The organism is Weissella minor, from assembly GCF_001437425.1.
GTDB classification, from domain to species: domain Bacteria; phylum Bacillota; class Bacilli; order Lactobacillales; family Lactobacillaceae; genus Weissella; species Weissella minor.
This window is the reverse complement of record NZ_JQCD01000031.1, coordinates 57,672-99,837: the sequence shown is the minus strand read 5'-3', so window position 1 is coordinate 99,837 and position 42,166 is coordinate 57,672. Positions and strand designations below refer to the sequence as shown.

45 protein-coding genes (1 of these 45 running past the window's edge) are annotated in these 42,166 nt (G+C 39.8%); 10 read left to right on the top strand and 35 right to left on the bottom strand.

The features are described 5' to 3' along the window. Nucleotides 1-133: 133 nt before the first annotated feature. Nucleotides 134-940: a metallophosphoesterase gene (locus tag IV67_RS07990; RefSeq protein WP_057788824.1), complete on the bottom strand. Its 807-nt coding sequence runs from the start codon at nt 938-940 to the stop codon at nt 134-136. 15 nt (nt 941-955) lie between these two features. Then, the gene (locus IV67_RS07985) at nt 956-1,243 is read right to left on the bottom strand and encodes a hypothetical protein (protein ID WP_057788822.1); all 288 of its coding nucleotides are present in this window, start codon (nt 1,241-1,243) and stop codon (nt 956-958) included. Nucleotides 1,244-1,635: 392 nt separating this feature from the next. Here IV67_RS07985 and IV67_RS07980 point away from each other — a divergent pair, with 392 nt between their 5' ends. Next, on the top strand, nt 1,636-3,135 hold the full coding sequence (locus tag IV67_RS07980) for a peptide MFS transporter (RefSeq protein ID WP_057788820.1): 1,500 nt from the start codon (nt 1,636-1,638) through the stop codon (nt 3,133-3,135). Nucleotides 3,136-3,283: 148 nt separating this feature from the next. Here IV67_RS07980 and IV67_RS07975 read toward each other — a convergent pair whose 3' ends face one another. The 14 genes from IV67_RS07975 to menB all read right to left on the bottom strand — a co-directional run bounded on the left by IV67_RS07975 (nt 3,284) and on the right by menB (nt 16,831). After that, nucleotides 3,284-4,504 carry an MDR family MFS transporter gene (locus tag IV67_RS07975; protein WP_057788818.1) on the bottom strand — a complete coding sequence of 407 codons (1,221 nt, stop codon included), beginning with the start codon at nt 4,502-4,504 and terminating at the stop codon, nt 3,284-3,286. A gap of 107 nt (nt 4,505-4,611) precedes the next feature. Continuing rightward, nucleotides 4,612-5,748: a sensor histidine kinase gene (locus IV67_RS07970; protein ID WP_057788816.1), complete on the bottom strand. Its 1,137-nt coding sequence runs from the start codon at nt 5,746-5,748 to the stop codon at nt 4,612-4,614. A gap of 17 nt (nt 5,749-5,765) precedes the next feature. Further along, complete coding sequence (locus tag IV67_RS07965; RefSeq protein WP_057788814.1) at nt 5,766-6,455, bottom strand: response regulator transcription factor; 690 nt, start codon at nt 6,453-6,455, stop codon at nt 5,766-5,768. A gap of 47 nt (nt 6,456-6,502) precedes the next feature. Further along, entirely contained in the window at nt 6,503-7,234 is a 732-nt protein-coding gene (locus IV67_RS07960; protein WP_057788812.1) for a DUF1129 family protein, read from the bottom strand. 12 nt (nt 7,235-7,246) lie between these two features. Further along, the gene (gene ychF / locus IV67_RS07955) at nt 7,247-8,350 is read right to left on the bottom strand and encodes a redox-regulated ATPase YchF (RefSeq protein WP_057788810.1); all 1,104 of its coding nucleotides are present in this window, start codon (nt 8,348-8,350) and stop codon (nt 7,247-7,249) included. Nucleotides 8,351-8,376: 26 nt separating this feature from the next. Then, nucleotides 8,377-8,562, bottom strand: a complete 186-nt coding sequence (locus tag IV67_RS07950; protein ID WP_057788808.1) for a DUF951 domain-containing protein — start codon at nt 8,560-8,562, stop codon at nt 8,377-8,379. Between the two features lie 17 nt (nt 8,563-8,579). Continuing rightward, on the bottom strand, nt 8,580-9,470 hold the full coding sequence (locus tag IV67_RS07945; protein ID WP_057788806.1) for a ParB/RepB/Spo0J family partition protein: 891 nt from the start codon (nt 9,468-9,470) through the stop codon (nt 8,580-8,582). Next, nucleotides 9,457-10,227, bottom strand: coding sequence for a ParA family protein (locus IV67_RS07940; RefSeq protein WP_057788804.1), 771 nt, complete (start codon nt 10,225-10,227; stop codon nt 9,457-9,459). The genes IV67_RS07945 and IV67_RS07940 overlap by 14 nt, the downstream gene beginning before the upstream one ends. Nucleotides 10,228-10,243: 16 nt before the next feature. Continuing rightward, nucleotides 10,244-10,963, bottom strand: coding sequence for a 16S rRNA (guanine(527)-N(7))-methyltransferase RsmG (gene rsmG, locus IV67_RS07935; RefSeq protein WP_057788802.1), 720 nt, complete (start codon nt 10,961-10,963; stop codon nt 10,244-10,246). A gap of 119 nt (nt 10,964-11,082) precedes the next feature. After that, nucleotides 11,083-12,192, bottom strand: coding sequence for an A/G-specific adenine glycosylase (gene mutY / locus IV67_RS07930; protein ID WP_057788800.1), 1,110 nt, complete (start codon nt 12,190-12,192; stop codon nt 11,083-11,085). Between the two features lie 70 nt (nt 12,193-12,262). Then, the gene (locus IV67_RS07925) at nt 12,263-13,510 is read right to left on the bottom strand and encodes a sensor histidine kinase (protein ID WP_083486713.1); all 1,248 of its coding nucleotides are present in this window, start codon (nt 13,508-13,510) and stop codon (nt 12,263-12,265) included. A 9-nt stretch (nt 13,511-13,519) separates the two neighbouring features. After that, a complete protein-coding gene (locus tag IV67_RS07920) occupies nt 13,520-14,215 on the bottom strand; it encodes a response regulator transcription factor (protein WP_057788798.1) in 696 nt (231 codons plus the stop codon). A 288-nt stretch (nt 14,216-14,503) separates the two neighbouring features. Continuing rightward, the gene (locus IV67_RS07915; RefSeq protein WP_057788796.1) at nt 14,504-15,955 is read right to left on the bottom strand and encodes an o-succinylbenzoate--CoA ligase; all 1,452 of its coding nucleotides are present in this window, start codon (nt 15,953-15,955) and stop codon (nt 14,504-14,506) included. Nucleotides 15,956-16,009: 54 nt separating this feature from the next. Then, a complete protein-coding gene (gene menB / locus IV67_RS07910) occupies nt 16,010-16,831 on the bottom strand; it encodes a 1,4-dihydroxy-2-naphthoyl-CoA synthase (protein ID WP_057788794.1) in 822 nt (273 codons plus the stop codon). A 164-nt stretch (nt 16,832-16,995) separates the two neighbouring features. Here menB and IV67_RS07905 point away from each other — a divergent pair, with 164 nt between their 5' ends. Both IV67_RS07905 and IV67_RS07900 read left to right on the top strand, forming a co-directional pair. Then, a complete protein-coding gene (locus IV67_RS07905; RefSeq protein WP_057788792.1) occupies nt 16,996-17,367 on the top strand; it encodes a PaaI family thioesterase in 372 nt (123 codons plus the stop codon). Between the two features lie 14 nt (nt 17,368-17,381). Beyond that, a complete protein-coding gene (locus IV67_RS07900; RefSeq protein ID WP_057788790.1) occupies nt 17,382-17,933 on the top strand; it encodes a cysteine hydrolase family protein in 552 nt (183 codons plus the stop codon). Nucleotides 17,934-17,979: 46 nt separating this feature from the next. On the opposite strand, the gene IV67_RS07895 is transcribed toward IV67_RS07900, so the two are convergent. The 4 genes from IV67_RS07895 to IV67_RS07880 form a co-directional block, all read right to left on the bottom strand. After that, nucleotides 17,980-18,654, bottom strand: coding sequence for a hypothetical protein (locus tag IV67_RS07895; protein WP_057788788.1), 675 nt, complete (start codon nt 18,652-18,654; stop codon nt 17,980-17,982). A gap of 312 nt (nt 18,655-18,966) precedes the next feature. Beyond that, nucleotides 18,967-19,293 carry a YdbC family protein gene (locus tag IV67_RS07890; RefSeq protein WP_057788787.1) on the bottom strand — a complete coding sequence of 109 codons (327 nt, stop codon included), beginning with the start codon at nt 19,291-19,293 and terminating at the stop codon, nt 18,967-18,969. A 12-nt stretch (nt 19,294-19,305) separates the two neighbouring features. Further along, a complete protein-coding gene (locus IV67_RS07885) occupies nt 19,306-20,295 on the bottom strand; it encodes an asparaginase (protein WP_057788784.1) in 990 nt (329 codons plus the stop codon). A gap of 95 nt (nt 20,296-20,390) precedes the next feature. Beyond that, nucleotides 20,391-21,827, bottom strand: a complete 1,437-nt coding sequence (locus IV67_RS07880) for an APC family permease (RefSeq protein ID WP_057788782.1) — start codon at nt 21,825-21,827, stop codon at nt 20,391-20,393. Nucleotides 21,828-22,023: 196 nt separating this feature from the next. On the opposite strand from IV67_RS07880, the gene IV67_RS07875 reads away from it, so the two are divergent. Both IV67_RS07875 and IV67_RS07870 read left to right on the top strand, forming a co-directional pair. Next, on the top strand, nt 22,024-22,941 hold the full coding sequence (locus IV67_RS07875) for an NADP-dependent oxidoreductase (RefSeq protein ID WP_057788780.1): 918 nt from the start codon (nt 22,024-22,026) through the stop codon (nt 22,939-22,941). Between the two features lie 16 nt (nt 22,942-22,957). Then, complete coding sequence (locus IV67_RS07870) at nt 22,958-23,446, top strand: phosphatidylglycerophosphatase A family protein (RefSeq protein ID WP_057788779.1); 489 nt, start codon at nt 22,958-22,960, stop codon at nt 23,444-23,446. A 37-nt stretch (nt 23,447-23,483) separates the two neighbouring features. Here IV67_RS07870 and IV67_RS07865 read toward each other — a convergent pair whose 3' ends face one another. From IV67_RS07865 to IV67_RS07855, 3 genes are all read right to left on the bottom strand, one after another. Continuing rightward, on the bottom strand, nt 23,484-24,032 hold the full coding sequence (locus IV67_RS07865) for a hypothetical protein (protein WP_057788777.1): 549 nt from the start codon (nt 24,030-24,032) through the stop codon (nt 23,484-23,486). 96 nt (nt 24,033-24,128) lie between these two features. After that, entirely contained in the window at nt 24,129-24,827 is a 699-nt protein-coding gene (locus IV67_RS07860; RefSeq protein WP_201782743.1) for an MIP/aquaporin family protein, read from the bottom strand. A 100-nt stretch (nt 24,828-24,927) separates the two neighbouring features. Continuing rightward, on the bottom strand, nt 24,928-25,266 hold the full coding sequence (locus tag IV67_RS07855; RefSeq protein ID WP_057788775.1) for a hypothetical protein: 339 nt from the start codon (nt 25,264-25,266) through the stop codon (nt 24,928-24,930). Nucleotides 25,267-25,426: 160 nt separating this feature from the next. Here IV67_RS07855 and IV67_RS07850 point away from each other — a divergent pair, with 160 nt between their 5' ends. Beyond that, complete coding sequence (locus IV67_RS07850) at nt 25,427-26,092, top strand: NAD(P)H-hydrate epimerase (protein ID WP_057788773.1); 666 nt, start codon at nt 25,427-25,429, stop codon at nt 26,090-26,092. A gap of 4 nt (nt 26,093-26,096) precedes the next feature. Continuing rightward, nucleotides 26,097-27,938, top strand: a complete 1,842-nt coding sequence (locus IV67_RS07845) for an FAD/NAD(P)-binding protein (RefSeq protein ID WP_057788771.1) — start codon at nt 26,097-26,099, stop codon at nt 27,936-27,938. A gap of 37 nt (nt 27,939-27,975) precedes the next feature. Here IV67_RS07845 and IV67_RS07840 read toward each other — a convergent pair whose 3' ends face one another. The 4 genes from IV67_RS07840 to IV67_RS07825 form a co-directional block, all read right to left on the bottom strand. After that, nucleotides 27,976-29,379 (bottom strand): APC family permease, encoded by a 1,404-nt coding sequence (locus IV67_RS07840; RefSeq protein WP_057788769.1) that lies wholly within the window; start codon nt 29,377-29,379, stop codon nt 27,976-27,978. Nucleotides 29,380-29,693: 314 nt separating this feature from the next. Beyond that, nucleotides 29,694-30,110: a DUF4231 domain-containing protein gene (locus tag IV67_RS07835; protein WP_057788767.1), complete on the bottom strand. Its 417-nt coding sequence runs from the start codon at nt 30,108-30,110 to the stop codon at nt 29,694-29,696. A gap of 62 nt (nt 30,111-30,172) precedes the next feature. Beyond that, nucleotides 30,173-30,592 carry a hypothetical protein gene (locus tag IV67_RS07830; protein WP_057788765.1) on the bottom strand — a complete coding sequence of 140 codons (420 nt, stop codon included), beginning with the start codon at nt 30,590-30,592 and terminating at the stop codon, nt 30,173-30,175. A gap of 143 nt (nt 30,593-30,735) precedes the next feature. After that, on the bottom strand, nt 30,736-31,500 hold the full coding sequence (locus IV67_RS07825; protein ID WP_057788763.1) for a hypothetical protein: 765 nt from the start codon (nt 31,498-31,500) through the stop codon (nt 30,736-30,738). Nucleotides 31,501-31,609: 109 nt separating this feature from the next. On the opposite strand from IV67_RS07825, the gene IV67_RS07820 reads away from it, so the two are divergent. Beyond that, the gene (locus tag IV67_RS07820) at nt 31,610-32,092 is read left to right on the top strand and encodes an NUDIX hydrolase (protein ID WP_057789118.1); all 483 of its coding nucleotides are present in this window, start codon (nt 31,610-31,612) and stop codon (nt 32,090-32,092) included. A 48-nt stretch (nt 32,093-32,140) separates the two neighbouring features. On the opposite strand, the gene IV67_RS07815 is transcribed toward IV67_RS07820, so the two are convergent. Then, nucleotides 32,141-33,337, bottom strand: a complete 1,197-nt coding sequence (locus tag IV67_RS07815; RefSeq protein ID WP_057788761.1) for an MFS transporter — start codon at nt 33,335-33,337, stop codon at nt 32,141-32,143. Between the two features lie 222 nt (nt 33,338-33,559). On the opposite strand from IV67_RS07815, the gene IV67_RS07810 reads away from it, so the two are divergent. Further along, on the top strand, nt 33,560-34,609 hold the full coding sequence (locus IV67_RS07810; RefSeq protein ID WP_057788759.1) for a tRNA dihydrouridine synthase: 1,050 nt from the start codon (nt 33,560-33,562) through the stop codon (nt 34,607-34,609). A gap of 35 nt (nt 34,610-34,644) precedes the next feature. Here the strand turns inward: IV67_RS07810 and IV67_RS07805 are convergent, their stop codons facing one another. From IV67_RS07805 to IV67_RS07775, 7 genes are all read right to left on the bottom strand, one after another. Then, nucleotides 34,645-35,508: a YihY/virulence factor BrkB family protein gene (locus IV67_RS07805; RefSeq protein ID WP_057788757.1), complete on the bottom strand. Its 864-nt coding sequence runs from the start codon at nt 35,506-35,508 to the stop codon at nt 34,645-34,647. A gap of 30 nt (nt 35,509-35,538) precedes the next feature. After that, nucleotides 35,539-35,769 (bottom strand): hypothetical protein, encoded by a 231-nt coding sequence (locus IV67_RS07800; protein ID WP_057788756.1) that lies wholly within the window; start codon nt 35,767-35,769, stop codon nt 35,539-35,541. A gap of 1 nt (nt 35,770) precedes the next feature. Next, the gene (locus IV67_RS07795) at nt 35,771-36,673 is read right to left on the bottom strand and encodes an alpha/beta hydrolase (protein WP_057788754.1); all 903 of its coding nucleotides are present in this window, start codon (nt 36,671-36,673) and stop codon (nt 35,771-35,773) included. A 116-nt stretch (nt 36,674-36,789) separates the two neighbouring features. Further along, nucleotides 36,790-38,142 (bottom strand): amino acid permease, encoded by a 1,353-nt coding sequence (locus IV67_RS07790; protein WP_057788752.1) that lies wholly within the window; start codon nt 38,140-38,142, stop codon nt 36,790-36,792. A 261-nt stretch (nt 38,143-38,403) separates the two neighbouring features. Beyond that, nucleotides 38,404-39,546 (bottom strand): AI-2E family transporter, encoded by a 1,143-nt coding sequence (locus IV67_RS07785; RefSeq protein WP_057788751.1) that lies wholly within the window; start codon nt 39,544-39,546, stop codon nt 38,404-38,406. An 88-nt stretch (nt 39,547-39,634) separates the two neighbouring features. Then, nucleotides 39,635-40,522, bottom strand: coding sequence for a UbiA family prenyltransferase (locus tag IV67_RS07780; protein WP_057788749.1), 888 nt, complete (start codon nt 40,520-40,522; stop codon nt 39,635-39,637). Between the two features lie 127 nt (nt 40,523-40,649). Then, on the bottom strand, nt 40,650-41,459 hold the full coding sequence (locus IV67_RS07775) for a transporter substrate-binding domain-containing protein (RefSeq protein ID WP_057788747.1): 810 nt from the start codon (nt 41,457-41,459) through the stop codon (nt 40,650-40,652). A 512-nt stretch (nt 41,460-41,971) separates the two neighbouring features. On the opposite strand from IV67_RS07775, the gene IV67_RS07770 reads away from it, so the two are divergent. Further along, nucleotides 41,972-42,166: the 5' end (the start) of an amino acid ABC transporter permease gene (locus IV67_RS07770; protein ID WP_057788745.1), read on the top strand. It continues 498 nt past the right edge of the window; the window shows 195 of its 693 coding nt (coding positions 1-195); the start codon lies at nt 41,972-41,974; its stop codon lies beyond the right edge, outside the window.

Below are 42,166 nucleotides of genomic sequence, written 5' to 3'. Positions count from 1 at the left end.
ACCCGAAGGAATGGATTTACAGTCCACCGCGTTTAACCAGACTTCGCTAAACCCCCAATATGTGTTTGGCTAACAATTATTATTGCGCCTCAACAGATAAATAATATACAGGATATTTCCTCCCAGGTCAAGGTTATATCGTAATTTTCTTTAATCTTTTTTCCCAACTTGGTAAAAAAGTCGGTGCAAGCCAATCATTTCGTCGTCCCACGCCCACACTCACATTGTCATAAAGCACCTGTCCATGTTGGCGGACCGGCGCTTTGATATGCGCATGTCCAAACAAAACATGTCGCACATCCGGCGTTTGTTCTAACAATTCACCCGTCCGTGGTGATCCCATCATCGCATTCACAAGTTCTCGCGGCTGCGCAATGTTTGGTAATAAATCATCGCCAATCGGCACAAAATGTGTCATGACAAGCATCTGCTTTCGGGCTGCTTGTCCCTTTGCTAATTGCGCAGACAATTGTTCGTAACTCCGCTGATATCGTTCAAAATCAGTATCACTTTGGTCAATCATGCGGTCAAAAAATCGACCATGATGAAATTTTTCAGCCTCTTCAACCGGTAATTCAGGGGCAAAACCATAGTCATACCAACCATTCAGTCCAATTAAACGCCAATCGGTTCCCGGAATATCCACAAATTGATTGTGTAAATAATTTGGATGCACCAAATTTTCTAATTCCGTTTCCGTTACCTGTCGCCCCATGTCATGATTTCCCGCAACGAAATAAACAATTGTGTCGTCAAGTTGGCTTTGCAAGCGTTCAACAAAATCAATCGTCTTGCGAAAATCGTTAAATAAATCACCAACAATTAAATAATAATCAAAGCCTCCCGCATTCAAAACCTGCGCTTGATACGCCAAGACTTCATCAATATCTTGTCGGTTCACATCCAAATGATTGTCACTACTTGCTGCAATTTTCACCATTGCCCCTAACCTCTTTTACATTAAATCTTCACGTGAAATTTCCAAGGATGGGTAATGACCTAGCGTTGTTAAATCAACATCTTCGGGACAGCTATAAAGCATAAAATAATCTGTTTCTGCTTTGCCGTTATTCAAAATTTCATATTGTTCTTTAGCACGTACGACATCACGGGTAATAAAGACCACGGCAACTACACCGACCTTTTCACCACTCGTTTCATCAATTTCGCCTTTCAAAATAATTTTTAATTCACCATTATCTGCTAGTGCTAATTGTAGAAATTCAGCTTCAGTCATAATCATTTTCCGCCCTTCTTATGAATTACTTCATAGTATAAACCCAAATCGTTCAAGCCGTCACGCAACTCACTTTAGAAATCCGAATGTGCTTCGAGCTTGATAAAGGCATCTATCATTTTTCATGACTAACCATGCTTTTTTTCTTAAAAATAAACCGTTTTACGTCATTGTATCAAGTAAACATTAAACGGCGAAAAACCACTCAACTCCTTACTTAGCCTTGTTTTCACGGTCTAAATTTTGACTGCATAACGCCCATGCTACTAAGCATACACCTGCAATATTTTGCTTGTAGTTTACATGTTTTTACTATAAACTTGATACATGTGTATTTCCACACAATTGGGAGTAAGCATAATTTTAAAATTAAATAGTTTGGAGAGGTTTTCTATATCATGGATTCTGCTGAAAACAAGACTCCGGAAGACCAAAAGAAAGAAACTGCTTTCTTTGGTCAACCGCGTGGTCTTAGAACGCTTTTCATGACCGAAATGTGGGAGCGTTTTAGCTTCTACGGTATGAAGGCGATCTTACTATTCTACATGTGGTACTTAATCTCAGCTGGGCAATTGCACGTTGACCGTGCAACAGCTGCATCAATTATGGCCATTTATGTATCAATGGTATATCTTGCTGGCGCATTAGGAGGCTTCATTGCCGATCGTATCTTGGGTGAGCGACGGACAGTCTTCTGGGGTGGAGTGCTTATCATGGTGGGACACATCGTGTTGGCCTTACCTGGTGGTACACCTGCCCTCTTTGGTGCCATGTTCTTCTTGATTGTTGGAACTGGTTTGCTAAAGCCTAATGTCTCATCAATGGTTGGTTCTCTTTACAAGGCTGATGATCCACGACGTGATTCTGGATTCTCAATCTTCGTTTTCGGAATTAACTTAGGTTCATTCCTTGCGCCAATGTTGGTTGGTTGGACGCAAACAAGCTTTGGTTTCCACGCCGGATTCTCACTAGCTGCCATTGGAATGTTCTTTGGATTAATCCAATTCCACTTTGGTCAAAAAGACTTATCAGATGAAACACTCTACGCTCCAGACCCAATCCAACAAGAAGAAATTCGTCCTTTGGTTTTCAAAGTCGTCTTTGTCCTTGTTGCCTTCAGTCTAGTGATTGTCTTGATGAACTTGATGGGTTGGAATAGCATCGATAACTACATTAACTTGTTAACTGTTGTTGCCGTTCTATTACCAATTTCATATTTCGTCATTATGACAACAAGTCCAAAGGTTACATCATTAGAGCGTTCACGTGTGTTCGCCTATATTCCTTTGTTCTTGGCTGCTGTGTTATTCTGGGCGATTGAAGAACAAGGTTCAATTGTCTTGGCTACATTTGCTGCTGACCGTGTTAACTACGCTAACTTACCTGCATGGTTATCATGGTTCAAGCCTTCAATGTTCCAATCAATGAACCCATTCTTCATCATGTTGTACACACCATTCTTTGCATGGTTGTGGACGGCCTGGGGTAAGCGTCAACCTTCTGCACCACTTAAGTTCTCAGTTGGTTTGATGTTTGCCGGAGCTTCATTCTTATTGATGTCAATTCCTGGTTACATCTGGGGAACTGACCTTAAGGTATCACCATTATGGCTAGTTGGCTCATGGGCCCTTGTTATTATTGGTGAAATGCTAATTTCACCGGTTGGACTTTCTGTTACAACCAAGTTAGCACCACACGCCTTTATGTCACAAATGATGTCAATGTGGTTCCTATCTTCATCAGCTGGTTCAGCCTTAAACGCACAATTAGTTCGTTTATATAACCCAGCCAATGAAGTTGGTTACTTCTTTATGTTTGGTATCGCATCAGTAATTCTTGGAATTATTCTTGTCTTCATGGTGCCAAAGATTAATAAATTAATGTCAGGTGTGCGTTAAGCACTCGTCTAACATGCTAAAAAGCATCGCAACTTCAAAGTTGCGATGCTTTTTTTAGTCTTCTTCATCAAATTGACGTTCAATCTGCTTTTGCCGCATCTTACATCGACACATGCAAAAAGACGTGCCGAAGCACGTCGTTTATTTTTTAAAAAGGCGCTGTCATATGGGTTGCACGGGCAATTAAGTAAATTGCGACAAACACAAGGACCATCAACAAGGCGGCAATGCCGTAGTTACCAAGAACAACTGAAATTGACACAAAAGCTCCGGCAATCACAGAACCCAAAGGACGCGTAACGGCGAAGACCCCTGAATACGCGCCGATTTTATCAGGATTCATCATATCTGCACGCAAGGTCTGGCTAGCCGGCACACTAATCATTTCACCAGTTGTGAAGATGATGGTTGTGACGACCAAAGGCCAAAAATCTTGAAGCAAGAATGATAGCGCAAAGCCACCACCCTGCAAGAACAAACCTAATGCCATGGCCCGCACAAGATTCCACTTTGCGGTTGCTTTAGTCACAAAGCCCATTGTCGCGATAATTAAGATGGTATTCATCACTAACATAAGTGATAGCATCCGTTGTCCGTAAATTTCCATCCCCCAAAGCGAATAGTCATTAAAGGTCTGCGACAAATGCGCTGCCAAATAGTAATCTGGTTGCAAATAAATCACAGACGCAAGGACAGACCCCATTGCAAAGGTAAAGTAACGATGATCACTGAGCACCGCCCAATAACTTTTAAGGGCACTCATAATTGACGTGGTTTGAACGTTTTCAGAACGAATCAGTGTTTCAGTCATTCCAAAGCGAACAATGCAGTAATTAATAACGGGCACAATTGTCATAAATAATAGCAATTCAAACAAATAATCACGGAAGAACCAACCACCAATTGCTGCACCAATCATCACCCCAATGTTTAGAATCCAATAAATTAGCGAGAAGACAAATCGGCGGTTTTCAGGCGTTGATGAATCAATCATCATGGCTTGTTCCGCCGGATCAGCCAACGATGAACCGACCATGGCTAGCAAGAAACCAATAAAAGTCACATACGGATTCACATACCAAGGCGTGTTATTAAACATGGCCACGCCATAGCCAACAAACATCGCAATCTGACCATATTCAATTGTGCGTTTACGGCCAATCACGTCAGAGATATGCCCCCCGTATAAGCCAAACATCAGCCCAACAATTGACACAATAATGAGTAAAATCCCAGTCCAAAACGAACCAAAATGTTGCACATAATAAATGGTCATGTTCGGCCCAATTGAGCTTCCCAATAATACGGTTAGAAAAACAGTTAAGGCTCGTAATTTGATATTACGATCCAAATCCATAAATTCTTTCATATGCTCACCTCCTCCTTACTTTTTGAAACGATATTCCCAAGTATACGGGATTATCAAGAAAATTCAATCAAAATAAAAAACATGCGTTTACACGCATGTTTTTTATTTTAGACATCATCATCATCATCTTGAATATTCAATGGTAATTGAATAATAAAACTCGTTAATTCTTCATCAGAACTCACACGAATCGTACCACCATGGGCTTCAATAACACTATGCACGATAGCCAAACCTAAACCAGTTCCACCAGTTCCGGTATTACGAGACCCTTCCACGCGGTAAAAGCGATCAAATAGGCGATCAACAGATTCTTCCGGCACAGGTTCCCCGTTATTGGTCACACGGACTTCAACTAGATTACGTTCTTTCATCATCTTTGATGACAAACGGATAAAGGTCGCCCCTTTACCATACTTCAACGCATTGCTAATCAAATTCATAAAGACGCGAGCCAACTGGTCTGGATCACCCATCATCTCAATTGAATCCGGATTCGTTACTGCAGAAATAACAACCTTCTTTTGTTTACCTTCAAGTTCATAAGAGACTGCCAATTGTTGCAACAATGCTGCCAAATCCAAGGGTGCCCAACGCAATTTGAAATCAACTTGACGGACCTGCGTGTAATCAAACAAATCTTCAACAAGTAATTTCATTTGTTGCGCTTTGCCAAAGGCTGTTTCGGCATATTTTTGAGTATCATCGACACTTAAATGATGCTCTGTATCGTTCACAATCAATCCTAAATAACCCAAAATCGAAGTCAACGGTGTCCGCAAATCATGCGACACATTGGTAATCATTTCATCTTTTGAACGTTCAATATCGCGTTCTTCTTCCATTGCACTTTGTGCTGCAACATATAAATCATTCACACTTGTTGCCAATGGATTTAAACGCCGTCCTAGATGCATTGCTGTTAAAGTCGTTCCTGCATCACTATTTTTTGAATCCGTCAATTGCGTCTGCAAATCTTCTACGGCTTGCGTCAACGTTGTTAATTGTAATTGTGTATAAAAGTAACGTACACTCAATAACCATCCGCCGGCCAACACAATCCCAACAATTACGGCAACCACGGTTTGCTCATTCCAAAAGGCATACAGCAAACTAGCATCAAGCATATGATGCTTAAGCAATTGAAATAATGTGGCAGCCCCACCAAACGCGAAAACAAAAAATAGGGCCGAAACGACACTTTTAATGCTAAATACAAGCCATTCTAAAGTATTTTGTTTCATCCCTAATTCCTTCAATCTTATAAGACTTCAATCTTGTATCCAACACCCCAAACAGTTTGGACAACTTGATTACCACCAGTCGCTTCTTCCAACTTATCACGTAAGTGCGATACGTGCACCATAACCGTTTTAGCTGAAACAACTGATTCTTGTTGCCAAACACGTTCGAAAATATCATCAGCACTGAAGACACGATTTGGATGTGAAGCCAACAAATATAAGATTCCGAATTCTAAGGCTGTCAAATTAACTTCAACACCATCGGCTGTCTTAACTTCATGGCTATCCTTGTTAATCGTCAAAGGCCCAATATCTAAAATTTCAGGCGCTTCTTGTTGCATGCCATTTTGAGAACGGCGAAGCAAAGCACGCACACGTGCCATCACTTCTAATGGATTAAATGGCTTGGTAACGTAATCGTCAGCACCTTGAATCAAGCCTTGGATTTTATCCATGGCACCTGACTTAGCTGATAATAACAAAATTGGAATCGGATTATCCTTACGAATTTCCTTAACCACTTCGGTTCCATCCATTTCAGGCATCATAATGTCTAAAATAACCAACCCAACATCCGGATTTGTACGTAATTTCTTCAATGCATCTTTTCCATTATCAGCCGTCATCGGCTCATAACCTTCATTTTTTACATAAATTTCAAGCAATTCTGAAATTTCATGATCATCATCAACAATCAATATTTTCATCGTATACCCCGATTCTTTGTCTTTAAACGACTTAGATAGGTGCAATCTTACTTACGATTTGCTCCACCCAAGAAACCACCTTGCATACCAGTCTTACGACGCCACCATTGGAAACCAATGAAAGACGTTCCGGCAACAATCAAATAAATCCAGCCTGGTAGAATTGGATTAATAACTGATGGAATGATTAGTCCGAATGCCATGTACAAAATAAACCATGTGGCAAAAATCAAAAGTGATCCCAAGATTCGTAACCAAATACTTGTCTTTTGTCCATTTTTTGCTGGTGCCATCAACAACGTCCAAGCAGCAAATAGTCCACCACCACTAACGGCCGTCAAAATCAATGCTGTAATTCCTAATGAACCAGCTTGTGCACCCTCAGAAACGATTTGCTCTGAGCTAAACATCAACATAACACCAAACATCAAACTAAACATCATCAAGAACACGAAAGTATTATCGATCGCAATGTTCCAAAATCCATTCGCAGCATAATTTACGCCTTGGCTCTGGCCTTGTTGAACTTCTTTAATTTCTTGGCCCAATGCTTGCTTAGGTGTGCCATAAATTTGCTTGGCAGTTTGACCTGTCTTTTGCCCGGCTAACAATTGGGCTTCAATATCAGCAACCATCCCTGTATTAACTTGATCGGCAGATGCCAAACTTTGGACTTGCCACATAAAGTCTTGATTACGCTTTGATAAACCACTTTCCGCTAGTTGATCGCGATTCTTCAACTTTGGAATGGCTTGTTCTTCTGTATTATTTTCTACCATTAGTTTCTCCAATTATACATTAAATAGGAATTCCATGATGTCCCCATCTTGGACAACGTATTCCTTACCTTCTGAACGACGCTTACCGGCTTCCTTAACGGCCTTCATTGATCCAAATTGATCCAAATCATCAAAGGCAACAGTCTCGGCACGAATAAATCCACGCTCAAAGTCTGAATGAATAACACCAGCTGTTTCTGGGGCTTTCATACCAGCCTTAAACGTCCAAGCACGCGTTTCCTTACCACCGGCAGTAAAGAATGTACGCAAGTCTAGCAAGTGATAAGCCGTACGAATCAAACGATTCAAACCAGGCTCAGTAATTCCTTGCAATTCCATGAATTCTTGCTTGTCTTCATCATCCATTTCAGCGATTTCTTCTTCTGCTCGTGCTGAAATTCCAATAATTTCAGCATGGTCTTTTTCCGCATATTCAGCAACTTGCTTGTAGTAGTCACCAACAGTTGGGTCAGCCATATCATCTTCAGCAACATTCGCTACGTACAAGACTGGCTTTGATGTAAGCAAGAACAAACCTTGAACAATCTTTTGCTCTTCTTCGTTCCACTCAATTGAACGTGCGGGTTGACCGGCTTCAAGCGCTGGCTTCAACTTTTCTAACACTTCATATTCAGCAATTGCGTCTTTATCCTTCGCTGACTTAGCCATCTTTTCGACCTTCGCGTAACGCTTGTCAACAGCTTCCAAATCAGCCAAAACTAATTCTGTATTAATTGTTTCAATGTCCGCAATTGGATCCACAACACCTGAAACGTGTGTAATGTCATCATCGTCAAAGGCACGAACAACGTGCACAATGGCATTCATTTGACGAATGTTTTCCAAGAATTTGTTTCCAAGTCCTTCACCTTGTGAAGCCCCTTTAACAATTCCAGCAATATCTGTAAATTCAAAAGTTGTTGGTACCAACTTATCAGCTGGTACTAATTCTTGAATGCGATCCAAACGTGCGTCTGGCACTTCAACCATACCAACATTAGGCTCAATCGTTGCGAATGGGTAGTTCGCCATTTCTGCCCCTGCTTTAGTAATTGCGTTAAATAAAGTTGATTTCCCAACGTTGGGCAGTCCAACAATCCCTGCTGTTAAAGCCATTTTTAAATTCCCCTTATTCTATATCTTTACTCGGCTGCTTTTTTCAAAACGCGCTTAAAGCGCTTATCAAAATCGTGGCGTGACATGGTTACTTGGTGCTGGCAGCCTTGACAGACAAGCTTCATATCTGCTCCTATGCGCACAATTTCCCACTCGTTCTTACCGCATGGGTGTCCTTTACGCATTTCCACAATATCATGTAATTCGTACATGCCTTTGCTCCTCTAATTTAGTCGAAAGAAATATCTAGTACTTCAAAAATTCGATTTAAATCCTCGTCCGATAAATATGAGATTTCAATTTTACCGGCACCTTTACGGTTACGCGTCACATTGACCTTTGTACCAAACTTTTCTTCTAATGCCGTCTGTGTTTCCGTGACATAAGCTGATTGTTCTTGCGGTTTTGCATTTAATTCACCCTGCTCATTAAGCTTATTTACTAATTGCTCAACTTGGCGAACGGTCATCCCTTCGCGAACAACGCGCTTTGCAACTGGCGTAATTCGACGCTTATTGTGAAGCCCTAACAACGTTCGGGCTTGGCCCATCGATAGCTCGCCATCATTCACCATCTGCTTAACTTCATCAGGTAAATTAAGCAAACGCAAAAGATTGGCCACTGCTGAACGGGCCTTACCTAGACGCTTCGCAACTTGCTCTTGCGTTAGGTTCAAAGCCGTCATCATATCGCGATATGCTTGCGCTTCTTCCAAGGGCGTCAAATCTTCACGCTGCAAATTTTCCAAAATCGACGCTTGCAACATTTGGTCATCATTAAATTTACGGACAATCGCTGGAATTTCTGCCAAACCAGCTAATTGCGCAGCCCGCCAACGACGTTCGCCAGCCAGAATTTCATACTTTTGGCTATCCTTGGGACTGTGACGCACAATAATGGGTTGCAAGACACCATTTTCTTTAATAGAAGCGGCCAAGTCCTGCAAGGCATCTTCATTAAAAATATGGCGTGGCTGGAACGGATTAGCAATAATCGTGTCTGGCGCTAATTCACGGACTGTATCTTCATTTGAAACAGTGGTATCTAACCCTTGATCCGCAAATAAAGCGCCCAAACCACCGCCATTTCCTAGAATAGACTTCTTCTTATTTGTCGCCATGTGCTGCCAAGACCTCCTTTGCCAATTCAAGATAGACTTCAGCACCACGTGATTTATTATCGTAATCAATAATTGGCAAACCATGTGAAGGCGCCTCTGATAAACGAACATTACGTGGAATGGTTGTTTGATAGACTTCACTACCAAAATATTCACGAACACTTTCAACAACTTCATTTGCTAAGTTAGTTCGCGTATCAACCATCGTCAACAAAACACCTTCAACTTCTAAATCAGGATTAAAATGTTGTTCAACCAATTGCATGTTATTCATCAATTGCCCTAAACCTTCTAGCGCGTAATATTCAGCTTGAACTGGGATCAAAATTGAATCAGCAGCTGAGAAAGTATTGATGGTAACAAGTCCTAACGAAGGTGGATTATCGATTAAAATATAATCGTATTCTTCTCGCACCTTATCAACGGCCTGCTTCAAACGCAATTCACGAGCCATCACTGGTGCTAATTCTAGTTCAGCTCCAGCTAGACGAATCGTTGCTGGCACAATATCCATATCTGGATGTGCAGTGGGTAGAATTGCTTCCTTGATTGGCATTTCGTTCACAAGGACATCATATACATCACGTTCAATCGTCGACTTTTGAATCCCTGACCCTGAAGTCGCATTTCCTTGCGCATCAGTATCAATGAGTAAGACCTTCTTACCTAAGGTCGCCAATGACGCCCCTAGATTAACTGTGGTTGTCGTTTTGCCGACTCCACCTTTTTGATTTGCTAATGCAATAACGTGTCCCATCAAATCTTCCTTTCGTCTATAGTGGCTTTCTTACCGGATCCCCTGGCTTACGAGGATATCTCTTTGGTGTTGGTTTAACTTTTTCGATAATAATAACAGTGCGTGGATCACCATTAGGCAAAGTGACATCAATTTCTTGTTGTAGCTTGCCACCCAATGTATTAATCGCACCGCTCGCTTGGGCAACTTCATCTTGGGCCTGACTACCCTTCATGGCTAATAACACCCCTTGTTCCTTAACAAAAGGCAAAGTCAGTTCACCCAATACATTCAAGCGGGCCAAAGCTCGGGCAGTTGCAACATCATATTGCTCACGGTCTGGACTCTTTTTCCCACCAAACTCTTCAGCACGTGCATGTACAACTTTAACGCCTTCTAAGCCTAACTCTGATACTAATTCTTGCAAAAATTTAATTCGCTTATTTAATGAATCAATAATTGTAATCTCTAATTGTGGGAAAACAATTTTCAATGGTAGAGAAGGAAAACCAGCTCCTGCTCCAACATCGATCATTTTCAATGGTTCACTCTGTAGTTTTGGATAGGCTAAAGCCAGTGTGAGTGAATCATAGAAATGCTTCAAATACACTTCATCTCGATCTGTGATTGCCGTTAAATTCATGTGCTCATTTACGGCAACCAAGCGCTCATAATATTTATTAAATTGGTCCAATTGCTGTTCATCTAAGACAATCTCATTCTCACGTAAAGCCGCCGCAAATTCTTCAGGGTTCATTATATTTCTCCAAACTGATTCCAATAATAAAAGAATAGCGCAAAATGCCTATCTTATCAATACTTGCAATCATACTAAAACAGAATTATGTTCCATGTGAAACATAATTCTGTAATTTGTTATTTTATTTGCATGGCTTTCCAAATTTTTTCTTGAATTTTGGGCTGTGGATCCTGCATTAAAGTCTCAAAATCCCGCCAATTTCCTTGCTTTAATGGTGTATCTGAACTAATAACTGCACTAAAGACCGAAACATACCATTTTTGATGGGTATAAACATGTGTAATCGGTTTAATTTCTACCATAGATAGAGACGCAGAAATGCCATAATTTTTCAATAAATAACCTTCTAAAGCGATTTTAATTTCATCATCGGTCCACTGCACATCTGCATCATCAATAAATTCATCGATGTTAACCAATGGCACTGTCCAAAAATTTGCTAGCATCCCATCTTCTGGTCGCTTTTCCCACAAATAGTCATCATCATTTTGCACTAATATGGCCGCATAATTAACCCGCTTAGCTTTTTTAGCTTTTGATTTTACTGGATAATAGGATTCAGTCCCATCTAAATAAGCAGCATTAAATGCTTTGACTGGTGAATTTTCCGAGTCATAGTTTTTAGCTGTCATAAAGGAAGAACCTAAGTCCATAATTGCTTGATTAAAATCTCCTGGACGAACGGGATCGATAATTTTATTTCCCAATTCAAAGAATTCTTTACGGGTAGCTGGTTGGGCAATATCTGAATCAATTTTAAACAAACGCGAAAAAACACGAAAAGCATTCCCGTCAATCGCTGCCACGGGTTCTTTAAAAGCAATACTAGCAATTGCTGCCGCTGTATAGGGGCCAATCCCTTTTAACGTTTGCAATTCCTTCATCGTTTTAGGCCACTCACCCTGAAAATCACCAACTACTTGTTGAGCTGCTTTTTGCATATTACGAACTCGAGAATAATAACCCAAGCCTTCCCAAACTTTTAATAAATCAGCTTCAGGTGCTTCCGCTAAACTTTGTACAGTTGGAAAACGCGTCATAAATCGCTCAAAATATGGAATAACCGTGTTAACTTGCGTCTGCTGTAACATGATTTCAGATACCCAAACCCGATATGGACTGGTATCTTGACGCCAAGGTAAAGTTGCGCGCCCATCAGCATCATACCAACTTAATAATGTTTCTCTGAATTCATGAATTTTTTCATCAGACCACATATCAATCATCATGACTCCCCCTCTTTATAAATCAAATCATTAAAAAAGTAGCGTTCATCGCGCTACTCTTTTTTTTAGATTATTTTCTTGTTTTTGTTGTCTTTGGTAGCACAATATTGAAAGTTGTTCCATGTGGAACAGTATCGACTACTTGAATTGTTCCATGATGCCCCTGAACAACCCACTTGGCAATCGACAAGCCCAATCCATGGCCACCTGTCGAACGAGAACGCGCTTTATCAGCACGATAAAAGCGATCAAATAGATGCTTCTTTTGCTCATCCGTCACACCAGAACCAGTATCTGAAATGGTCAATTTAACTGAATTATTTTTTAACTCAGCTTTAACCGTGACAACACTGTCTGGGCCAGCATATTTCTGAGCATTATCAACCAGAATAATGATTAGCTGACGAATACGTTGTGCATCCCCATACATTTCTAGCTTTTCTGGTACATCAATAACCAATTCTTGGCCTTTTTCCTCAGCACTAAACTTAAAGATGTCTCCAACTTCATTCGCAATTTCTGATAAATCAAAATCATCAAATCTAAACATTGGCACCGCTGCATCTGATTGCGCTAAAGTCAACATATCGCCAATCAAATTATTCAAATGACGAACTTCAGTTAAAGCACCCGCAACATTTTCCACTTGATCCATCACGGTATCTTGTGGTTGTTCGAGCATACGTTCCAAATCATTCTGAATCACTGTCATCGGCGTCTTAAATTCGTGCGCGGCATCAGCCACGAAACGCCGTTGCTGTTTCCACGATCGCATAATTGGTCGCATATTGGCACGCGTCAACGCCATCGCCATCAGCAACAAGGCAATTTCTGATAAACCAAAAATCCACAGCAAACGTTTTGACACATGTTCCAAAATCTGATGTTCATCCGTCACATCCAAGTATGCCAGTTTATCGCCCTTACGTTGAAAGAAAAACCATTTATTATTATATTCTTTCAACACGATTTCATTTTCTTTATCCACTTTGATAATTTGAGCCACCGTTGACGTATAGTCCATCACCGGAGCTGGTTCAACTCGATCACGTGGATTTGCTGGCTGTGAAAACGTTTGTTCAACACGTCTTTGTGATGGTTCATACATCAATTGACGAAATTGGCTCACCGCAAAAAAGCTAATGAAAGCAAACACAATTGTAAAACCAACAACCATTAAAATCGTCATTTTTTCTTGTTGCGTTAATGACTCACGAATCTTTTGCAATGGCTTGGGTAATTTAATCTTCTCAAAATTTGGTGTTTGATAGGGCGCATACGACGGATTATGTGCACTATGTTTATCCTTGCCCATCATCTATAACCTCTAAGCTTCTTCAACTGGTGATAATGTATAACCCACATTTCGTAGTGTTTTAATCGTCACTGAAGCATTAGCATTTCGTAAGTTCTTACGTAAATTACTCATATAAACTTCCACAACTGTAAGGGAAGTATCTGAATCAAAGCCCCATAGACGATCAAAGATTTGATCCTTAGTCACAATTTGACCAACGTGTTGCATCAAATAAACCAATAGACCAAATTCACGTCCTTGCAAATTCACTTCTTTGTTATCCACTAACACCTTGTGTTGGTCAACAAATATTTGAATATTACCAACCTCAAGTGCACCATCTTGTCCAAGCACACCAGTATGACGAAGCAAAGTCTTTAGTCGAGCCAACAACTCTTCCTTATAAAAGGGCTTTGTAATATATTCATCAGCACCTAGATCAAAACCTTGCATCTTATCAGACAATTCGCCTTTGGCTGTTAACATCAAAATCGGTAGATTTGGATACTCTTCCTTGGCCTTCTTCAAAATTGTAAATCCATCAGCACCTGGTAACATTACATCTAAAATGACTGCATCATAAACACCAGATTCGATTTCAAACAATCCTTCATCGCCATCGTGTACCTGTGTTACATCGCCTAATTCTTTAATTGTATCGCGCACTGTATCGTTCAATGCATAATCATCTTCAACAACTAGTAATTTGATTGTATCTCCTGACATCGCTAGCCTCATTTCTTTTCTTAATTCACTTGTATGTATTTGTTATTATTTTATATCAAAAACTTTAATCCAGGCTTTAAAAAAAATGCGTTGATTAGCATGTAATCAACGCATCCGGACTGTGGTGGCATGCCATCACAGACACATCCGTTTATTAACAGACCGTGTCGCCCTTGTTTCCTCTACAAGGGCGACACGATTTGTTGTATTTCTACATTACTCAAATCGTATCACCCCCTTTCCTAGAATACCTACATTATAACACCAACTTTTCTGATAGCAAAAATTTTAAAGAATTTTGTCATCAAGATTGGTATTCTCTTGAAGCAAATAACGTTGAATCTTACCGCTAGCAGTTCTAGGCCAATCATTGGTCAATCGATAATAGTTTTTGGGCACTTTATAATGCGCTAAATGTTGGCGCCCAAAATCAACTAATGCTTGATGTGTTAATTGTTGTCCCTGATTAAATTCAATCACAGCGACTGGGACTGCACCCCAATGTTCGTCTGAAACCCCAATCACCGAAATTTCTTTTATTTCTGGTAATTGTTGATAGACATCCTCAATTTCATTTGGAAAAACATTTTCACCACCCGATGAAATCATATCACCTTCACGTCCGACCAAATATAAATACCCTTCTGCGTCTTGATAGCCCATATCACCAGTATCAAACCAGCCATCTTCAAACGAAGCTTCATATTTATCCATTTTATTAAGATAGCCAACTGTCAAGGTCGGTGACTTCACCTGTACGCGTCCCACGCCTTCAGTCGTCATATGCGCCACACGTAATTCAACTGGGAACAACGCCTTCCCAACCGACCCCATTTTAGGCAAAGCATCTTTTGGATCTAGCGCAATAATTTGTGACGCGGTTTCAGTCATACCATATGATTGCACCACACCGACGCCAGCCAGCTGAGCCTTGTTCAACGTTGCCAAATCAGATGGGCCGCCACCCAATAGCATCGTCTTAAAGCGACTGGGATAGGTGGCACCAACTGGTAATTCATTTAATAGTGATTTTAGCATCGTTGGCACAACGGAAATCGTTGTCACCTCGCCATTTATGATGTCGGCATTAATCTGCTTAACGTCAAAACGTTCATATAATCGAACCTCCATACCATAGATAAGGGAACGCATCATAATCGACAAACCACTAATATGAAAAATTGGCACCGCCGCAACCCACGCATCATCCGCACTCAAACCAAGATTCAAAGCCGATCCCACAGCCGAATAAAAATGATTCCCAAAAGTTTGCTCAACTCCTTTGGGCTTTCCCGTCGTTCCAGAAGTATACATAATTGTCGTGACTTGGTCTAAATCAAAATTGCTTTGCAATTCAACCTGTGCCAGCGGTGCTGCCGTAATTTCTGAAAAAGGTAATTGCTGAACATTTGCCAAAGACTCGGTGTAACTATCTGTTTGGAGCACTTGCGTCACATCTGCATCATTCAATTGATAAGCAATTTCTGTCGGTGCTAATCGATAGTTCAAAAGTACAACTGTACGCCCTAACTGTTGCAATGCCAAAATCATTTCGTAACCAGTAAGCGTATTTGTGGTTAAAATGGCCACCCTGGGATTATCATCCAACTTGCTTGCCAATTGCTGCGCTAATTTTTCCACTGCTTGTGATAGTTGTAAAAACGATAATTGTTGGCCCGCATAAGTAATCGCAGTCCGTTCAGGGGTTAAATCAACTCGTTTAGTCAACCAATTCTGCATATATTTCTCCTTATAAAAAAGCCCTCAACCAAAGTGGTCGGAGCTTCAGACGTCTTATGGGAATTTAGGAAACTTATCAAAGTCAGGATCACGCTTTTCTAAGAAAGCATCACGTCCTTCTTTACCTTCATCCGTCGTGTAATAAAGCATCGTTGCATCTCCAGCAAATTGTTGCAATCCAGCCAATCCATCTGTATCAGCATTCATGGCAGCCTTAATGAAACGCAAAGCAGTTGGTGACTTCTTTAGCATCTCATTGGCCCATTCTAGTGTTGCTGTTTCAACTTCAGCCAATGGTACGACACGGTTAATCCATCCCATATCCATCGCTTCTTCTGCTGTATAGAATTTATTTAGGAACCAGACCTCTTTGGCACGCTTATGTCCAATGACACGAGCTAAATAACCTGACCCATATCCAGCATCAAAAGATCCAACTTGTGGTCCAGTTTGACCAAACTTGGCATTATCGGCTGCAACTGTCAAATCACAAACAAGTTGTAAGATGTTTCCACCACCAACTGACCAACCTTTGACCATGGCAATAACTGGCTTTGGAATAACACGAATTAGGCGTTGCAAGTCCAACACATTCAAACGCGCAATTTCATCTGGTCCGACATAACCACCGTTACCGCGGACAGATTGATCACCACCAGAAGAAAAAGCTTCATCGCCTGCTCCAGTTAGGATAATCACACCAATTGTGGCATCATCACGACAATAATTAAACGCATCAATCAATTCATTAATTGTTGTTGGTGTAAAAGCATTACGCTTCTCTGGACGATTCATGGTAAGCTTTGCAATCTTACCTGTACGCTCAAACAAAATTTCAGAATACGGTTTAACCGTTGCCCATTCAACTTCACTCATTAATTAAGACCCCCTGTACATTCTCAGCTTAATTTTATCACTAGCTCAATTTGTTATTTAATATTCTAACATGATATGAGGGGCTACTGTCTTTTTAAAATTGTTTGTCGTAAAATGTAACTAGTTTATCGTTGCACAAAGAATACAAAATAGATTGGAAAAATATGAATACATTAGAATTATTTGATATTTCAACCGTAAGTGCTTCGAGCGAACTCGTTATTCTCACGATGCCGATAACCGATAAAACCAAGCAGCCGTACGGTATTTTGCATGGTGGCATTAGTGCCATGTTCGCCGAAACCGCTGCAAGTATTGGCGCTAACGCTGCGTTAACTGAACCAGGCCGTGTTGCCGTAGGTGTTGATTTACAAATTCATCACTTAAATGCTGCGACCTCAGGTCAGCTTCAAGCTAAAGCAACGCCTTTGCATATTGGAAATCGGATTCAAACATGGCAAGTTGCCATTACAGAAGTCAATGCTGCAAAGGACATTGCCTTTGCCACTGTAACACTCGCAAGTCATTCGTTATAAAAAAGGAGCTAACTATGGAAGCCTTACTCATTATTGATTATACTAACGACTTTGTTGCTGATGACGGTGCCCTTACTTGTGGTGAACCCGGCCAAGCAATCGCTAATCGCATTGTTAATTTGGCTGATAGTTTCTACCAACATGGTGATGCCGTTATTTTACCAACCGACTTACATGAATTAAACGACCCTTATCACCCTGAAACAGATCTCTTTCCACCACACAATTTAGAAAACACACCTGGTCGTGATTACTATGGACCACTCGCAGATTGGGTCGCTGAGCATAAGGATGCTGACAACGTTTATATCTATCCTAAAAATCGCTACAGTAGTTTTGCCAATAGTAATTTAGATAATTACTTACGTTCACGTGACATTAAAGACATTCACCTAAGTGGTGTTTGCACAGATATCTGTGTGTTACATACTGCTGTTGATGCCTATAACTTAGACTACAACATGACGGTACATACCGATGCTGTTGCAAGCTTTTCTCCCGAGGGACATACTTGGGCCATCAATCACTTCAAAAACTCACTAGGTGCCAAACTAGTGACCGGATAATCTAAATATTTATTTACACGCACATTTGCCAGTCAAATGTGCTTTTTTAATCTGCTGTCGTTAGTAGGACACCTGCCACAGGACAGTCTTTCAAATCCCAATACCGCGTTTGTAATAAATCAACTGGATAATCAAAATAGACATCCATATCATTTGGCCATTTCATTAATGCACCTATGTGGCGTCCTGATAACCAATGATATGGCTCAAAGCCCTGATACAATCGATAATGACTCAATAACATTACTGGTTTAATTTGTGCACGTAATAAATCATGCGTATCAACCACATGGCCTTGTTTAATCTGATAGACATTCCAAGCAGACAAACTAGCAATCACCCATTCTTTTGTCTCAACCACAAGTAATTTTACTTGTGGCGTTAATTTACGAAACCATACTTTTAGAATTGGTTGCCGACATAAAATAACCTGACCTTGATGCCCTTGCGTTGTTAGGTGAATTGTGGAAAATACGGATTGCCAAATCTTTTCTAATGCTTGCACCAAGCGATAGCCAATATTATCTGAATATATTTTTGAAATGCCGTCAGCCACGATATGATGGTGGGCATAAATTGTGATATCCTCCAAACTCTGATATTGTTTAACGTTATTTAAAATAATTACATTAATTTGAAATTGCTCAATTTCGGCGATAAATGCGCTTATCTGCAGCTCACTCCAAGTCACATTCTCAGTATCAATCAGTAGTGCACGCATACAAATTCCTCGCAATCAGTTAGTGGAAACAAATCATATCGAAATCACTTAGCTAAAACAATCATTTACACGCGATTTATCGTAGTTAACAGCACTATTCTTAAACAACTTAACACCATCAACAATTACGATTGTTGTTATCGTACGCTACTCTAACTTTGTTAACACCCAAGACAATTAAGCCTGTATCTTATCTTCATTCATTTGCACTCGCAATAAAGACGCCGTTCACCGTCAAAACCACAACCATATACACAAAATAAAAGGACCTAACGCTAAGCGCTAGGTCCTTTTCATATCTACTAATAAAAACTACATGTCACTTAGTTTACCCCAAGCAGGTTTTTCATCTTCTTCGTCGTTTTCATCTGGTTCTACGACAACTGATGCCTGGCCTTGGCTCCCAGCAACTTGTTCTGGTGCCAACACTTTTTCAATTGCATCTTGTAAATTCACCAGTTCATCATGGTTCAAAGTAAGCCCTTTACCCATTTTTTTGTGGTCAGGTGACCATGTTCTCAAATCAAATTTAGGCTGATTATCACCCCACTGCACAAAATTCAATTGGAGTTCCCAGCCGCTCTTACTCGTTGAAAGCGTGCCAAACTCTTCTAAAATGTTAAATTTCAAATCTGCCATGTTACGCTCCTTTTAAATAAAATCTAAATCATGGGCAATTGGTTGTTGCATCATAATCTTTATCTCATCCAACTGATTTGTTTGCGCCAATACCCACATTAATTTTGCAACGACCGCCTCAGTATTCATATCACCGACTGTGATACCACCAGCTTTTGCCACTTGCTGACCAACTTCATACAAGTAAATATCTTGCCCTTCTTGTAAAATTTGGGTCGTAATAATCACTGGAATTCCGGCTTTCGTCATCTTTTCGATTCCTGGAATTAAATTACGGTTTTCAAATGGTAAACCACCATTACCAAAACTTTCAATAATCAAACCGTCAACACGTGCCCCTAAATAATCCAAAATATCCGGATCCATCCCTGGGAAGGCTTTTAAAACAAACACATTTGTATTCAGTTCTAAGGAATGCCCCACAAACTCGTCCTCTGGTTCAGGTTCGTATAATGGCCCTAATTCACCATCACTCACACTGGCAATATAAGGGAAATTCACACTTTCAAAAGCATCGTAACTTTTTGTTTTGGTTTTAATCGCACGAGTCCCTAAAATAACCAATCCATTAAATACAACAAAAACTCCCGGCACAGTCGCTTGACTTGCAAATGTCAGCGCATCATGTAAGTTACGTACTGCATCTGTCTCAGCCATTCCTAGTGGTATTTGTGACCCTGTTAAAACAACAGGTTTCTTCAAGTCATGCAAGAGATAAGACAATCCGGCCGCGGTATAACCCATCGTATCTGTTCCATGCGTAATAATGAAAGCATCATACTCATTTTGATAATCAGTTATACGTTGCGCCAAAGTCGTCCAATCTTCCGGTTGCATATTGGTTGAATCTTTATTCACAACATTTTCAATTGCCAATTCAACCCCAGGACGTTCTTCAAAATAACTAATTAAGACGTCATCCGCCATTCCTGGCGCCAATCCGTTATCAGTTTTATGTGAGGCAATTGTCCCACCCGTTGTTAATACTAGAATTCGTTGCATGACATCATTACTCTCCTGAACCTTTTCGTTAAGAACCTATTATCGCATATAAAAAAGAAGTTGGGAATTTTATATCCCAACCTCTCATCTATTTTTTATGATGTTGCTTCTTCATCATTTGAACTGTGCTTAATTCCGTACACAAAGTACACAATAACACCGATAACAATCCAACCAGCCATCAAAATCAAGGCGTCCTTATTCAATGTTAAGAACAAACCTGTTGCTGATAACGCAGCCAAAATCGGAATAACTGGGTATCCTGGCACCTTGTAACCCGTATTAACAATATCTTTACGACGACGCAAAACGAGCACGGCCAATGAGGCAACAATAAAGGCAACTAATGTACCTGCAGAAACCAAGTTTGAAAGCAATTCAATTGGGAACAATGAACCCAATACGACTGAAGCGACTAACATCAACCAAGTTGCATTGTGTGGCAAACCATTCTTATCAAGCTTACCCATCTTACGTGAAATCAAACCATCACGTCCGAATGAATAAAGAAGTCGAGATCCTCCAACCATCAAAGCAATCAACCCAGTAAACATACCAACTAACGCCACAACTGAAAGCAAGTTGGCTGTAAAGTAATGTCCAACTTCACGAAGCGCCCAAGCAGCAGGTTCTGCATTTCCCTTATAGACATGGTATGGGAACATTCCGGTCAATACAGCAGCAACACCAACAAACAAGATTGTTGCGATTACTAGCGTTCCGATAATCGCACGTGGCATTGTCTTTTGTGGATTCTTAACTTCAGCTGAATTTGCTGCAATGGTATCAAAACCAATGTATGCAAAGAATACTTGTGACGCACCATGCAAAATTCCAATTCCACCACCAAAGTTTGTGCCAGGTACGTGCTCTGGAATAAATGGCACCCAGTTACTTGCTTGGACCGCTGTCAAACCAACAACGATAAACAAAACGATTACGGCAATCTTCAAGACAACCAACCAATTTTCAACAATGGCCGCCGCTTTCATACCACGGAAAACCAATAATCCAACACCAATTAATGCTAAAGCACCAAATAAGTCAATATATTGCCCTGTTCCAGGATTAAATGATCCTGAAATAGCTGTCGGAATATTAATGCCAAAACTTCCAATGAAACCTTGAAAATACGAGGACCATGCCGATGACACGAATGCCAATGCAATTAAGTATTCAGAAAGGACCGCCCAACCGGCAACCCATCCCATAAATTCACCAAAGATTACGTTCGCCCATGAATAAATTGAACCCGCAAAGGGCATCGCTGAAGCTAATTCAGAATAGGATAGCGCTGAAAGCCCCGCAACAACCGCGGCAACAATAAATGAAATGACAACCGCTGGTCCCGCATAGTCTGCGGCAACAATTCCTGGAATGGTGAAAACACCCGCTCCAACAACGGTTCCAACTCCCATAGCGACCATATCTTTCAGACCAAGCACCGGCTTTAAATGTCCGTCCTTGTCTGCATAATTCTGTGGATTCTCTTTGCGACCCATTTTGGTCAACATGCCTGAGTTACTATCCATACGCCTAATCCCCTTTTTATATCAACTGATAATTTTTAGTTCTTCTATAGAACCTGTCCTAAATAATGATTAGAATTTTATCATTTTAATCTAATTGTGACAAGTATTTTCTACACGACTCTGCTAGTTTGGATTTGCATCTATCCAAAAATGGACTACAATTAAGTTAAAATTAATTGTAAGGAGGTTTTAGTCAATGGACGCCATTCTTTTAAATCAATTTGGCAGCGTAACCGAACTACAATCAGCTCGTGTTGACCGTCCCACTTTAAAACCCAAGCAAATTTTGGTTGCAAACCATGCTGTCGCACTGGATCCTTACGATGTTAAATTTGTTATGGGACTCATGGGGGAAGCGGATCAGCTCCCACTCATTCCAGGTTCAAGTGTGGCAGGAGAAGTCGTTGCAGTTGGTGCTGCCGTCACTGATTTTCAAATCGGGGACAGAGTTGCGGCTTCTCGTCATCATCAGACCTATGCTGAATTTGTTCCCGTCGGTCAGTCAGCTTTAGCCAAAATTCCAGATAACCTATCAGATGTGACGGCTGCTGCAAGTGTCTTAGGTGCTGCAACCGGTTATCAAATGATGACGCGTGATTTAGATATTCAAGCCGGCGAAAAAATATTAATTCAAGGTGGCACAGGAAGTGTTGGTACGACAGCCATCCAAGTCGCACTCATGCGCGGTGCCGATGTTTATACCACAGCTAATAGCCGTAACAGCGCCTTTTTAGAACAATTTGGGCCCGTACACTGCATTGACTACAAAACAGCTTATGAACAAACATTAAGTGGCTTTGATGCTGTATTAGACTCAATTGGCGGAGAAACAACAGTTAAATCTGCTAAAATTCTCAAAACTGGTGGACGGCTTAGGAACCTCAGCAACGATGCGCAACTTGAAGATTTATCACATCGTTATCAAATTGACGCGCAAAATAGTTTTGCGACTGGAAAAGGGGATTTATTGCAAGAACTCTTCACTTTAATTGCGCAAGGTACGATTAAAATCCCAATTGCTGAGGTTTTACCCTTCTCACAGAATAATTTACAACAAGCACATCACGCTTTACGCCAAAGTAGTCCTCTTGGTAAAATTGTGCTAGAACAATAAAAAAGGAGCTTAAATCATGTCAGAATCAACACCCGATTACTATCCAGAAGTATTGACTGCTTTAAAAGAGCGCGGGGTCACTATAGATCAACTCGTCCCACTCGTTATTGAAGGTCAAAAACATCATATTCCTGATTTGACTGAGGAACGTGCATTACAAGCAGTTCATAGTGTCTTGCATAAAACAGAATCACAAGATGCCATTCTGACTGGTTTAGCATTAGATGATTTAGCTGAAGCTGGTCAATTGCCTGAACCAATTCAAACACGAATCCAACAGGATTCAGGCACTTATGGGGTTGATGAACAATTAGTTATGTCAATTCTTGGTCTCTACGGTACAATTTCGTGGACAAATTTTGGTTTCTTAGATCGTACAAAGCCTGGCATTATTGGTGATTTAAATGATTCTCAAAAGCAAGGTGGTCGTGTAAATACCTTTATTGATGATTTAGTTGCTGCCATTATTGCCGCAGCTGAAGCTAAGTTAGCTCACGAAGAATAAAAGAAACGCTTAACCCGATTGGGTTAAGCGTTTTTTGTTATTGAATTTGTGTAACGGCACCATTTGCCTGAACTTGATAAACTGCTAAAACACCATCAATTTGGCTTGACGAAACGTTAACATAGTAACTTTGTCCGTCATCTGCAGCGGATGCCTCAAGATTAAAACGATTGGGATCAAAAGTTTGAACTTGGCGCATATGTGTCGCGACTGCATTCTTGGCTGCATCGGGTGTCGTAATGCTGGCATTAGGAGCTGCCTGAGCTGCCCCTTGATTCTGGTTTTGTTGTGGTTGTGCTGCTTGAGTTTGTGAAGAAGCTTCTGCAGGTGCTGAAGCTTCTTCTGAACGACTTTGTTCACTCGCATTCGTTTCTGTTTCAGAATTAGACGTTGAGCTTGACTGTGATTCCGAGCTTGACTTTTGTTCAGAACTAGATTTTGATTCTGAACTTGATTTCTTACTTGAAACAGATGATGACGTTTTTGTTTCCTTATGGTCGGTATTAGAACCGACCATCGCAACACCACCAAAAACAACCCCTACTGCAACAACAATTCCTAAGACCCATTTCATAAGTTTTGACATAATTGTCCCCCATTTAAACCGCGTGGTATTTTCTACAATTATACATGAATGCAATAAAAAAAGTCCAAATGCCAAAGCATTTGAACTTTTTCAAAATTAAGCTTCTTCTGAACCTAAGAACTTAGCAACAAAGGCGGCTAATGCACCACCTACAAATGGTCCGATTAGGTAAACGCCCATTTGTGACAATGCTTGAGATGAACCGTAGAACATTGAAAGCAAAGCTGGTCCGAATGAACGAGCTGGGTTCAATGATGCACCAGTTGCTGAAATTCCAAGCATGATCAAGGCTGCCAATGTCAAACCAATAATCAATGGTGTCATATTACCGGCACTGTACTTATTTGAAGTTACCATAACAATAACCAAAATGAATACAAATGTTAGGAATACTTCAATCAAAGTAGCTCCCCAGAATGAAACTGGTGCTTGGTAAACAGTTTGACCAAAACCAATTTGTTGAATTGCATCTTGCTTTGCGCCAAAGGCAGCAAAGAAACCTGCAATAATTCCTGAACCTGCAATTGCACCCAAGAATTGAGCTGCAATATAACCAACAAAGTCAGTCCATGACAAACGCTTGTTAATAGCCATTGCCAATGAAACGGCTGGGTTGAAGTGTCCACCAGAAATGCCACCAACGGCATAAATTCCAGCAGCCAATGCCAATCCAAAGGCCAAAGCGATAGGTAGTGGACCAGCTTGTGTTCCAACAAAGACAACAACACCTGTTCCAATTCCAACAAGCATCATTGCGCCGATAAATTCAGCTAAATACACACGCATTTTTTCCATGAGTAATCCTCCAAAAATTTCAATTATAAACAATCCTTCTTAATATAGCACTGATTTATATATCCAAGCTTAAAATATTAAACCTTAATGTTTTTTTATATTAACGACCAATGACTTTTGCGGCAACGTTATCTAATTTAAACCAGACTTGGTTTGCATTTACTTTAAATTGTTCAACAAAGTCAGCTTCCCCTTCCGCTGGCTTTGCTTCGCCTTCTAATTCATCACCAAAACTCACAATTTGTAATGCAAAGAATTCATCATCCCAACGCACAGTATCATAGTTACCATCCATCCGATCATCAACAATCGCTTGGAAGCCAGCCTTCAATGCTTCACGGATAACATCTGTTTCACTTACGTCAAAGCCACGCGCTTGCATCAAAGTTACTTGATCTGCTACTTCTTGCATGTCTTGTGGAATTTTTTGATCTGCCATTTTAATTACCGCCTTCATTTATTTTCATTGAATATTGTAACATGTTGGCTTCTTTTATCCAGTTTGCTCAGAATCGAATTTGTTAGTCCATCAAATTACGTTTATAATAAAAGATAGTGCCTAGGCACATTAAAATCACAATTTAAGGAGGTTACATTTCATGGTTGAAGCTGTAACCGCACAAGAAATGCAACTACTGGACCGATACACAATTGAAGAAATCGGTATGCCACCACTCGTTCTAATGGAACGAACGGCCCAATCTGTCATTGAGGTCTTAGCAGCAGGCAAGTATGATTTATCACATGTTTTAGTTATCGCTGGTTTAAGCAACAATGGTGGTGACGGGATTGTTATTTCACGTTTACTCAGCCAAAAAGGCGTTAATGTTGATTTGCTTATTTTAGGTGATGAAAAACGCGCCTCAGCAAATACCTCAACCCAATTAAAGATTGCGCGTAATTACGGGATTGAACCTAAACATCGTATCAATGATTTTAAAAATTATTCTGTCATCGTTGATGCCCTATTTGGAATTGGACTCTCAAAGCCCGTCCCCGTCAAATTAGGCGAAATCATTAAACGTGTGAATGCTGCCAATATTCCAGTTGTTTCAGTTGATGTTCCGTCTGGAATCAACGCCACAACTGGCGAAATTTTAGGTTCAGCGATTCGCGCCAGCGCCACCGTAACTTTCGGTTACCCTAAGACTGGTCTATTGAAACAAGAAGGCCTTAAAAGAGCTGGTGATATTTATGTCAAAGATATTGGCATTTTCCGACCAGCTAACTTGGAGGAGTTTTTAACTGCACAACGAGAGGAGTAACATTATGAATATTGTGCTCATCGGGGCTGGACCACGAAATTTAGTCCTTGCCGAACGTTTGGTTGCTTATGCGAACGCTTCGCAGTCTGATCAAACAATAACACTAGCTGATCCATATCCAATTGGTGGCGCCGTGTGGCATGCCGACCAAAACCCGGAATTTATCGCCAACACAATTAGTCAACATTTGACACTTTTTAGCGATGATACAGTGGACAAAAAATTACCCGCAACAGCCGGCCCTAACTTTTATGAATGGGTTCATCAAGATGCAGCTGAATATTTACAAACGCATGCTTTTAAAAATAAGGATGCATTCTTGACTGAAATTGCCACTTTAGACCCAAATCATTTTTCATCACGCGCACTTTTTGGGTTATATGCTAGTTATTATTTTGAAACAATTCAAAACCAAACGAATGCACATACACATCTTAATTATAAACAAAGCAAGGTAACGGCTGTTGAACCTGCAACTAATGATACGTTCAAAATAACCTTTGCTGATGAAACAACCGTTATTGCTGATGCAGTTGCGTATGCACCGGGTTATACATCAGCGCAACTAACCGAACAAGAGCAGGCTTTTAAAGATGCGGCATCAAAACATTTAGATTGGCACTACTTACAGCCAATGCAACCAAGTGAAGCACCCTTAAAATCAATTCGTCGCAACGAGAACGTTTTAATTCGCGGACTTGGGCTCAGCTTCTTCGATTATATTTCTGGTCTTACAATCGGGCGTGGCGGACGTTATGAGCGTCGTGCCAATGATCAACTAGTGTACATTTCATCCGGCGATGAACCACATATCATTGCTGGTTCACGTACTGGTACCTTACCTCGCTCTAAAGCGTTTAATCAAAAAGCCAGTGCAGAATCTTACGATGGCTTGTTCTTTACGACTGAAAACATTGATGCCCACGCTCAACATGGCAAAATTAGTTATGATAATTTATATGCCTTGTTTGAAAAGGAAATGACGTACAAGTACTATTTCAATCTTATGAGCGATACGGCTGTAAATTGGCCATTTAATCGACGTGATTTCTTACTTGCACTACAAACATCTGAAGATTTAAATGCCACTGCAATTGAATTCGGAATTCCAGAACATCTACGCATTGATTGGTCTACGATTTTGAATCCACTAGCTGACGCGCCAAGCGATTATCAACAATTCATCGAAGACTATCTCCAAGCTGACATCACGGATGCCAAAAAAGGAAATGACAATGCACCATTTGCTGGAACCTTCGAACTACTAAAGGACTTACGTGGTAAGCTACGTAACTACCTTGAGCAGGATTATCTAGATGTTGATGAATTTGAAAAATTCTTGAAGCAATTCAATCCAATTAATCGTCTTTTAAATATCGGCCCACCTATCTTACGAACAGAACAACTTCAAGCACTTATGCGTGCTGGCATTATTACAATTGCAGCACCACAATTCAAAGTTGAAGTTACTGACAATGGTTACAAAGTGACTGATGAACAAGGAAACTCATGGACAAGCACACAACTCGTTGAAGCACGTCTTCCAGGGATTACGCTACAACATACAGCCGACCCTGTTTTACAATCTTTGTCAGCTGCAGGTCTAATTACTGATGTTCAGCTAGCTCGTTCTGATGGTTCGACGTTTGAAATTGACGCCGTCTATAATGATCGTAAAACATTACAAGCAATCGATGCACACGGGGTACACCTCGATAACCTCTTCATCTTCGGAACACCAACTGAAGGGTGGAATTGGTTCACATCGTTTGCGCCAAGGCCAAATGTTAACGATAAAAATCTACGTGATGCCGAAACCATCGCTCATCAAATCTTTAACCATTAAACAAAAAACAACGTTCCACGTGGAACGTTGTTTTTTTCTAAAATTCATTTAATTTTGAATGCTTAATACCGTAAGTAAAGTAAACTACCAGACCAACCGCAAACCAAATCGCTGCTGCAATCAAAGTTTCTACATGTAATTGTGTCATCAAGAAAAATGAAAAGCCGGCTGAAATCAAAGGTAGAACTGGATAAAATGGCATCTTGTAACCATCATGGGTCAAATCTTGACGCTTACGAAGTGGAATGATTCCCAAAGATACCACAACGAACGCTAACAATGTTCCCATGTTAACCAAATCAACTAAGCGATCCAATGGTACTAATCCACCAAAGACCATCACAACAATAGTAGCAATTGTAAGTGCACGCGTTGGTTCTTCACGCTTATTCAACTTTCCCATATTACCTGGTAACAAACCATCACGACCAATAGCGTAAACAAGACGAGATGAAGCGTACAACATGGTGTACATCATCGTAAACATCCCCAGCAAAGCGCCAATTGTAATAACAAGTGCAACACCATTACGGCCAACACTTTGCAAGGCTAAGGCAACTGGGTCCGCTACATTTAATTCAGTATAATTAACCATTCCGGTCAACACAAACGCAACTAGTGCATATAAAATTGCTGCAATAATAAGGGTTCCAAAAATTCCAATTGGAATATTACGCTTTGGATTCTTCACTTCGGCCGCAGATGATGACAAAGCATCAAATCCAAGGAAGGCAAAGAACACCATCGCCGTTCCAGTTAAAACACCTCTGATTCCAAAAGCTCCGTTCATACGCTCAGGAATAAATGGTTGATAGTTATTCGCTTTAATATAAAAGAAACCGACAGCTACGAACAAAATGATAATGACAATTTTCAAAATAACCATTATGTTCTGAAGACGCTTTGATTCTTTCATACCACCACGTAAAAGCAATCCCAATACAAGTAAAATTAAAACCGCAACCAAATTAATATAGGTACCTTCACTTGGATTCAAAGGACCCGAAAATGCTTTAGGAATTTCATAAATCGGTGCAATTAGATTAGCGAAATACGCAGACCATCCGGTTGCCACTGCCGCCACGGCTAAGAAATATTCCAATATTAATGCCCAACCAAGGACCCAACCAACGACTTCCCCAAAAATAATATTTCCATATGAATAGGCTGATCCAGCGACCGGTAATGCCGAAGCCATTTCAGAATACGCCATCGCAACTAATCCTGAGATTAGCGCAGCTAAAATAAAACTAATGACAACTGCCGGTCCTGCCGTTGTTGCAGCAACCGTCCCAGGTAAAATAAAGATCCCCGTTCCAATTACGGCCCCAATTCCTAAGCCCAACAAGTCTTTGGCAGTTAACGACTTTTCAAAATGGCCGTCAGACTGCATATAATTCGACAACGATTCTTTTTTGAACGCACGTCCTAATAATGTCATAAATGTCTCCTAAAAATTCCTAAATAAAAAAGTGCAACGGATTCGCAATTGAATCCATCACACTTCACTCACGTTGTCATACTTAAACTCTAAGTAGGTCAATGCACGTAAAATCTTCGGACTCAACATCCGAATCTTCACGTAAACAGACTTTACATAAATTTCGGATAACTACCCAAAAAACGTAAAGCCCTTAAATGATTCAATTGTCATCATTGAATTCTGCATTGTGCCTACCCCCTAAATGATTATGTTCTACAGTGTATCTAAGTCTTAATTAAATGTCAACATTCTCATTTTGAACTCATAAAAATTTATTCGCTCTCGTTACCCATAAAATTGTCAATTACATCGTTCGCTTGATTTGACATATTCAAGACTAATGCATGAATATTTTCGTCATCAGTCCCTGAATATGGTTCTGTTCGTGTTTGGAAAAGGACTTGTTCCTTCTTCAAGTAGGCCATGGCCACTGCCATATCTGAAATTTTATTATCAAGGTGGAAAGTTGACTTAAATGTTTGTAGCAATGTAATCAATGCTGAAAAAATTGATACGAGCAATAATGTTTGTTTGCCATCTTCTGCCAAGGTAATCAAAATTGGAATACTTGATGAGAGCACAATATTTAGCATACTAACCCAAGTTGTCATATGTGTATAACGCTTATGACGCTTCTCTAAATATTCAATCGACTGGTTTAATTCTTCCAAAACTTCACTGTAATTCATAACACAACGGCTCTCTTTCTAATTGATCTGCTCATACAGACCTGATACTGTGATTAATTGGTTTAATCATCAAGTGTGGCTAATGGTTCATGCTTAACTGTATACTTAATAATCAACATTGTAATCTTCAAAGTCAATAATGTTGCACCAATCATTTCACGAATTAAACTTAATTGTGGCGCTGCGTCCACTTGTGATAGCACAATTCCTAAATATGGGAAACACACAAAGAACACACAGTTTTGGAGTAAATCAACAGATTCAATATAGTTATCAGCAATCGTATAATACTTTTTCTTGTACACAATCACATAGAACATCAAATATAAAACCGTGACGGATAATACACATGCCAATAATGAAATTGTAATGAATCCAAAATTCGTAAAATGATGAAGTGCAAAATAAATACTACTAGAAATTGTTGCCGCTAGTAAAGCGTATACCAATATTAGACGAAATGTCTTTAACCAAAAACGCATAATAAAACCCCTATCCTATATAATATATTTATGAAATATATTACAAAAGTATTTTCAATAAATCAAGAAAAGCAGTTCTTTTTTCCACCAAAAAACCGTCTTGATTATGAATCAAAACGGTTTTTAATGCTATTTACACTATTTTATAGCCCAAACTTCCCCTTCATCTTGTTTAATGTATCTGAAGCTTGATCTTTAAAATCATCCACTTTTTCGTTGATTGCATCGTTGTTTCCAGTTGCCTGCTTAATCTTGTCACCCACCTGATTTAATGCATCGTCAATTTCATCATTTTTAGCACTACCACTATTTTTACTGTCGTTACTACGATTTGATGATCCGTTATTAAAATTATCATTACTGCTTTGACGGTTTACATCGCGATCATTGTCACGACTTGAACCGCCATTGCTGTAGCTGTCGTTGCCACGGTTTGATGACCCATTATTAAAATTATCATTGTTGCTTTGACGGTTTACATCGCGATCATTGTCACGACTTGAACCACCATTGCTGTAGCTGTCATTGCCACGGTTTGATGATCCATTATTAAAATTATCATTGTTGTTTTGACGATTTACATCGCGATTATTGTCACGATTTGAACCACTATTGCTGTAACTGTCGTTGCCACGGCTTGATGATCCATTATTAAAATTATCATTACTGCTTTGACGGTTTACATCGCGATCATTGTCACGACTTGAACCACCATTGCTGTAGCTATCATTGCTACGATTTGATGATCCATTATTAAAGTTATCATTACTGCTTTGACGGTTTACATCGCGATTATTGTCACGACTTGAACCACCATTACTATAGCTGTCGTTGCCACCATTGCGATTTGAGTCTTGATTAAAATTGTTACGTTCATTCGTACGGTTGTTCTCATTTTCGTAATCCATTATTCAATTCCTCCATATGCTATAAGTTGATATCAATGTATATTTGTATTATAACGCTATATAATTAATTTAGCTTAAATTCATACATTTTTTTAGGAGGATTCTCATGATGAGTCAACTACACCAAGCTTTTGGCGTCTATGGTATCTATACGTCCGATAAATCTGATTTACTTGTCATTCATAAAACTGATGGCCCCTATCAACATCGTTATGATTTGCCAGGCGGAACGCCTGAAGACTTTGAAGGTTCACAAACGACCCTATCTCGCGAATTTAGAGAAGAAACTGGGTTGAGGCCAATGTCTGTCCAACAACTGGGCTTAAAAAGCTTCTGCTATCCTTGGATTTTTGAACAAACAACATTCAATCAGCATCGCGCTTTATTCTATCGGGTTAATTCAGTAACAGGTGCCCTACTCGAGCAAACACAACAATTCGAAGGCCAAGATTCGGCTGGTGCTACTTTTATAAAATTAGAGGCACTAAATTCAGAAAATGCATCGCCTTTAGTGCTTACGGCTAAAGCGTATTTGGAAACACATACGTTTGATGATTCTGATATGACACTCGAACACTGGACTGTCCTATAACAGTAAAAAAGCTGATTTTTCCATTTCAGAATCATCAGCTTTTTTATTTTAAAATAATGTCGTCCTTTTTTTAATACGGTAAAATACCGGTATCGCTAATACCACGGCAATATTACCTAAAATTATCCACCCGATTTGGATTGGCATAAATTTAATTAACAACGCATCAACAGCCAATACGATAATAGTTACCATTGACTCGATCGTATTAAATACTGAAAGCATCATCGTCCTTGACTGATTACTTAGCTGCTCATTCAGCATGGTAGAACGTAAAACTTCTTCTAAACTAGTCATCATCGTATGCAACAAAAATGCTCCAATCGCAATATAGACATTCCCCATCAAGGCCGAAAGAATAATGAAGATAAAATTAATAATCAAAATTCCTGCAATCGTCTGATACCTTTTACCAAAAACCCTCATTACAAACTGTGCACAACGCGCACCAAATAATGCAGCTAAATTAATCCCTAATAAAATCCAACCAATTAAATAGTGATTCCCAAATTGAGGCTGGTCAAAATACAGTTGCCATTGATTAAATGGCACAGTTACTAAAATCATTGATGGTATAAATGAAAGTAGGATCAATCGGAAATTTTGGTTCACCTTCAATTCATGTTGACCTTGCGTAATTGTATGCTTAAATTCATGTAAATCCATACCTAGTACACGTCGCTCATCGCCCTTTACACGAGTTGCTTTGGGCAATAGCATGATTCCCACAAGCATCGCCAGTATGAAACACACAATCGACCCAAGCACTGGATAAGCATAATTCACTTTACCCAAGACTTGCGCACCGAAAAAACCACCCAACAGATTGATAACCGTATTTAATTTACTTGAATTTGCAAAGAAATTATCTAAATTCTTGGAATGCAATTCATTGGAGACCCATGCTTCGAGCGTACTCGATTTTAACGTATCTGATATCGCAGTTAAGATGGCCGCCACAATCAGAATCATCAAGGCCGATGAAGGCACCAACAATATGCCTAATCCAAGGATGCGTAACAGAATACTTAAAACAACCGACCGCCGCGGTCCAAATGTATCTGCAAAGATTCCGGATGGCATTTCAAAAATAAAAGACACAATCCAAAAAACAATCAAAAATAGATTAATATCAGCTGCTGAAAAACCATGCTGCTGCATCAAAAGATAGAGTGTTCCACCAAAAAATGCGACCCCAATATTATAAATACCGGAAACAATATAATATTTCTTTACAATCGACATTTTCCAAGCCACCCTTTCTTCTCATCTAAAACTCATTTAAAGTTAATTAAACGATAGAAACAGCGAATCGTCAACATCAAATATCTGTGAGAACTTAGATTCCCCCTGCCTTTAGCTCCTATTGACATATTACCCAGCTAGTTTATATTAGTACATGTCCCAGTTCGGATGCGGAAGATCGAGCCGCAAAATCTAAATATAAATATCTGAAAGGAATCTATTATGGTTCAACCAAAATCTGCTTTTTGGCAGGGCGTGGTTGATGCTGCCCAACAGCATCCGCAGGTTGATGGCCTTGAAAAATTACCATTTTTCACTTTGGCACCGATGGAAGCTGTGACTGACACAGTTTTCCGTCGTGTGGTTGCTAAAGCAGCCGCTCCTGACGCATTCTACACAGAATTCACCAACGCTCGTAGTATTTCACACCCAAAAGCAAAATTTACAGTACAAGGCCGCTTGTTCTTCGTCCCAGAAGAGCAAACACCGATTGCACAACTCTGGGGCGATCGTCCCATCGACTTCGAACTCGGCGTTGCTGATTGTAAGCAACGTGGATTTGAAGCCGTTGATATTAACATGGGTTGCCCAGATTCAACAGTTATCAAAAACGGTGGTGGTTCTGGTTTAATTAAAGAACCAGAACGCGCAGCCGAATTAATTGCAGCTGCTAAAACTGGCGGACTTCCAATTTCCGTTAAAACGCGTCTTGGATTTAATAAAATTGATACGTTCCGCGAATGGATTCCCTTCCTTCTCCGCCAGGACATTCAAGTGCTCACAATCCATCTCCGTACGCGTAAAGAGATGTCAAAAGTTCCCGCTCATTTTGAATTAATTGATGAAATTCTCGCCATGCGTGATGAAATCGCACCAGATACATTGATTCAAATTAACGGTGACATTAAAGACCGCGCTCAAGGGCTTGAATTAGCTAAGGCGCAACCTGGTCTAGATGGTATTATGATTGGTCGAGGTATTTTCGAAAGCCCCTTTGCGTTCGAAGATACACCTGTCGAACATACCCTTGATGATTCTCTAAATCTATTGCGTATGCAACTAGATTTACATGATGAATTTGATGCTGAGTTTGGACCAACTAATTTCCAGAAATTAAAGCGTTTCTTCAAGATCTACGTACGTGGTTTCTCATATGCGTCAGACTTACGCGTTGCCTTAATGGAAACAAAAAATTCTGATGAAGTTCGTTCAATTTTAGATGAATTTGACCAACAATGGGCCGCAAAACAAGCTGAAAAATCAGAAAACTAAAGAAAAGCACGCCACATAATCGTGACGTGCTTTTTTTATGCTTCATTTGTTTTAAACCAACCTTTTTTCTCAAATAAACTCGTTATCCAAGCAATCAAAACCTGTGTCGCCACCATAATCATGGCAATTAAGTTTAGATAAATCAATAAAATCAACAATGACCCTAGTGATTGATAGAAACTTGCACTTTTTAGTCCAAACTTCGTATAAATACCAAATAATGAATTCAATAAGAAAATTAACACGATTTCAATCAGTGACCCAATAATAACTGGTTTCCAATGCATTTTCTCAGCTGGAATCAGAAAATTAAATAGAACCATCAAAACAACCAATGCGATAAACGAATAAATCCAACTTTGACTCACTATATGTTGAATCACATTAATCCCTGGTGCTGAAGGTAGCATATTAACGATGGCTGGTAAGAGGTAATTTGCGATAATAACCGCACCTGCTGCCGTTAAGAGCACTAGCATCCAGACAAAACTAATAATTCGCGTCAAAATTGTGTTTTCATCATGGCGTGATTCATAAATATCGGTAAAAGCTTTTCGAATCGTCGACAGAATACTACTAGCACTCCAAATCGCTACTAAAACAGAAATCGAAAGCGTTCCATAACCACCATTCAACACAGAATCTACAATTGGAATCACAATATCAGCAACGCCTGCTGGCATTTGCATTTTTAAAAAATCATGAATTTCCATTCGATCAATTCCCAACAAACTAACAATTGAACCAACTGCCATAATTAACGGTACTAACGAGACAATTGTATAATACGCAATCGTCGGCCCAACCATAGTGGCATTCCCACGTTTCCAATAGTCCATTAGTTGCGGGATATTCCAATTATCCGCAACTGTTTTCAACTTTTGCACCCATTCTTTCATCCCAAGCTCCTTTGTTTCACATGAAACAATTTATTTTTTCTTTTGTCCTTCACGATGCTCTTTCACATAATGATAAAAACTAACAACAAGGGAGAAAAAATCAATCCCTGGGAAAAAGATCAGGTAAATCACTAGTGTCGTTGAATCCATTGGATCAAATAACATGTCAAAAAAGAGATACATCAATGTATCAATAATTAGGGAAAAACAAATCTGCCCTGGTGTTGCTCTTAAAAAACTTCCACGTGCCGAATTATACATCCTATTCCCCTAACCACTTATTTAAGAAATCTGCTTTAACTTGTGTAAGCTCTGGACCCATATAATCATCAGGACCATGCACACCATCTTCAACAATATAATATGGTGTTTTTTCCTCACCAATTTTTTGGCGAGCTGCTGTCATCATATTTACCGTTTGTTGATAAGGGACAACTGGATCACTGCGTCCAACCATTGCAAGGATTGGTGGTAATTGTTCTGAAAAATAATTTACCGGATTAACCGTTTGGACTAAATCAGGTACATCGCGAGGCGCGGTTTGGCCAAAGAGCTGACCTTGAAATGAATCTGCCTCCCCTGTTTCAGTATACTTTGAAGTCACCCCAGATTCTGCAAATTGATTTACGAACTGATCAAATTCATAAGGTCCATACATGGCAATGACTGCTTGTACTGCTTCTGACACATCTGAGTACGCACCAAAATTAGCATCCGCAAATTCAGTCTTGTTTTGCGTTGCAGCCGTCGTTACAGCTAATTGAGCCCCAGAAGATTCGCCCATTAAAGCAATCTTATTTGGATCAAGTTGATAATTGGCTGCATTTGCACGAACAAAACGAACAACCGCCTTTACTTCATAAATTTGAGTTGGAAAAGGCGCATCTGCTAAGAGTGAATAATCCATGCTAACTACGGCAAAACCATAATCACGTAATAATCGCAAAGCCGGTTCAAGCTTATGTGAACTCTTATCTCCAAAGCAAAGTCCACCACCAAAGACATCGATAATCACCGGATAAGACGTTGCCGGTTTATTTGGTAAATAAATATCTAAATTATGGCGCTTGCCCGCCATGTAAGGAACATCTAACCACTTACGATCAATGTCGTCAGTTTGGGCATATGTACGAATATAATCACGGTCAATAAATTTTTCAGCCATCTTTTTGTCTCCTATGTCATTTTTGTATATCATTAGTCATTTTACCACTTACTTGATGTTGTACGCACTATTCGAAGCCAAGAAAAAAGGCTAATCCTAAGGATTAGCCTTTAAATTTAAGCTTTTTTCTTATTTCGGAAACTAATAAACGTTAAGATTGCGAACCAAATCAAAGCTAAAATTGCTGTAATTTGAGTTTCCTTCGTTGTTAGCAAGATAATATAGATACCAACTAGGAATGCAATGGTTAAGTAATCCGTATAAGGTGCTCCAGGCATCTGGAACTTATGCTCACTTGTTTGATAATCAGGATGCTTACGATAAGCCAAGTGCGCTGCAACTAGCACCGCATAGATGACAACGAACGCAGCTGATGCAACTGATGTGATAATTTCAAAAGCCCCATCTGGTGTTATGTAGTTAATAACGGCTGCAAAACCAATCAACAATGTTGAAAATGTAATGGCATTAAATGGCAACTTATGATGGTTTAACTTGTGGAAACGTGATGTTTCAGGCGTCAAAGAGAACAACATACGACCTGTCGTAAACAAGGCACTGTTCAAAGAAGAAGCAGCAGCGGTCAACACAACGAAATTAATAATTCCAGCAGCAGCTGTAATTCCAATTCCTGAGAAAACCTGCACGAATGGTGATTCATTTGCTGAGTAATTCGTCCAAGGTTGGATACTCATAATCGCAATTAAGGCACCGATATAGAAAATCAAGATTCGCATAATGATTGAATTGATGGCCTTTGGAATAATCCGATCAGGATCTTTCGCTTCAGCAGCTGTAATTCCAACGAATTCAATTCCCAAGAAGGCAAAGAAGACCATTTGGAATGCTGATAAGATGTTCTTACCACCATCTGCTACGAAACCATCTTTCCAAAGATGTGACAAACTAGCAACACCGGCAGAAGTCTCAGTATGTGTCACCACCATAATCACTCCAGTTGCAATCATTGCTAAGATAGCAATAATCTTGATCATCGCAAACCAGAATTCCGTTTCACCAAAGGCACCAACGGCGATAATATTAATTAAGTATAGTACTACCAAGAAGCCCACGGCCCAAATCCAGACCGGCACCGTTGGGAACCAAAATTTCATATAAGTTCCAACGGCTGTTAATTCAGCCATGGCAATTGCTACCCAACCTAACCAATAGGTCCAACCAATAACGAATCCGGTCTTATCACCAAGATATTTCTCAATAAATCCAATGAAGGTTGGTTGATTGGTGTCGGTTAGGAGTAATTCTCCTAACGCTCGCATCATCCAGAACATAAAAATTCCGGTAACCATGTAAATCAATAAGATGGAAGGTCCTGCAGCACTGATTGATTTTCCTGCTCCCAAGAATAACCCAGTTCCAATCGTTCCACCTAAGGCAATCATTTCAACATGTCGGCCAGACAATCCACGCTCAAATTCATGTGAATTGGCGTCGTTTTGAGTTGACATAAATTGCGCCTCGCTTTCTTATTCCCAATTTTTTACGCGTACATTGCACGCTGATTAAGTACTCATTATAAATTACTCACATTATTTTGCAATATATTTGCAACAATTATCGTGATACTTTGCTAGGTTTTTAACAAACTCACATCCGCATAAAGCCGGTCATATCAACTTTGACGCTTAATCATAAAATTTCCTAAAAAATTTTATTTTCACCGCTTTTTTAACAAAAAAAGGAGCAATGTTCCCATTGCCCCTTAATCTTTATTCACTCACTTCATTTGGTTCCAATACTTCTGGTTTGGGACCATGCTTTTGCAAATTCCACAACTCCCAGGCATAAATAACAATCGTTCGAACAATTGCATATGCTGGCACAGCCAAAATCATCCCCGGTATTCCAGCGATATTTCCGGCTGCCAATAATAACACTAGAATCGTTAGCGGATGAATATTCAATGTACTTCCCATAATACGTGGGAAGACAATGTTTCCATCGACTTGTTGCACGACCAACACAATGATTGTTACCAAAATGGCTTGCTTAACGCCACCTTGCATCAAAGCCACAATCACAGCTGGAATATAACCAATATAAGGTCCCACATATGGAATCACATTAGTTAGACCAGCAATCACACCAAGCAACAATGTATAGTTTTGACCAATCAAAACGTATCCTAAGGTTGTAAATACACCGACAAACAACATTTCCAAAGCTTGTCCTGTAATGTAGTTTGAAATTGTCTTATCCAAACGACCTAAGATGTCAGCAACCATTGGTTGATTCTTACGTTCAAATAATTTTTGAATAAATGGTGACAACTTATTCCCATCCAACAACATGTAGATGGTCATAACTGGTACCGTAATTGATGTAACAACAACACTTGTCAACGTTCCCAACAATGAACCGAATCCATTAGCCGTTCCCATTACGATACTCTCCGCATACTTTTGGGCATGCTTTTGAATCTTGTCCAAATCGATTTGCTTCGTAATATTTTGCACCATTTCATTGTTGCTGAAATCACGGAGCCATGCTTGCGTGGCAGAAATCGTATCTGGCGCACTTGCAACAACTTTCGTCAATTGTTGCACCAAGCTAGGGATCAATGAGAAGAAACTCAATAAGATAATTGCGATGAAAGAAATCATAACAATTGCGACACTTGTCCCACGACCTAGATGAAATTTTCCGATTTTAATCTTCGATAAAAACTTCACCGCCGGATTCATCAAATAAAATAAGAATCCTGAAATAATCAAAGGAACGAATACAGCACCAATAAATTGGCCAACTGGCTGCAACACAAAACTTAATTGTGACAACACCCAAATCAATACGACAATTGCTAATGTTTCAATTGTCCAATAAAAAAAACGCGACTGTTTTAAATATTGCATATTGCCTACCCCTTAAAAATATTTTTTTATAAACTGAAATTAAAAATGCCCGGAATGATGTAAACATCTTACCAGACACATTATTCTACTATATAAATAATGCAATAATCAAACCTAATGCCAAAGTTATTGATATTAGGACAACATTTTTAATTGCTAGTGGAAAATTCTTCTTTTGCGGATCCGCTTGGAATTGGCGGACCTGCTTGAAAACAACCGGTGCTGAAATTAATGCCAACAAACTTGGCCATGGTAAAATCCCCAACACAACTGCAATGATTAAGACCACATATCCAGCCACATAAATGCCGACAAATAAGCGTAACGCATTCGGCTTACCTAGTAATGCGACCAATGTGCGGCGCCCTTCAGCCAAATCTTCCTCATAATCACCAATATTATTGGCCAACATGATGTCAGCAATCGCAAACCATGCAATCGCTGATGCAACCATGGCATGCCAAATCAAAGTCCAAGTTAAGAGCGGGGCCACATTGACATAAACAGCGGCCAAGAAAATTAAATAGCCCATCGTCAATCCTGAAGCCAACTCACCAAAAGGTGTTCGCGATAAAGGTAATGGCGTTCCAGCATACCAATAAGCCACCAAAAAACCAATTAAGCCCATAATCAATAATGGCCAACCGGTCCGTGTGACCAACCATAAACCAGCAATTCCGGCGAATCCGACTAAAATAAACAAGACCAGTCCCACCTGACGAACTGTATAGCCGGCAGCTCCGACAATATTGTTAACCCCATTTTTCCATTCTTCGCTGCTGGCAGCACGGAAATCTTGCAGATTGTTCCACACATTAACGCCCATTTGCAAAGCAAATGCGATAAGTGCAAAAACCAAAGCGTTTACACCATTAAATTGTTGGTACACATTTAGTGTGTATAAAAATCCCAACATTAATGGTAAGGCCGCCGCCACTAAAGATTGCACTTCAAGTAACTTCAATAAATTTTTCACGTGATAATCCTCTCTTAACTCAATTACAGATACAAATTATGCACCACTCACGGTATATCTGACAAGCATGCAATAAAAAACCGCTTCAATCCTGAAGCGGTTTTCAATACTTCTATATTAATTTTGATTAGTCCTTCTTATCGTCTTTGCTTCCACTAAGATCCTTATCAAAGTATTGCTTAGACAACTTTGTCAAAGTTCCATCTTCCTTCAACTTATCTTGAGCCTTTGTAATTTCCTTAGCTAACTGCTTATCTTTCTTATTTAACATTGGCGCAGCACCTGATGAATCCAAATCATCGGTACGGATTGCCTTCAAGTCAGTCTTAGGATGTTCCTTCTTGTAAATGCTCCATGCATCATCTGCATTCAAAGTTGCATCTGCTTTACCTGAGCTAACTAAGTCCAAAGCCTCCGCAAAGCCTGGTGCACTAACCAATTCAGCCTTATTCTTCTTAGCAGCTTGACCATAGTTAGATGAAGTCGTTTGTGCGGCCTTCTTACCCTTCAAATCCTTAACTGTCTTAATGTCTGAGTCCTTCTTAACAAGAATAACCGCTTCAGAATTCAAGTATTGACCACCAAAGGCATAGTTCTTTTCACGTTCCTTCGTCTTACCCATATCATTGTAGACAACGTCATACTTATTGGCATCCAAACCAGCAACCAATGAATCAAACTTTGTCTCAACGAAGACTGGCTTCAATCCCATTTCTTTGGCAACAGCTTTGGCAACATCAACATCGTAACCAACTAACTTACCTGACTTGTTCTTATATGAGAATGGCGCATATGTCCCTTCAAGTCCGACCGTCAATTCACCCTTGTTCTTTAAGTCAGACTTATAAGAATCTGCTGACGCTTGGCTTGAAATAAGACCAACTCCAACAACACCTGTTGCGGCCACGATTAATGATGTTTTAACTAATGTATTCATAATTTATTATCCCTTTTTTCTCTTGATTAATATTGCGAAATTACATACTAATTAAATTAAAATCGTCAGGGCTAACATCGTTTGGCTAAAGTTTTCATGGCTTCTTTCTCGTTTCAAATTTAGATTATGCCCAAATCATAACGGCCTTTTTTAAACCTGTCAAACCCCAAATTCATTTTTTCATATTTTTCAAAAGCGCCAAAGCCCATTCTAGATACCCTTCAACTTACTAATAAAAAGTTCATATTTTTTGTGAGTGGCATAAAGCGCGCGTTTTTCCTTGCATTTTGTTAGTAAATTCAATATAATCAAGATATCAAATACAAGGAGTTTCACAAAATGATGCATACAAACACGAACAATCAAGCTGCATGTATCTGCCTAACGCGCTTTTTGCGTTAGGTCGTTTTGGTGAACAACTCGATAAAACGTAATAAGCGCGCTAGGACCAACTATTTTTGGCTTCTTAGGCGCTTTTTATTTTGCGCCGGTACTGTTGAAAGGACTTTTTCATGATAGATTTCATAACCACATACGCCCCCCAATTAATCGTGGCCGGACTTAAATATACAATTCCGCTTGCATTAATTTCTTTTGCCTTCGCACTGGTCTTTGCCGGATTCGTCGGTGTGTTTCGTTCTTACGATCCACAAGTGACCGGCTTCAAAAAAGTGCTCTGGTTTATCCTAAATAACTTATTAGCCTTT

Bases quoted from the DNA above. Each gene is read 5' to 3' on its own strand.
- IV67_RS07850 (WP_057788773.1), top strand. From the start codon at position 25,427: ATGGTTGAAGCTGTAACCGCACAAGAAATGCAACTACTGGACCGATAC.
- IV67_RS07810 (WP_057788759.1), top strand. From the start codon at position 33,560: ATGGTTCAACCAAAATCTGCTTTTTGGCAGGGCGTGGTTGATGCTGCC.
- rsmG (WP_057788802.1), bottom strand. From the start codon at position 10,963: ATGAACCCTGAAGAATTTGCGGCGGCTTTACGTGAGAATGAGATTGTC.
- IV67_RS07880 (WP_057788782.1), bottom strand. From the start codon at position 21,827: ATGGATAGTAACTCAGGCATGTTGACCAAAATGGGTCGCAAAGAGAAT.
- IV67_RS07825 (WP_057788763.1), bottom strand. From the start codon at position 31,500: ATGGATTACGAAAATGAGAACAACCGTACGAATGAACGTAACAATTTT.
- IV67_RS07970 (WP_057788816.1), bottom strand. From the start codon at position 5,748: ATGAAACAAAATACTTTAGAATGGCTTGTATTTAGCATTAAAAGTGTC.
- IV67_RS07960 (WP_057788812.1), bottom strand. From the start codon at position 7,234: ATGGTAGAAAATAATACAGAAGAACAAGCCATTCCAAAGTTGAAGAAT.
- IV67_RS07860 (WP_201782743.1), bottom strand. From the start codon at position 24,827: ATGGAAAAAATGCGTGTGTATTTAGCTGAATTTATCGGCGCAATGATG.
- IV67_RS07905 (WP_057788792.1), top strand. From the start codon at position 16,996: ATGAATACATTAGAATTATTTGATATTTCAACCGTAAGTGCTTCGAGC.
- IV67_RS07790 (WP_057788752.1), bottom strand. From the start codon at position 38,142: ATGTCAACTCAAAACGACGCCAATTCACATGAATTTGAGCGTGGATTG.
- IV67_RS07835 (WP_057788767.1), bottom strand. From the start codon at position 30,110: ATGAATTACAGTGAAGTTTTGGAAGAATTAAACCAGTCGATTGAATAT.
- IV67_RS07795 (WP_057788754.1), bottom strand. From the start codon at position 36,673: ATGGCTGAAAAATTTATTGACCGTGATTATATTCGTACATATGCCCAA.
- mutY (WP_057788800.1), bottom strand. From the start codon at position 12,192: ATGATTGATATGTGGTCTGATGAAAAAATTCATGAATTCAGAGAAACA.
- IV67_RS07915 (WP_057788796.1), bottom strand. From the start codon at position 15,955: ATGCAGAATTGGTTGACTAAACGAGTTGATTTAACCCCTGAACGGACT.
- ychF (WP_057788810.1), bottom strand. From the start codon at position 8,350: ATGGCTTTAACAGCAGGGATTGTTGGACTGCCCAACGTTGGGAAATCA.
- IV67_RS07815 (WP_057788761.1), bottom strand. From the start codon at position 33,337: ATGTCGATTGTAAAGAAATATTATATTGTTTCCGGTATTTATAATATT.
- IV67_RS07840 (WP_057788769.1), bottom strand. From the start codon at position 29,379: ATGACATTATTAGGACGTGCGTTCAAAAAAGAATCGTTGTCGAATTAT.
- IV67_RS07925 (WP_083486713.1), bottom strand. From the start codon at position 13,510: ATGATGGGCAAGGATAAACATAGTGCACATAATCCGTCGTATGCGCCC.
- IV67_RS07800 (WP_057788756.1), bottom strand. From the start codon at position 35,769: ATGTATAATTCGGCACGTGGAAGTTTTTTAAGAGCAACACCAGGGCAG.
- IV67_RS07950 (WP_057788808.1), bottom strand. From the start codon at position 8,562: ATGTACGAATTACATGATATTGTGGAAATGCGTAAAGGACACCCATGC.
- IV67_RS07990 (WP_057788824.1), bottom strand. From the start codon at position 940: ATGGTGAAAATTGCAGCAAGTAGTGACAATCATTTGGATGTGAACCGA.
- menB (WP_057788794.1), bottom strand. From the start codon at position 16,831: ATGAGTGAAGTTGAATGGGCAACGGTTAAACCGTATTCTGAAATTTTG.
- IV67_RS07890 (WP_057788787.1), bottom strand. From the start codon at position 19,293: ATGGCAGATTTGAAATTTAACATTTTAGAAGAGTTTGGCACGCTTTCA.
- IV67_RS07940 (WP_057788804.1), bottom strand. From the start codon at position 10,227: ATGGGACACGTTATTGCATTAGCAAATCAAAAAGGTGGAGTCGGCAAA.
- IV67_RS07805 (WP_057788757.1), bottom strand. From the start codon at position 35,508: ATGAAAGAATGGGTGCAAAAGTTGAAAACAGTTGCGGATAATTGGAAT.
- IV67_RS07875 (WP_057788780.1), top strand. From the start codon at position 22,024: ATGGACGCCATTCTTTTAAATCAATTTGGCAGCGTAACCGAACTACAA.
- IV67_RS07855 (WP_057788775.1), bottom strand. From the start codon at position 25,266: ATGGCAGATCAAAAAATTCCACAAGACATGCAAGAAGTAGCAGATCAA.
- IV67_RS07900 (WP_057788790.1), top strand. From the start codon at position 17,382: ATGGAAGCCTTACTCATTATTGATTATACTAACGACTTTGTTGCTGAT.
- IV67_RS07845 (WP_057788771.1), top strand. From the start codon at position 26,097: ATGAATATTGTGCTCATCGGGGCTGGACCACGAAATTTAGTCCTTGCC.
- IV67_RS07785 (WP_057788751.1), bottom strand. From the start codon at position 39,546: ATGCAATATTTAAAACAGTCGCGTTTTTTTTATTGGACAATTGAAACA.
- IV67_RS07865 (WP_057788777.1), bottom strand. From the start codon at position 24,032: ATGTCAAAACTTATGAAATGGGTCTTAGGAATTGTTGTTGCAGTAGGG.
- IV67_RS07895 (WP_057788788.1), bottom strand. From the start codon at position 18,654: ATGCGTGCACTACTGATTGATACTGAGAATGTGACTTGGAGTGAGCTG.
- IV67_RS07920 (WP_057788798.1), bottom strand. From the start codon at position 14,215: ATGTCAGGAGATACAATCAAATTACTAGTTGTTGAAGATGATTATGCA.
- IV67_RS07965 (WP_057788814.1), bottom strand. From the start codon at position 6,455: ATGAAAATATTGATTGTTGATGATGATCATGAAATTTCAGAATTGCTT.
- IV67_RS07870 (WP_057788779.1), top strand. From the start codon at position 22,958: ATGTCAGAATCAACACCCGATTACTATCCAGAAGTATTGACTGCTTTA.
- IV67_RS07945 (WP_057788806.1), bottom strand. From the start codon at position 9,470: ATGGCGACAAATAAGAAGAAGTCTATTCTAGGAAATGGCGGTGGTTTG.
- IV67_RS07775 (WP_057788747.1), bottom strand. From the start codon at position 41,459: ATGAATACATTAGTTAAAACATCATTAATCGTGGCCGCAACAGGTGTT.
- IV67_RS07980 (WP_057788820.1), top strand. From the start codon at position 1,636: ATGGATTCTGCTGAAAACAAGACTCCGGAAGACCAAAAGAAAGAAACT.
- IV67_RS07975 (WP_057788818.1), bottom strand. From the start codon at position 4,504: ATGAAAGAATTTATGGATTTGGATCGTAATATCAAATTACGAGCCTTA.
- IV67_RS07885 (WP_057788784.1), bottom strand. From the start codon at position 20,295: ATGCAACGAATTCTAGTATTAACAACGGGTGGGACAATTGCCTCACAT.
- IV67_RS07820 (WP_057789118.1), top strand. From the start codon at position 31,610: ATGAGTCAACTACACCAAGCTTTTGGCGTCTATGGTATCTATACGTCC.
- IV67_RS07830 (WP_057788765.1), bottom strand. From the start codon at position 30,592: ATGCGTTTTTGGTTAAAGACATTTCGTCTAATATTGGTATACGCTTTA.
- IV67_RS07985 (WP_057788822.1), bottom strand. From the start codon at position 1,243: ATGATTATGACTGAAGCTGAATTTCTACAATTAGCACTAGCAGATAAT.